This window comes from Halobacillus sp. AWM4_238 (assembly GCF_056158265.1).
In genome coordinates this window covers 467,386-525,056 of the sequence record NZ_JBSWSY010000002.1, presented here as the reverse complement: position 1 = coordinate 525,056, position 57,671 = coordinate 467,386, and the positions used below count along the sequence as shown (strand labels likewise).

Here is a 57,671-nt window from a genome sequence, read left to right as displayed (position 1 = left end):
TCAAAGAAAACGTTTACAAAAAGGAAACATCAATAAGGAGATGATTTTCATGGGTGCAATCGTAATGTTCTTGTTATTGGCGACAGTGGCTCCATTTTTATTCTTACAAGCGAAAAAGATGGCTTTCGCCGTCGCGCAATCCATTCTGCTCATCGGCATGTGGTTGTACTTCTTCCAAGTGACGATGTACACAGATCCGGGAGTGTTCTCCATTACATGGTCAATGTTCTACCTCGGGTTGATCGGCGCGCACGTCGCCTGGGTGATGTTCATCGTGGCGACTGTGAAATCAAGCCCCGGGTATCAAGAAAGTTTAAACAAAGAAAAAGAAACGCTCCTTTCCTGATTTTCAGGAAAGAAGCGTTTCTTTTTTTTAATCTCTCGGCTGCAGTTTGTACAGTTGGATCATAGCTTGTACGAAACTGAAACCTGTCAGAATATACAACACAAATTTAGGGTCATAGGAGGAATAAAGCGCACCGCCTAGAGAAAAAGCCGTCAGCAGAATGCAAAGAACGAATCCAACCAAATCTTTCCACGGCCAACCGGCCTCCATTGACATGTTTTGCTTTTGTTCCATCCTGATAACCTCCATTTGTTTTAGTGACCGCTGTGGTCCTGATGTTCTTTCTGCTCGTGCTGCTGATGGTCTCCCATATCACCATGATCTCCATGATCATGACCAAAGGACATAACGAAAAGGGATCCCGCTACGATAATTCCTGCAAGGGCAAAGCCGTGAAACATCATGTTCCATGGCACATGGCCATTTCCGCTGGAAGCTTCCGTGACGTGCATGAACATGAACAATTGAACACCTGCTTGCAACAGAGCCAAAATCATGATGCCGATGATCACCCATGTGACAGGCAAGTCAGATTGAAGTGCTGCCCATGCGGCGACAAGCGTCATAACGAGTGACAAAATGAACCCTATCACGTGATTCATCGGTACGCGTTTTTTCGAATCTGCCATATTAAATCACCATCCCAATCAAATAGACACTCGTGAAGATGAAGATCCAAATGACATCAAGGAAGTGCCAGTATAAGCTGATGATAAAGAATTTACGGCTTGTCACGTTCGTCAGTCCACGCTGCTTGATTTGAATCAAGAGCAGGATCGCCCAGCCGATACCGAGCGTGACGTGAAGTCCGTGGGTACCCGCAAGGATGAAGAACGCTGACCAGAAAGCACTGGATTGAAGCGTTGCACCAACGTGCGCGTAATGAATAAACTCGTAAATTTCGAATCCAAGGAATCCTAGACCGAGCGCAAGTGTCACGACCATCCAGAGGATCAAGCCTTTGACCGATCCTCTGCGCATTTCGTGAATCGCAAGTCCACAAGTAAAACTACTTGTGAGAAGCAGGAAGGTCATGACAAGGACGATGCCCGGTTCGAACAATTCGCTTGGAAGCGGTGCATCAGCCGTACGGCCGAACAACACCGCATACGTTGCGAAAAGTGTAGCGAAGAGGACGACTTCGGCTCCAAGGAAAATCCAGAAGCCCATGATGCTCATCTGACCTTCTTGGGTGCGATATTCTAAAGGACCTGTTTTCAGTTCTTCCGCAGCCATATCATAACCCCCTCGCTTTTTTCTCTATTCGTTTGATTTCATCGACCGGTACATAGTACCCATCGTCATAGTCGAAGGAACGGCGGATCATCATGAACACGCCACCGATCAATCCGAAGACAGCGACATACATCCATTCGAAGACAAGACCGAAACTTCCAAGTCCAAGGAAGGCCATAAAGATGAACGGCTGCCCTGTATAACTAGGCATGTGGATCGGCTTCACTTTATCCTCTTCAAACGTTGTTTTGCCTTGTTCTTTCATAACGACATATGGATCGATTTCACTAGCATATGGCACCGTTGCGAAGTTGTAGTAAGGCACTGGCGTCGTTGTCGCCCATTCAAGCGTACGACCATTTCCATTCCAGGAGTCGCCTGTTGTTTCGCGCTCGCTGTAACGGAAGCTGTAGTAGACGTTGTAAACGAATACGATGAAACCAAGTCCCATTCCGAAGGCACCGACGGTAGAGATGACGTTCAATGGAAGCCACTCGGCGACGTTCGTGATGAACAAACGACGCGGCATGCCGTCTAGACCAAGGAAGTATTGCGGGAAGAAGCACACATGGAAGCCGAAGAAGAACAACCAGAATGCCCATCTACCCAAACGCTCGTTCATCTTGTGACCGAACATTTTCGGATACCAGAATACAAGTCCTGCGAAGCAGGCGAATACCGTACCTGCGATCAGCACGTAGTGGAAGTGCGCGATCAGGAAGTACGAGTTGTGGAACTGATAGTCAGCTGCTGCCATACCAAGCATAACGCCGGTTACACCACCGAGAATGAAACTCGGGATGAAGGCAAGAGACCAAAGCATCGGTACAGTGAACTCGATTTTTGATTTATACAAGGTCGCAAGCCAGTTGAAGATCTTCACTCCGGTCGGTACGGCGATCAACATCGTTGATATCGAGAAGACGGAGTTGACGAATGCGCCGGCACCCATCGTGAAGAAGTGGTGGACCCATACTAAGAAACTGAGCAATGCAATGACGATCATCGACCAAACCATCACATGGTAGCCAAACAAACGCTTTTTCGCGAATGTTGCGATGACTTCTGAGAAAATACCGAAGGCTGGAAGAATAACAATGTACACTTCCGGGTGCCCCCACATCCAGAACAAGTTGGCCCACATCATCGGCAATCCTTCCCCTGTCAGAGTAAAGAATTGTGCACCGAAAATACGGTCAATGGTAAGTAGCGCAAGAGCTACAGTCAAAATTGGGAAAGCGAACACGATGATGAAACAAGTCACCAATGTCGACCATGTGAAGATCGGCATATGGAAAAGCTTCATGCCTGGGGCACGCATTTTCAAAATCGTCACCATCAAGTTGATTCCTGTGGCTAAGGTACCAATCCCTGATAACTGCAGTCCCATCAAGTAGAAGTTCTGTCCTGGTCCAGGGCTCATTGCAGCTCCGGAGAGTGGCGTATAACTCGTCCACCCGGCATCCGGGGATCCTCCGATGACGAAGGATATGTTGAAGAGCGCCATTCCGAAGAAGAAGGACCAGAAACTAAGGGCGTTCAAATATGGAAACGCGAAGTCACGCGCTCCGATCTGCAATGGAACGATGATGTTCATAAGTCCGATCAAGAACGGCATCGCCATGAAAATGATCATGATCGTTCCGTGTGTTGTAAAAATTTCGTTATAGTGCTGGGAATTCAAGAATCCCAAATCAGGAAATGCCAGCTGCACCCTCATCATCATGGCGTCCACACCACCGCGGAATAACATGAGGAGGGCACTTAAAATATACATGACACCGATTTTTTTGTGGTCGACGGTCGTCAACCATTCACGCCAAAGCCATTTCCATTTTTTGAAATAGGTCAGAATGAAAAGGAGGGCGATCCCGACGAGGGCCATCGATACCATGGCACCGTAGATAATCGGTTCACCGGTGACTAGAATATCTGTAATGTGCATGTCTTCACCTGCTTTCTTTCCGTTCTATTGGAAGCTTTCTTGTTTATCAATTTCATATAAATGAAGCTTCTCTTTAAATTGTTCACGGTACTTATCGACGACGTAGCCCATTTCCTCACGGGTATGGTGCTTCACATAATCCAAGTGTGTACTGGAATAGGATTGGACGTCGGTCAGCCCAGGCGCCAGCAACTCATCGTAACGTTCAGCTGTCAGCTCTGGAGCTTCATTGCTAATTTTCTCTGCCCATGCGTCAAAGTCTTCTTGACTCTCTGCATGTACTTTGAAGGTTTGGGCAGCAAAGCCTTCTCCGTTGAAGTTGGAGTTACGCCCATCGTAAACCCCTTCTTCATCTGCCTGCAGATACAATGTGGTCATCATACCTGCCATGTTGTACTTTTGACCGCCGAGTGCTGGAATCCACAGGGCTGACATCGAATCTGCCGATGACAGTCGGAATTCAATCGGACGATCGGTCGGAATGTGTAAGTAGTTCACGGTTTCGATATCCTGTTCCGGATAACTGAAGAACCATTTCCAATCCGCCGTTGTTGCGTAAACGACTAAAGGTTCCTTCTGCTCTTCTCCTGCTTCAGCTTCAGGAGGTTTCTCCAAGTCGAACAGAGTTGTAACCGTCGGTATGGATAATAGGACGACAATAATAATCGGAATGATCGTCCAGATCACCTCAATGGTGGTATTTCCATGCAAATTCGGGTCATAGTCACTTTCTTTACGTCCCGGACGGTTTTCACGATACTTGATGAGCATGTAAGCAAACAAAGCAAACACGACAACAATGATTCCAAGCATGAACCATAGGGAATATACAATCAGGTCATATTGACTTTGAGCAACCGGTCCTTTGGGATCGAGCACAGTCATTTCAAGTTGTCCGCACCCGCTCAAGAAAAGAATCAAGCCGAGCGGCAACAAACCAAACCATCGATTGCGGAGATGTTTAGTTTTCATGAATCTTAACCCTCCTATCAAACTGTTAAATTATAAGTATAAAACTCGGAAACTAGGAGCTGTTATACGTATCAGGGCTTGACTGATTATATCAGATTTTAGGGAATTAGAAACACATGTTCACAACTTTGTCATACATCGTTCACGAACTTTTAATAAATCCGCCACATGATTGACGCTTTCAAGGAAATTACTAACATTTTAATAAAAATTTACATAAAAGCTTAGTGGAGGCACTCTCCATACAGAAAGGGCATAAGCTTGGGAAGAAGAGCGCCCACTCCGTGATCCCCTTCTTCCATCCCCCAAAACCTTTTTCAGCACATAGGGCATGTTCATAAATCAACGAAGGGCGGAAAAATAAAAGAACCTGTATCACTAACATTAGTGATACAGGTTCTCCGTATGAATGAAACACCTATCATGGGAGAAGGACGATTTTGCCTTTTTTCCCTGATTCCTTGAAATACTGCTGCGCTTCCTTCGCTTCCTCTAATGGGAACGTACGGTCGATGACAGGCTTGACCTTTCCTTCTGCAATCGCTTTGAGCATCCGTTGGAACTCCTCGCGCGTACCCAGGACTGAACCATACATGGTGATGTGTTTCAAATAAAGGGTGCGGAAATCAAGCTCTGTTTTTTGACCGCCTGAAGAGCCGGACGTACAAAACTTGCCGCCTTTTTTAAGCACCGTCATGGCTGTGGAGAATAAGGCATCTCCGACGACATCAAGCACTGTGTCAATAGGACCGCCATTGCCGGCTAAAATTTCTTCGTCCAGATTCTCGGATTTATAAGATAAGACGTGTGTCGCACCGAGTTCCTTCATTTGTTTTTCCATGCTCAAATCGCCGACAAGTGCGATGACATCCGCTCCGAATACTTGAGATGCAATCTGGACGTTCAGTGAGCCGACGCCACCGTTTGCACCTGTCACCATTACCGTCTCGCCAGGCTTCGGCTGCACTTGTTCGACCATGTGCCAGGCGGTCATGCCGCTGACAGAAAATACACAGCTTTCTGTGTAGTCTTCAAGTGGCATGTCATAACAAAGGTCCGCCGGCCACACAACATATTCCGCATAGCCACCATCATACTCCGAACCGATAAACGACATGTCCTCAGAAATATGCTCCTGCCCTTCCGGCCCGCTTGAAGTAAATGGGAAAAGAACGACGTCCTTGTCCATCATGGATTCATCCACTTTGGAACCGACCTGCACCACTTTTCCGGTAATGTCAGACCCTGGTGTCCGTGGGAACTGAACGCCTTCCGGGCGCCATCCTGACTTGCCACCCTGGCCGTAGGCACCTTCCCTCATCCAGATTTCTGTGTTATTGATCGCACACGCTTTCACTTGAACGAGCACTTCATTTTCTTTCGGTTCTGGAGTTGGGATGTCTGATAGCTCTAACTGATCCACATCTCCATAACCGGTCACTTGAACTGCTTTCATCTCAAGACACCTCTTTCCGATTCGCTTTTCTCAACTAATATGCGACATACATGATAAGACTATTCCTTGTTCTCAGCAAATGATCGGCTCACCGAATTCATTCAGGGATCGATGATAGGCAGAAACACCTCAACGTCTTCCCCATTTTCCGTTGGGTGATAAGTTTCTACAATATAGGACAGCCAATCCCGGATAAGTTTTTGTTCAATTGTCCACTGCCCTACTTCCTCATAAAGGAGGTCTACGTGATCGATGGACCCTTTTGCCGATACATAGGTGCCGGAAACCTCTAAATACTCCATCCCCTTAGGAACATGGCTTGGCTTATCTTTTACCAGGATCCCTACATAATAATGACCTTCGAGATGATCGTCCCCCCATTTCGGCTCAAAGAGGGCGGTTTCGATATTGGTATGATGTTCGATTTCCCTCGTCCGATGTAAAAGCTGTCTCGCAAAGTCCGGGACTTCCGTTGCAAAATCTTCAAATGCTCCGTGACCTTTGATTCCAACAATTCGAAAGGTCCGATTTATAGTTTGCATGGTAGAATTCTCCGTTCTGAAGGAGCCGTTTTGCGACAGCTTAGAGATCCTTCTTTAAATAGTGGTGCGTAAAATTCCTTCCTACCTGATCCAGGACGCCATATTCTTGATACCCATGTTTTTTGTAAAAATCCAGCGCTTGAAAACTGAGAGTATCGACTTTGATAAAATCGCATGCCTTTTCCCTTGCGATACGCTCCGCTTCCACTAATAGCTTTGAGCCATGCCCTGATCCGCGAAGCTCTTCCTCCAGCATAAGAGTGTGGATCTCCAGCCAATTCCAGCAGATTTCACCAAGAAGACCTCCACGTACATGTTCATCAGCATCCTTCACATAAAGTTGTACTTCCTCATACCGACCTCTCAGGTCTTTGGGAAAGTGCTTCAAGTTGTACTCGTACAATTGTTGATCGACTTTGTCTTTGTTTTTACTCTGATGTTCGCTCGATATTTTAAGTTCCATCATTACTCCATCCTTAATTATGTTTAGACGAGTTTCTTCCATTATTAATCTTTGTTCGAGGGTAACAGGAGTAAAGGTCTCTTTATATCTATTTACGGGAATCCAAAACCTGCTCCTCATTCTTTTTCCTTAATCTTTGTTTCGCTGAAGACGTGCTAGGTAGGACGGGGATGTGCTGGTAGGCTTTTGCAAGACCAAACAAAGGCATATTCCCGTAAACGACTTCATGAGCCCCTTTCGTCACTTTGTATGTTTCATGGTAAATTCCGACGGCCGGGTTATCCTTCACTTTGCGGTTGAAATTCCTCCACGCCTTCAAATGTTTCGGGGCCTTCGCGTATGCGTAAAGCTCGTCTTCTGAGCGCCAATATTGGATCATCAATGTGGTTCTGAAGTTGAAGAAGTTTTCCATGGAGAAAAATCCATTGTCTTTCTGAGAATAGAGTTCTTGGATCATCGGTGGCATAGAAAGAAAAACAGGCAGCCATTTATGGATAGCAAACCATTTGTTCACCCTCATTCCAATTAAAAACACAACCACCTCATCATCCGCTTCCGCTGTATACCGTCCTGGAAATACTTTAGCCCCCATCCGTTTCCTCCTTTTATGTGAAACAGGCCATCAGGATCGTCAAATGATACCTTCCTCTTCCAACCCCTGTTCATACCACACCCTGCCACTATCGCAGAATTCTAAATATTCCCTATATTATAACACGATTCGAAATGCGGTACCGAATGTAAATGGCAAAAAGAAAGACCTGGTCACCCAAGAATTGGGTGACCAGGTCTTACATATTATTCCATATCCACTTCATTTCCTTCGAATACCGATCGTGCGGCCGACTTGTTTGGGTTGTTCTTCGTCAGAAGTTTCTTCATACTCTTGTTCCACTTTCTCAGCTACTTCATTAGGAAATGGCGCAGGACGACCTTCGTTTTGATCCATCCCCATCAGCATTTCTTCCAATGTAGCCACCACTTCCCCATCAGCGTTCTTCATCGTCAGGAAAAGATGGATCCGCTTCGCATCGTAATCGAGTACGTGAGCTGAGATCTGCAACTGAGCTCCTTCATGCATTTCTTTCAAGTAGCACGTGTGCGTCTCAAGCGTGAAAATGGTGTACTGATAATGCTCCCTGCCTTTTTCATCGAGCCCGATATGGTCGATAAACGCATCGGTTGCAAGACTGAAGGCACGATTGTACTCCGCGTCATTCATGTGACCGTTGTAGTCGACCCACTCATTTGGCACCGTTCTTTTGTAAGAAAAGGATGACACGAAAACCCCTCCTTTACACGTTTGTTTTTGCTGTCTCTTGCGGCCAGTATTCCTGAACGAGATCATAAAGGCGGATCAAAAATTCGTTACGGTTTTGATCCAGTTCGGACATGCTCATGCCGTTCGCCTGTGCTTCACAACCAGATACGACTTTGTCGTAAAGCTCCTCTGTCAGTTCAGGTGCTTCAAGCTTCGTCCACGGTTTTTTCAAAGCTGGACCGAACTGTTTCAGCATGTGGCGCATGCCGCCCTCTCCACCAGCCAGGTGGAACGTGAGGAATGGTCCGTATTGCGCATAACGCATGCCCGCTCCGTGAGTGAAAGCTTTGTCCACTTCTTCTGTCGTGGCGATGCCTTCATTGACGATGTGCAGCGATTCTCTCCAAATCGCTTCAATGAGACGGTCCGCGATGTGTCCTTCAATCTCATGACGGACAAGCAGGACACTCATGTTCAAGTTTTCATAAAAAGCCTTTGCCTTGTCTACGTTCTCCGCCGTCGTCTGTTTTCCTGCCACGACTTCCACAAGCGGCAAAATGTATACCGGGTGGAACGGATGGGCGACGACAAAGCGTTCCGGGTGCTGCAAGTTCGCCTGCAGCTCAGAAGGCATAATGCCTGACGTACTTGACCCGATCATCGCCTCCGGTTTCGCATGCTTGTCGATGTTCTGCAGAACTGTCTGCTTCAATTCTTCCACTTCCGGTACGTTCTCCTGGATAAAGTCCGCATCCTGTACGGCATCGGCTAACTCTTTCTCAAACGTCAGACGATCTTTGGATGCACCTTCTGCAAGTCCGAGTGCTTCCACATAGGGCCATGCTTGATCGACCGCACGGCGCATGCGCTCTTCCGCTCCTTCTGCTGGATCTGTTGCGACGACATCATAGCCTTTTGCAAGCATGCGTGCGATCCAGCCGTTTCCAATCACTCCTGTGCCGACGACGGCTACTTTTTGTACAGTCATCATTACTTCCCTCCGTGTGGATTTCTAAGATTGTAGTATTCTCGTGCTTCCTGCGGCGTCATTGGCTCAAGATCCATACCTCGCAGCATGTTTACCGCTTTATCTACCAGCTGTTCGTTTCTAGCGACAACACCCTTAGACAAGTAGATGTTATCTTCGAGGCCGACTCGAACGTTCCCGCCAAGCATCGCCGCTTGAGACGCCATCGGCATTTGCATACGTCCGATTCCGAATGCAGACCAGTGGGCATTTTCTGGGATCCGATTTTTCATATAAAGCATCGTTTCCGCATCCGCTGCTGCTCCCCAAGGGATACCCAGGCAGAATTGGTACATCGGATCTCCATCGATCAACCCTTCTTCCACCAATTGATTGGCAAAACGAATGTGCCCGGTATCGAAACATTCCAGTTCAGGCTTCACACCACTTTCCTGAATCAGTTTCGCCTGGTCACGGAGCCAGTCTGTCGGACTCATGTAAATCATGTTGCCAAAGTTCGTGCTTCCACAGTCGAGCGTACACATTTCAGGTAAAAGCTCTCCAACCGGTTCATGGCGCTCCGCTGGAGTCTGGATGACTGTCCCATCGCCACCAGCTGCCGGTGTATTCAAGCTTGGAATAAAATCACCGCCGCCTCCGGATGTGATGTTAATGATGACATCCGTTTCTGATTCGCGGATGCGATCGACAATTTCCCGGTAATGTTCCAAGTTGTGACTGATGCCACCCGTTTTCGGGTCACGCGCATGAACGTGAGCGACCGTCGCTCCCGCCTTTGCCGATTCAATCGCAGATTCGGCAATTTCTTTCGGTGTCACAGGTACATGAGGGTTTTTCTTCATCGTATCTCCCGCTCCAGTTACAGCAGAAGTCAGCAATACTTTATTTTTCATTCCAAAGGTCCTCCTTTGAATTCGTTTGTTTTATCAACCAGCACAAACTATACCATCTGGACTGTTTAGTTTCAAATGGTTTTGGAGAATTTTTTATTGAGTCTTACCTTCTCCCTTCATTTGTGGGGCGTCCAAGGATCAATCATTCGGATACATTTTACTTCACATAATGGATTAGCTCTTTTTGAGAGGAAAAGACATACGAAAATCGGCGAAATATAACTACACACCCTATCATTCCTTGAATATGGCTTTATATTCTCCGATATGCACCCTTATCCACGTTTTGAAACAAAACCGTCCAGATTGTACAGTTTAAAACGTCACATACGAAAAAATCCCATTTGAATAAAAGGAGGAATACCCATGAAGAAGCAACTCATGGACTGGAAAACGTTTGGAGGGGCATTGGCTTTATTACTATTTGTATCTTTGCCTCTGATCATTTTCCCTGAACAAGGAAAAGAGATTGTGCTGGCGGCAAATGAAGTTGTCACTCAACGGTTAGGTTTCTTATTTTTATCGGTAGGATTAATCATGCTGCTCTTCTTATTGTTTGTCGGAGTGAGCCGCTATGGAGACATTAAACTCGGAGACGCCGAAACGAAAGCGGAATTCAAAACGAGCTCCTGGGCAGCAATGCTGTTTACCAGCGGAATCGGTACAGGGATCCTTTATTGGGGCGTGATTGAGTGGGCCTATTACTATCAAGGACCTCCATTCGGGGCCGAAGCAGGGTCAAATGAAGCGATCCAGTGGGCCTCTACCTACGGATTCTTTCACTGGGGACCGATCGCCTGGGCAATGTTTGCGATTCCTACACTTCCGATCGGCTACATGTTTTTCGTTAAGAAAACCGATGTGTTCAAAATCAGTGAAGCGTGTCGCCCGGTGCTAGGCAAGTACACCGACGGCTGGGTTGGACGACTTGTCGACATTCTGTTCATGTTTGGCCTTTTAGGAGGAGGCGGAACAGGACTTGCGCTTTCTGCACCGATCATATCTGCTGGACTGAACAACTTGGTAGGCATTCCAGATACGATGACGACGAAATCGATCATCCTTCTTTTCTGTACAGGCATCTTCGGCTTGAGTGCTTATTCAGGTTTACAAAAAGGAATCCGCGTCCTTAGTGACATCAACTTGTGGCTCGCGTTCATCTTGTTGATTTTCATATTTACCGTCGGACCGACGACATTTATAACCGAATCGACGACTTCAGCCCTCGGCCGGATGATGGACAACTTCTTCCTGATGAGCTTATGGGCAGAACCTTTCAACGACCTTGCCTCCTTCACCCGAACCGGATTCCCTGAAGGCTGGACGGTCTTCTACTGGGCATGGTGGATTGTGTACGCTCCATTTGTCGGATTGTTTATCGCACGAATTTCCAAAGGACGGACGATCCGCCAAGTCGTTTTCGGAACGATCCTTTTCGGAAGCTTAGGAACGGTCCTCTTCTTCGGAATCTTAGGTAATTACTCGATGTACCTTGAGTTGAGTGGTCAGTACCCGGTCATTGAAACCTTGAATCAACAAGGGGCTCCCGCTGCGATCATCGGCACATTGACTGAATTGCCGCTCGCAACACTTGCCATCATCGTATTCATCTTACTCGCCACCATTTTCTTATCAACGACGTATGACTCCGGATCGTATGTCATCGCATCCGTTGTACAAAAACACGTCGAAGGAGAACCACTCAAATGGAACCGTCTATTTTGGGCCCTGGCTCTATCGATTCTGCCGATGATCTTCATGAACATGGGCGGATTGACGACACTACAGACCATTAGCATCGTCGGTGGCTTCCCGCTTCTGATCATTCTGCCGATGCTCGGGTGGTCTTTCATCAAAATGGTCAACGAAGACCGTGCTCAAGCAGAAAAAGAAAACAATAAAGCATCTTAAGAGAGGAGACACACCATGAAAACACGCTACGAAAAAGGATTGGAAACCCTCCGTTCCTATACAGATGAAGAAAAAGGTACCAACCATTTTGAACTTATGAAAGCATTGGAAGAGATCGCCCCGGATCTTGGAACATACATCATCGAGTTTGCCTACGGTGACATCTACAACCGTGATCACCTAAGCAAACAATCCCGTGCGCTGACTGTATTATCGAGCCTTGTCACTCAAGGATCCGGAAGTCTTCCCCAGCTTGAGCTTCACATTAATACCGCTCTAAATGCTGGCCTTTCACAAAAAGAGATCATTGAAGCGATGATGCAGCTGATCCCGTACGTCGGTTTCCCTTCTGTCATCAATGCGCTCACCCAGGCACGCAACGTGTTCCAAGAACGCACAGAAACAGCTTACGCCTAAACGCTAGATCATCCACCCCCTTTTCGAAAAACCTTTCTGAAACCATAAAAATCACCAGCTCTCATTGGAGAACTGGTGATTTTTATTTTGATTTGTATGTTTGTTCGTTCAATCGCTCTAGAACCTGCTTTCTAAGCGTAGGCGGCAAAGTCCCGAGCCCGAATATCTCGGACAGCCACAGTCCATCGACCGCAAGACGCAAAATCGTGGCATCGACCTGATCGAGACCGTCATGTTCAATATGGTTCTGCCAGTCGGCATATGTATCCTGAAGGGGTTTCAGCAACTTGGGATTGATTCCTTGAGCGGCCAGCATCCCTGAACTGAGCGGCCGGTTTTCTGTACTTTTATCATGCATGACGTTAATAAACGACCGCGCCCATTTCCCTGTGTCCTCATCATCTTTTTCTACTAATTCTTCTACGTTTCCCCGATAGACATCGTTCATATACTGGACGAGCCCTTCGACGAGGGCTTCTTTCGTGGAAAAGTGATACAACAGTCCACCCTTGCTCACCTCTGCGCGTTTAGCGACAGCGTCCAATGTGAGCGCATCACTTCCCTGCTCACGGACAATGAGCGCGGCTGCTTCCAAAATCTTCTGCCGTTTCGATACTCTTGGCATGCGCTTCCCTCATTTACGTTCATTTTACCCTCATATTAGCAGGATTCTTTGGGGTTTTCAATTTGAGTGAGCTCCCTATTCTTCTCTTTATCACTGATCGCATTGTAACGTTCATACTAGGATGGACCAGTATGCCCCCAAATGGAACGAAAAAAGTACACATCTGAAATTCAGAAGTGTGTACCTTTTCTATCATTCCCGTTAAAACGGTTATCCTTCTGTTACGCGTGACTTTTTACATTTTCCAATGCCATAAAATAATTGAGCACAAATTGACGCACTTCCCATTCCTGGACTTCCCTCACGCCATCTGTAAACACGGACTGATGATAAGAATAATTGCCGAAATGTAGACGTTTGCCTGAGATCAACTCTTCCATTACTTTGTTCGTTCTTTCCATGTACTGCACAATCATCATCCTCTCTATCACTAGCATAGCCAGAATGCGAGACTCTTATACTAGGACGATAGAAGAACCTCGATTCTCCTAATCACGACCGCCACATCTTCTTCGTTCTTTATTTGAAAAAGATGATCCGCTTCGTTTTTCGAAGGGGGAAAAATGTCGTGGGATTCCTCTCTCTGCCGGTTCAAAACTTCCTGAAACGAATCCGCTGTCCTCAGAATGGCCGGATCTCTTTTCCTTTCTTCGACTCTTTTTTCAAGGATCGAAAAAGGGAGATGAAACGATACAAGAATCGTAGAAAAGCCTTTCCTCCTGAACTCATCCAACAGCTCCATTCTTTCTGTACCATTGCGGTTTGAGTTGCACAGAATAAGGTGGTTTTCTGTCTCTTCCATCGCATAATCAACGATCATTCTCGTCATACGGGATTTCACTTTGTTCGGACCGTCCTTAGGAACAAGCAGAGGGTACTGTTGATTCAAGAATTCAGCATGGTCATCCTGATCAATCACGACAGCGTTTTTCACCACTTTCTCCAAGCTTCGAGCAAACGTTGATTTTCCACTATGAGTCATCCCGACGGTCATGATCGCGAACCTTGCCATCGCCTTCTCCCCTCTTTTTCCCGTGAATGAATCGTCTTCCAAAAAAGGCTTCTATATTTTATATTCTCTGACATATTGCGATGGTGTGATCCCATACTTGCTTTTGAACGTCCGGTTGAACGTGCTGACGGATTGAAACCCAACGCTGAAGGCGGCATGTGTCACATCCACCTTTCCGGAAAGCAGGAGTTGGACCGCTTTTTCTAACCGCACCTGCATCAAATAAGCTTTGGGAGTCAGGCCTGTTTTCGTCCTGAAAGAACGGTGAAGATGGTACTTACTGATGTTCATTTCTTCAGCCAGCCGCTCGAGGGGCAGGTCCTCTTCATGACACTCTTCAATAAACTCCTTTACCAATTGAGCGGTAAGGTCTGAATCATAGCTCTGCAAGGCTTTCGCCTCCTGCCAGCCCTTCGTGTGCGAGCCCACCATTTCATCAAGAATAGCCATGGTAAAAGCCTCTTCCTGCTCCATAGCTGCACCGACCCCATCGAACGAAGCTGATTGAAATAAAGATCTCGCTTTCCTCACTAACACATCTGAACTCGTTTGAATGGAAGAAAAATGAAGCCCCTTAGAGGAAACGCCCGTGAAGGAGGTAAACGCACGTTCTACTATTTCCTCATCAAAACTGATTAACATGATTTCCTTCTGTGTTCCTGAAGCTTCATGCTGATGAATGTCGCCCGGGGGTACCAGCAAGGATTCATGATGATTGAGGAGGGTACGCTTGTGATTATGGTAAGTCAACAAATCACCGGTGAGCGGGACGCTGATTTGAAAATGATCATGAGGGTGGGTTTCGTCTGCTTCTCCCTCTTTAAGATCAAAAACCAACACCCCTGTATGTTCGAGGTCGAGTCGCATTTCCATCGCTTTCTCCCCTTTCGCAAGTTCTGCCCTTTGTTCCGCAAGATTTGCATAGTTTCATAGATCCTGCTTCGGTATTCTGTTCTTATTCCCTTTCAGAATAGGAGTTGGAAAGAATGAAAGCTTATCTCCTTCAGTTTCCGAGAACCGTCTGGATCCAATCCGCAGGGCATGCGGTCACATCTTTTGTATCCGTGATCCTTCTCCCTTTTTTGACTTTGTTTATGTATGATCAGTTTGGAGAAAATATTCTCTTGGCGACGCTCGTCATCGGTGTCCAGCCTTTGACCGAAATCCTATTCACGTTTATCTTCGGGTCGTGGATCGACAAAGCAGGCCGGAGGGCCGTTCAATTAGGATCCCTTGTTCTCCAAGTCATCGCGGTTACAGGATTTGCGCTATCCGACCACATGTGGCTGTTCCTTTTCTTCGCCTTTCTCAACGGACTCGGACGTTTCGCCTACATCCCTGCAGCGAGAGCTCAAATTTCAGAAACCGTCCCACTTGAAAAACAGTCCGAAACTTTCGCCCTGCTCAGCACCGCATCAAGCATTGGAGCGCTTGGCGGACCGGTGATCGGAGCGGCTCTTTTTCACCAGGACCCACGCTCCTTATTTTTGCTGTTAAGTGGCGTCCTTCTCTTGTATGTATTATGCGGATTCAAGTGGTTACCGGAATCAAATGTCCGCGTAAAAGAGAAAGGACCGGGCCTCCGCCTTAAAACGAAGGATTATCGAATCCTTGGATGGCTGCTTGTTGGGATGCTCCCTCTCAGTCTGTTTCACGCTCAAATGGAAACCAATTGGCCGGTTTTCCTAAAAGAAAACATCGTCCACTATTTATTCATTTTTTCCCTGCTGGAAACGATTGGAACAATCGTGTTCATCGGTTTGGAAGTTGTGTTGGTCAACCGTACCAATCACTTCTCCCGTGTACGTGTCATTCAAGCGGGTTATATTTTTTATGTATGTGCTGCTATGGGATTTGGATTTTTTCACCATATCGCTGCATTCATTGTATCACAGGTGTTCTTTTGTCTAGGAGCCACCCTGAGCTTGAATCATATGCAGACGTTCATTAGTACCCTTGCTCCTCGGGAACATAAAGGTAAATACTTTGCGTTGTTCGGACTGCACTGGGATCTATCCAGGTCTGCAGGACCCGTTCTTGGAGGTTTAATCTTATCTACTTTCAATGGTCAAGTGCTGTTTCTTTGTCTCGGTATACTCATCGTCTGCGGGGCATTCCATCAAACCCGGGCGATCCGTTCCCTCGATCCAACCACTGAATTCATAAAGTCAGGCCCTCTTAAAGAAAGAAGACCTAAAGAAGTAGGCTAAACAAAAATGCCAGCCTGGTCACTTCGATCGATTGAAAAAAAGACTGGTTCCGTACGATTGCACAAAAAACGGCGGGTCCGACGTAGGATCCCCCCGTTTTTTTACTGTACAGTTGAAGAGAAGTCGAAAAAACTAGGTCTTCCTTGATACCCGAATCCACAACAAATCGCTTATCGATGTTGATCGATGAGGATAGGATTTCCGTCAGGATCTTCAATCGTAAAACTTTCCGGCCCCTCACTCGTTTCATCCGCTTCAGACAGGATTTCGACCCCTTTTTCTTTCAGCTGCTTTTGCAGTTCCCGCACATCTGTAAACGAATCTGTATTTTCTGCGTCCTGATTCCACCCAGGGTTGAAGGTCAACAAGTTCTTCTCGAACATCCCTTGAAATAGACCAATCACACAGCCTTCATTTTTCATGATGACCCAGTTTTGATCCGGATCTCCTCCAAAGGCTTGAAACCCCAAGTGTTCATAAAAAGCTTTCGATTTATGAATGTCCTTCACACTCAAACTGACAGAAAATGCACCAAGTTCCATATGAATTCCTCCTTCATTATTGCTCCTACCATTTACATGTTCGCCTCGATCAGGTGAAAACCCTGCCTTTTCATAGCGAAGGTTGGACAGGTTAAACACAAGGAAGCGTCCGCTCTGGAAAACAAAAAAGAACAAACCTTTGCAAAAGGCTTGTTCTTTTATAGAGAATATCCCTCTATATTGTTAATGCTGGGTTGCCTGCCTATAACTCGTCACCCCATAAGCAATACAATGAGCCACATATAAAAACGTCATAACGAAAAATGAGAAAGAGGCCCCTTCTACAAGAATGATCACCGCCCAGGCGATAATAATGAAGGCAGAGGTAGCAAGCCAGGCGGAAGCTCTTGCGTGCAGGTGAATGGTTCTGTACCTTTCATCCAACTGGCGTTTTTCCTTCATGTTCCTGCGAGCAATTAAATAAGCAACTAAACCGCTCGTCACCCCGAAAATCAACCCCGCAAGACCAACCAAGTGATTCAACAGTTCACTCAATATTTTCATCTCCTTCAAAAATAAATAAATCTTCGATGTGACATTCGAAAATCTGGGCGAGCTTGTGAGCCAAGACAAGAGATGGTTTGTATTTCCCTTTTTCAATGGAGATGACGGTCTGTCTGGATACATCCAGTAGCACAGACAATTGCTCTTGGGTGATTTGGTGTTCGGTGCGTTGCTCTCTTATTAAATTTTTCATGGCATCCTCCCAAAAAGTCAAGCTCACTTTACGTAAAGTTTACTTTACTAACCAGATATTGTCAATATCCATTTGGAAGAAACAGGATGACATTCCTCACACCGAATATTAACCGCATGATTTCACTAAGAAAGAAGGATGGATGTGATCTGCCGACGGTCTTCACCCAATTATAAAGGAGGCGATCCCCATGACTTGGACCGCCCCTCTGGTGAACATTCGTGATGAAGTTTGTCATCTTTAAAAGAAGGTGCCCCTCCTTCACCTCCGTGCGGTATGACAAGGGGACCAATCGTCTCCCTTCACAAATACCTTGACCTAAATGGAAGAAGGAACTTTCGATGCGCTCTTCGAACTGACGCGCTGCAGCATATATTCCAGCAGGAAAAGATAATCCTGCTGATGACCCGTGTGTTTAGCAAGCTCAGACAGCTGTTCTAATATATAAAGGCAGTCATTTTCATACAAGCTGTAATTATCAAACCCTAAAATGGTTTGACGGGCGAACTCCCATAGATCTTCGTGGACATCCTGATCCATCGTTTTACTCAGCAGGGAGATCATGGTCAAAAGCTCGATCATCACCGTCGAATTCTGGTTTGCATACTCCCGTATGGAAGCGAATCCCTTATGAAGGTAATAACGAAAATTCTTTTGATTCAGGATGATCCGGAGCTCCTTTTCATTGTCAAAAAGATAGGGAGAAAAATTTGTAGACTGGCCGATGTTTTTCAACAAATCTGCAATCTGGTGAATCGTATTCGTAACAGTAAGAGGATCATTATGCCCTAACGCTTTGATGGCTACTTCGGCAAGCTTATTCAGCCCGTACTCCAGATCTTGAATTTCTGTTTGTTTGGCCCCGATTTCTATCGATTTGAAATACCGTTCAGGATGAATGGTTTTCCCTCGTTCCCAATACGTAAGGATCGGCGTTCCCTCTAAAACGAACTCTCCAATTCTCACATCGAACCGAAGCAGGCAGTCATCACTTTTCGCTTGTTTAATCAATCTCGAAAAATCAGCGACTTGAAGGTAACCAGACTCACTGGTCTTCATCACCTTGCCATTTTCATCAACTGGAAGCGAGCTTTCTTCAACCTCTTCCAAGCGATAAGGCTTCAATTCTTTTTCCAACGACGCCTGAACCTGTTTCGACTTGGCATTCATATTAAAACTGATGTTATGAACCTGCATCCAAGTGGTGGTATGGTTGATGAAATAAATAAACGTGACCGCAGCTGTAATCGCTGTGAGGATAGATAGAACCGGTGTGGCCACAATATATTCCTCTTCTTCATGCGTCACGTACAAAAAGTTTAACAGGACATAAATGAAACTGCCGTTAAAAATTCCGAGCACGTGCTGAGTGGCACGGTCACTGACAAAGTTCACAAGCATTTTGGACGAAAACTGGCCGCTGAACGTTGTCAGAGCGACGAGCAGGGAGTTGATGGTAAAAGCACTCAGTGTCAATACTCCACCGACAAGAGCGCTCAGCAGCACTTGCAGCGTCTGACCACTGAAACCGATCGCAGGTGGCAGGTATAAACCGACATCGACGACATAATCGAGGTAAAACGTAAAAACGGATAATCCGACCGCGCCTATGATATACCACAAAGGCATAAACCAAAGCGTTGACTTCAATTCACTCTTCCGCTGGCGTCTCGACATTTTGTAATATTTCTTAAGATAGTAGAAGCTTCCCATATGATCACCATTGCATCTCTAAGATTTTGAATCTCCTTTCTCCTACCCTGGAAATTAAAAAACGAACCTGAATTTTTCAGAATCCATAAAAATAGGGAGAAATATCGATATGCCTCATACACACCTTCACCTAGTGAAATCCAATGTTTAATGATGAGAAATGAAAGGAATCCCGTTAACACGTTTGATATAGGAAAGGAAATCTGTAGCGTAATAAGAGGATTCGGCCGTTGAATTTCTGTAAGGCAGGAACGTTTTAAATTACACCATGGATAGGAGGCTCACGTTGAGATTTGCAAGTGTTGGCTTCGTTGTACTGGCTGCTATTGGCTGGGGAGTCAGCGGAGGAATCGCTGATATTTTAATGAGTAAGGGCTGGGATCCGATTGTGATTTCCTTTTACCGAGGAGCTGTAGGATGGATCTTCTTTTTTGCGTGGTTCCTCATGCGTTTCAAACAAAACTGGATCAGGTCGCCATGGTTTCATTTATGGTCGCTTTTGGCAGGGATCGGAGTAGCAGGAAACTTTACTTTTTATTTTCTAAGTATCCAAGCATCAAGCATTGCTGTTGCCGCTACGCTCATGTACACCGCCCCTGTATTTGTCCTATTCATCTCCTTTTTACTAGGAATGGAACGTGCGACTTGGTTTAAATGGGGATGCATCTTCAGTGTCCTGCTGGGAATCCTGTTGCTTACAGGTGCCTACAATACCGAGTCGATTTCCGTCAGTTTCCTGGGGGTGGCTGCGGGCCTTCTTGCCGGCCTTTCTTATGCATTGTTTATTTTTGGTTTCAAAAAAGCCTCTGAGATTGGCAGTCCGCCGACTGCTTTAACGATCGCCTTTTTCTCCTTTTGTCTCATTCTCTTCATGTCTGCCGACCAAGGGGAAGCTGCTCGTGCATTGACATCGAACGACATCGGGTGGTTTGTCCTGTTAGGGATGATCGGGTCAGGGATAACCTTTATCTTTTATGTCATCGGTCTTCGAAACACAGCACCGACAACCGCTTCGATGGTCGCTATGATTGAACCGGTTACCGCTTCATTGTTTGGTGTTCTCATTCTCGGAGATCACTTGAGCCTCATCCAATCCCTTGGTATGGTGCTGATTCTAGTCACCATCACCACTCTGAGTGTGAAGCAGTCCGACTGATCCATGACGGAATGGATCAGGATACAGGATCACTTGATTATGGAAGAAACTACAAAAACACAGACCATCCCTTTGGTCTGTGCTCAAATAGAGTTCTATTCACTTTCAGGCGCTCATCCTTGTATGTTTTGACCGGACGGTGAGATGATCACGGTCGCCCGATTTTTCTACGGAGGATGTCCTTCGACTTATAGAGGACTTCTATGTGCGTCCCTTTGACCGTATAATGATCCCCGTCAAGCAGAAACACGCTTTCTTCAATGGCATCCCCGTCTCCTTCATTTGTATAAGCAGCGGAGACGACCTCTCCATCAGCCCACTTGCCGGCTTTTGAATGAGGGATGACTTCCAAATACTTGAGCGATTCTTCTCCCGTTCCTGCAATGACCGTCACATCAATGCGGCGCTCGTTCAGGATGGCACGATTGGCATTCAATGCATCGAGAAATGGATTGGTGGTCTTCATTTGAGAATAAGCAAGAAGGGAGCGGTTGTCAGATTCATTCTGGATGAGATAGTTTTGATAATCCTTGCCAGGAACGATATCATGCAATCCAGGAAATTGAGTACGGATCACTTCCATCTTTCTTCCCTGATCATGATGAGTCAGGTAATTCAAATACCACTGCATGTAAAAGTGCACAAAGTTGAAACTCACTTTTTGTCCGGTCGGGAGCTCCCCCCCTGCCCAATAGCTGTAGTTCGGCGCGGAGCCTGCATTGGGTGTACAAAGCTGAATGAGTTGGTCGATATCATTCTGGTACCTGTCCCCTTGAGCATACGCCCTGGCGACTAACCCTCCCATGCTGTGACTGACTACGTTTACGCGCTCTGCTCCTGTCTGCTGTTTAGCCAGGGCAATCGTCTTTGCGAGGTAATGGTTGGCCGAATCGTCGATTTTTTGACTCCAGTCATAAAAACAGATGAACAAATTTTTGTTTCTTCGGTACCCCATGGATTCAAGCATGAGAACGAACGGTTCATACACCATTCCAGCAAGACCGAAGCTCCACCCGCCCGTACCCGGGATGATGACGTTGCTCATCGATCCGAACAATCCAGGGACAACGACTAAAGGGGGCTGATGATTGGTCATCCTTCTCCTCCTCTTCACCTCTTTCTACAATCTATGACGACGAACATTTGAACATGTTCGTCGTCCTATGAGGTGGAGAGCTTTGGATGACAAGGACAGAAAGACTCGATACGAAAGATCAAACCGTCCTGCTCTTCCCTTTTAATCAGACACCTGGAAACCATCGGTAGGATAACCTTTAGGCCTGGCGCAAAATCTTCTCCATCGCTTTCCCTTTTGCCAATTCATCGATCAACTTGTCCAAATAGCGGATTTCCTGCATCGTCGGCTCTTCGATGTCTTCTACACGCACACCACAGACCACACCCTTGATCATGGAACGAGAGGCATTCATCTGTGGAGCTTCCGCAAAAAAGGTCTCGAAGTCCGTCTCATTTTCCAATTGCGCTTCTAACTCCTCCTGGCTATACCCCGTCAACCAGCAGATAATTTCATCAACTTCTGTTTTCGTACGGCCTTTCTTTTCAGCCTTCGTCACATAATGAGGATAGACCTTTGCAAAACTCATCGTATAAATTCGGTGTTTCGTCACGATCTCCACTCCCTTTTAGTCGTTTTATGTTTCCATAATATCACAAAGCGGCCGCCCGATTGCTCAAGGATCACAATCGGGCGGCCGCTTCGTTTACTTTTTGAAGGAATCGCGAAGCTTCCACCTTTGATTTGTTCTGTCTTTATCCACCGGTTGAAAGGTATATTTTACTCACCGGTTTCTCTCCAGCATCTGTTTCAATTTTTCCAGATCTTTTTTGTTCGCTTTTTTCATCATGAAACTCATGAATGGCGTGAATGCCTTAGAAAAGCCTCTGGGCTCACCCTTATTTTGCAAGATCATCAATGTGCGATGATCGCCCAGAGCTTTCCAAGTATACGTCGTTTCCATTGGAAAAGGTCCGTTGACCGTCCGCATGACCATTTTGTGCCCTGGCTCATATTCTACGATTTCATAAACATAAGACAATTCGCGACCGAGAAAGCTCGCTTTGAAAGCTACCTGTGACCCTTTTTCCACGACCTCATCAGTCAGCCACTCTGCGGATTCGATGTTCACATACCACTCGGGAGCATGGGATGGATGTGCGGCATATGTCACAACTTTTTCCTTGGAACAATCAATGACGGTTTCTGTTTGAACATGCACCATGATTCGTTTTCCTCCAAAGCAGGATTACTTTTGTTCCACATAGTTTTTTAATAGCGTTCCAAGCAAATGGTTCCAGCCCTCTCTATGGGACGGCTCCCAATCCTCTTCGATCAGGCCGGAAGCCGTATGGGTGAGCTTCAGCGTCGTGGATCCATCATTTTCAGTAAGCTGGTACGTATACGCACTGTTTACTGCTCCCTGCATCCCCAAGTGACCATACAATCGAATTTCTTCTGGAGCATTCACATAATAGACATTTCCCCATACCGCTCCTTCATCTTGGCCCCACTTTTCTAAAAACTGCCCTCCAACAACTGGGTTCAATGAAAGTTCTGATGGCTTTCCTTCAGGGGCAATGCGAAATTCCCACCAATCCTGTACATTCTCTGTCAATGCCTTGAATACCTCTTCACGCGACCCGTCAATGACGACTTCTTGTTCGATCTTGAAAACACTCGCTTGTTCATTTGTCTTCATTTCTCTTCCTCCTTCATTCTTTTCAACGACTGATTTTACATTCAATAAGGACTGGGCAGCCGCCCCCGTATATTGTCCTACCCAACGACTGTGGACTTCCTGCAAAGGCACCGCATTCAAATAGTTCAGCCTGTATTTCCCTTCCCGCCGGACGATCACCAAATGCGCATCCTGTAAGACAGACAAATGCTTCATAATCGCATACCGGGATACATCGGGAAAATACGCATCCAAATCCCCTGTGGTTCTGGATGACTGTTTGAGAAGATCCAGGATCTCCCTTCGAATCGGGTGGCCTAAGGCTTTAAATACGTTTGATAGCTGATCTTCCATATAAACCCTTCCTATCGAGATGTGTTAGGGATTTCTATCATGTGACCTTATGGTAACATGTAAGTTTAAAAATATCCATCTGATTTGATTGGTATTAAATTCCACGTCATTTCACTGAAAGTCTTGAAGCCTTCGTACACCTTCATCTTTAGGATCAAAGGGGAACTTCCTCGTTGTGGAAGTTCCCCTTTGATGAGCCCGACACCTGAATGGTTACGGTGCTACAAATTCTACTTTAATTCGATCAGGATCTTCGAAGAAAACTGCATAATAATCTTCTCCGCCTGCAAAAGGATGAAGGTCCTCATATAAGATGTCGATCCCTTTTCCCTTGAGCCTGTTGGTCATCTCATCCACTCTTTCCCGGGAAGAAGCGTGAAAAGCCAAGTGGTTCAAACCCGTGCGACATCGATGATACGGGACATCTAAGTATTTTTCTTCCGTCTGGACAAACACCAGATACGTTTCTCCTAACTTCCAGCTTTGGCCCTGATCCCATTTCTGGTAGGACTCATAACCCAACTCTTTCAAAAACCAGCCCCAAAAGGATTGGGACCTCTCTAAATCGGACACATAAATTTCCACATGATGAAGCAAGCCTTCAGACAATACTGACTCCCCCTTTTCCTTAATCCATACCATCATACCAGAAAGAAAAAAGAGGGTGCTCAAGCTTCAAGCAGCCACTCATTCATTCACCGAAATTAGTGGTATGCCCGAATTTCATCCATTTTCTTTTGCACAAGCGGATAGAAATGATTCTGTGCATCTGAGGTGGAATTCCCTCCGAAAAAGCCGGTCCCCGGACAGGTTTTTACTGCGTGCCCCTCGGCATGATCCAACACCCGCTCCCCTGAATTGATATCCCACCAATGATGATAGGTAATACTGTCAACGGAAGGCGTAAGTCCAAATTTCAACAACAGTAAGGCTGTCACGGTAACAATCGTTTCCCTTTGTTCAGCTGACATGTGATTGTGACCTTCATTAAAATTCCCGACGTTTTCAATCGCTAACGCGTGCGCCTCCACTTCCTTCATAACCGCTTCGTTTTGTAAGCCGAATGAACCTTCAGGTGGTGTATTGAAAGACCGCCCCACAGCCACGGTTCCATCAGGAAAGGTAGTCAACTGTTGACTGATATCCTTCCAGTTCATGCTGTTGACATGGTAATCTTTCATCCCTTGAAGCAAACCGAAATGGTTCTTCCAGTTGAATTGTTGATAATCCGGTTGATAGGTATGATGTTGTTGAACCGTCTCAATTTTCCGGGTGAAGGTATGATTGAAAAGCCAATCCTTAAAATCCTCACGATTCATCAGGACGAACTGCCCTTCCATTCTAAGCTTCTTTGGAGGAATTCTAAGCTTCTGTCCAACCTGAATCATGCTGGAAGAAAGTCCATTCGCCTCTTTGATCGAAGCTACTGATGAAGTGAACGACTGTGAAAGGTTCCATAATGTGTCCCCTGGCTTCACCTCGTACGTGATGGGTACTCTGAGTTTCTGCCCCATCAATAGCAAATCCGACTGCAAGCCATTGAAGCGTTTTAAATCATTGACAGAAGTATGGTAAGTAGTGGCGACTTTCCATAACGTATCGCCCGGTTTCACATCATACATATTTCTTGGGTTATTGGCCGCGTGTACAGAAGTTAAAGACAGCGTAGCACATAGAAACAAACTAAGGAGAATGGCGATGATTTTTTTCATGTATGACTTCCTTTCCAAAAGTCGAATGAAAGAACGCAAGGAAGAGCACGCTCTTTGTTTCCTTAGTTTGTAAACCATTGGTGGAGATTATACGAGGATCTCTGTGAAAGCCGGTGCTTGCTTTTGAACAAGGAAAGCCTTTTCTTTAGTGTTCTCTAGTCTAAGTACAAGACGGAAGCAAACACGTACAAAAAATCGATGTTGGGGCTCATTTGAGAGGGTGTTTAATCGCATGTTAGCGTTGAGATATAGGCAAAAGAAAGGATGAACCTAATGTCAGATAGAAACACGCGCGGAGTTATTTCAACAAATGGGGGATGATTTTGAGAAGAAATATAACGTGGAAAAAGGAGAGGCAGGATCCGCTCCTACCCGCCTGTTTCCACTGAGAGAAGCTGTTGATTTCGCTAAGTCATGGCTGAATGACTACGATGAACAATAGATTCAAGGATCCGTGCAAGCTCCTCACCTGTTGGAAATGTGGCTGACGAGGAGCTTGCACCCTGTAACAAGTAAGAGCTGAAGAATACTCAGTCATAAAGGGTGTAAATGAATTCTTCCACTTCTTCCCCACGGGCGTTCGCATAACCCCGATCCTCCCCCGTGATGAGGAATCCGTTCTTTTCCAACACTTGTTGTGAACCCACGTTATCCTTTGCTGTTCTTCCATGAAGCGGGCGAATAGAGACCGTCTTTAACAATTCGCTGAGGGCATGGCTTGTGATCCCCTTCCCCCAATGCTGCTTGTCGATCCAATACGTGACTTCCCAAAGACCGGACTGAGGAAAGCACAGAATGCTTCCAACGATGTCGTGATTCAGGGTGATGGTCTTTTTTATGATCTTATCTTCACGAAGAATTTTGTCCCAATGGTTCATGAAATCTTCCCAGTTATTTGGATCTTTTGCTGTAAAAGCAGCCAGGTGGTTCGCCTCAGGATCTTTCTGGATTTCGTAGATGAACCCGAGGTCATTCTCGTGGGTTTCTCTTAGACGGATCTTCATGCTTTCCTCTCCATTCATTGCAAAGTCTACATCCTATTCAAGTTTTTTCTTTAATCAAAGATGTTTCTGCAAAGAAAAGAACGTTAATTCTGTCCTTGTGCAGGGTTCTTCCTCGTCATAGTAAAGAATACGATGGCACCAATCGTCGCCGTGGCAAACAAAATCGTCCCCATCGGTACAGCGGTGGTTTCATCAAGACCGACCAGCGGAGATACGGTCGCGCCGAATAACAACGGCAGCATTCCGAGCACAGCACTGGCACTTCCTGCTCTGTGACCTTGATACTCCATCGCGAGCGTAAATGTACTTGTCAAAACCATTCCCATCGCTGTCATGTAAATAAAGATAGGAATAACAATTGAAGGGAGCGGTCCTTCAATGATGGTCATGATGAATAGGAAACCTGTCGCACTGACAGCAATCAGAATCGCACTCCGAAGCAGACTCCGTTCGTGGAAGATCCCCCCAAGACGCCCGACTAAAAAGCTGCCTGTAATGATCGCGAGCCCGTTGATCCCGAACAACACACTAAAGACTTGAGGCGATACGTTGTAGATCCCTTGATAAACGAACGGTGTTCCGGACACATAAGCAAAGCTCCCGCCATGGACGAAACCGATGGTCAGCGCATACCCGATGAACGAGCGGTCTTTCAGCAGGCGGCCGATGGTCAAAATCGATTCTTTCACCGTACTTGGAATCCGTTTTTCTATGGGAAGGGTCTCCGGTAATTTTCCGGCCACAGTTAAAACGATGGCCACACCGACGATACTTAAAAAGAAGAAAATCGTCTCCCATGTAACGAATGGTAAAAGCAAGATCGCTCCCCCTGTCATCGGAGCAATCATCGGAGCGGTTGCATTAATGACCATGAGCAAGGCAAAGAACTTGGTCAATTCTCTTCCCGAAAACACATCACGTACGACGGCTCGTGAAAGGACGACACCGGCAGAAGCCGTGAAGCCCTGTAGAAAACGGGCGATGACGAGCACGGTGATGTTTGGCGCAAGCGCACAAAGCAAGGAAGCTCCTGCAAACATGGAAAGGAAAAAGAGCAGTGGCTTCTTCCTCCCCTGCGAATCACTGATAGGGCCAACGACGATCTGACCGACCGCAAGCCCGACTAAACAGGTCGTTAAGCTAAGCTGAACGAGTGACGCGCTGGTACCTAAATCAGAGGCGATTCCCGGAAAACTGGGAAGATACATGTCGATGTTGAGCGGCCCTAAAATCCCGAGCATTCCGAGAAGAAATGCGAGACTTAATCTTTCTTTCCCTTTTGGATTATGTAACATATGTAACACCTTCTTCTCTATCTGAAATGAAATAAACCCTTGGGTAGTATCCCCACATGTTTCAGGTTGTTAAACTATGATTCTATCTTCCTTTATCAAGAAAGTCTATTCAAATGACCTTTAATCATCATCCATAGACATGCGTACATGTTCACCTTTGTCCTTGAAAAACATGTATTTTTCCTAAGTCACATGAATTCTCTGCATCGATCTTAACCGGAAAACTTAGAAATATGTCCCTATATGAAGCAGGAAATGTAAAATCATCTTCCACACTGATAAGAAAATTGAAAAATAAACAAACATTAAGTAACGACGAAAAAGGCCCTCGGAATAAACTGAGGACCTTTTTTCTTATTTCGCTTTCTTATGTTTCATTCTGATGGTGAGTTCACCGTCAGACTTGGCCTTCGTTCTGATCTGGATGGTTTTCTTTTTATCGTCATAGACGAAAGAAGTGTTCTTAGCTGTATCACCGGATTCTTTTAGTGACTCCAGTTTCTTTCCATTGAGTTTAATCCATTTCGGAGACTCCTCGAATGGCAGCTCGACGGTGTAGGTTCGATCTTCAACGACTCCTTCATAGGAACCCTGCCTCTTCCCAACGGTCACCAAAGTCTCATCCTTCTCCCTCTTTGCTGTAATTTCCGTGGTGGCATATGTCCCTTCTTCATACTTATAGGTAGATCCGTCATCTTCATATAAGGTATAGGTGGACAGCTCACCAGACGAATAAGGGTAAATGCGTAAGCGGATTTGTTTATTTGGTTTTTCGCCTACGTACTGAATATCTTCCCCGAGTGGTACAATCGCTCCTTCTTTAACAAATACAGGTGTTTTGGCTAATGGTGCGTCGTAGGTGATCGTCTCCCCACCTTCATACATCTTTTTCCCATTCCATTCAAACCATTTTCCATCAGGCAGGTAGATCTCACGCTCCCGCTCTCCCTCTTTATGAACAGGGGCGACAAGCAGCGAAGGTCCAAACATCCACTGATCTTGAAGGTTGCTGACATTCGGGTCTGATTGATAATCAAAAACCAATGGTCTCATTAAAGGGAGATTGGTATCCGACGTATCTTTCACTGCCGAATAGATATATGGAAGCAGACGGTAACGCTGCCTGATCGCCTCGGTTACAATGGTTTCTGCTTCTTCTCCAAAAGCCCATGGCTCCCGTTCTCCATCTGCTCCATGTGAACGGAAGATCGGCATATAAGCCGCAGCCTGCATCCAGCGTGTGTACAATTCAGGAGACGGTACCCCTGAAAATCCTCCTGCATCCGTAGTAAAGTAGGGCATGCCTGACATCGATGCCGTAAGTCCAAGCTGCAAGTTATGGGTCAGCGCCTCCCATGTAGCACTCACATCACCACTCCATAGGGTCGTCCCATATTCGCTAATTCCCGAAAAACCGGAGCGTGCAAGAGACCACACCCGTTCATCCGTGTAAGATCTTTGTCCTTCATAAAAGGCCTTGGATTCTACTAACGCATAGACGTTCCTGATTTCATCCGCTCTTCCTGCTTGGAAGTGGTCACGGATCGGATCTGTTTGTTGTTCTGGTTCATTCAAATCGATCCACCACCCCTTTGTACCAGCGTCATGAAGAGTTTTGGCTTGTTGCGTGAACCATTTAGCTGCATCTGGGTTGGTAAAATCAACGAGTCCGCCATCACCATACCACGCGGGATATTGGATGGTACGATTGGATGTGTCCCGTACAAAGTAGCCCTTCTCATCTGCCTCGCTATAATTATTGGCTGTTGTCTCCAAGTATGGATCTACAATGGGTGTGACTTTCACCCCTTGATCAGCTAACCGTTTGAGCTGCTTTTCAGGATTCGAAAACGCCTGTGACCAGGTAAAATCAAAATATTGATCCTCTTTTGCCCAGTAAACATCCAAAATCATCCCATCCATAGGAATGGCCTTGTCTCTAAAGGTGCTCGCGATTTGATTTACTTCCTCCCAACTTTTATATCCGTATCGCGATTGAATATACCCGAGCGCCCATTTGGGGGGTAAGGGAGACTCTCCTGTAAGTTCCCCAAAGGCGTCCATCACCTGAGGAATCGTTGGTCCAGCCATGAAATAGTAGACCATTTCTCCGTTCGGGGCATGGAAGGAATAGGTGGATTTGTCTTCTTTCCCTAAATCAAAATGAGCGTTCTGGTAGGTATTATCAAAATACACGCCATAACCGTTTGTAGAGGTCAAAAAAGTTCCTGAAATATCAGAGGTGTTTCCTCCAAGGCCGCCAACCATGGCATTGTTCATCGTAATTTTTGTTCCCCGCTTATCAAGCACATTCGAGTGACGGTCCATTCCCAGTCCATAAAGATGCTCATCCGCACCTAATTCGAAGGATTGATAGACCCCTTTATACTGGTCATATCCAAGTCCTCCGTCGTCCTGATCCCTGGTGAGTAACTTTTCATTTTGTGAATCATAGTAAGCAAGACGGAAAGGGTTTTTATATGCCCTTACCGTCAATTCCTCGGTTTGAATTTTATAATAGTCTTTTTCATCAGTTATACGATAGAGAGGCTTTGCCTTTTCATCGTCCACGACAAACGACTTTTTCTTAGAAAATGTTCCTGTCGGCTCCAGCCAAACCCGGGCGATTCCTTCTTTTAGAAAAGACAATCGTACGGCTGGTCGGTCCTCCATTTGAAATGTGAGTTCCCCATCCTTTTCTACATAAGGCTGTGTAGGATCCAGTGCAGGCAGAGTAGTCATCTGTGGCTGCTCGGGGTCTGCTTTCACGATTTCAAAGTGTTCAAGATCAAGAAAGCTTCCGTCCCCTCCTTCTGAGGAGGCCCCGATTTTGACCACTTCATCTGCCTCTACGGAGATCACCGTCGTTTCAACAGAATCCCAACTACTGGTTGATACCTGCTTCGACTCTTTTCCACCTCCGTATGACACATAAATACTGGCTTTTGTAGCGGAGTCACTTTTTCTTGCCTTCGCTCTTACTGTATAGTCTCCTTCAGGCAATGCGACATGCCTCCACACTTCCGAGTTCCCTTTCAATCGAGCAAATGAAGATCCACCTTCATTTTCAAATGATGTACGATTCAAGGCAGAAGCTGACCACCCTGCTACTCCTTGATCAAAACTTGAATTAGAGAAATATTCGATGGAACTCTCTCCTCCAACCCTCTCTATTTTCACATCATCAATCTGAAAAGAAGTATTTCCAGGTGCGACTGTGTAGAACCCTATGTCCAACTGGCCGCTCGTGACTTCAAACGTCTGTGAGATTTGTTTCCATTGAAAATCAGGTTGTTCGGGTTTGATATCCACATCGATTCGATCACTGCCATGGTCGGATATTTCCATCCGTGCAATATTTCCAGCGCCTTCAAAGGTTGGGTCACTGTATGGCTGCAATTTCACCCAGGCGCTGACTTTATATTCACCGTTTTCAAGCCCTTTCAGCTTTTGATGGATACTCGCCTGGTAAGGGTCCGTTTTATAAAAATAATGCTTCATTCCATCATAAGCATCCTCCGTGTTCACACCAATCCAAGCATTGTCAGGATTCCATACATCCCAGCCTGTATGGTCCCCCATTTCAAAACCGCCATTTGTCAACGATACTTCCGGGTGCAGAAGTTCCACATAATCAAGGTGCAGTTCCCCTTCATCACCTGAACGATTTTTCAAGGTAATCAGATTTTCTCCTTCTTCCAGTCGCACCGTTGTCTGCTTGTCTTCCCACGCATCCCAGCCGTTTGTCGGTTGGAAGCTCATCGGATGGTTATGTTCATTGATGACCAGCGTTTTTGTAGTGGAAGCTTTGGATCCATTGGCATAACGAAAGTTCAACGTGTAATCCCCTGCCGTCGGAACCGATACAGCGAGGGTCACAGAAGCATCGGGTTGGTCCATGTTTTCAATATAACCAAAGCCGTTGAACCCCTGTTGTTCGTTATTGAAGAAAGCCCCGTGTTGGTAAGAAGCAACCTCTGTTTCGTATTTTTTATTCGTCGAACGCGGCACCACCTTGACCATGCTTGTATCGTGCGGAGTTAAGGAGGCTTTGTGATGGTACCGGTACCCAATATCTTCATGAGCCCATAGATCTCTTACATAGGCTTCTGTGTCGAGACCTAATTCTTCTGAAAAATCAACGGAAAGTTCCTTCTTCACATCCGATCGGTTGAACAATCCGACCACCCATGATCCATCAGGTAGCTGCCCAAGCCAACGTTCACTATCACGGCTGTTAAACTGATAATGTTCGTTGCTGTAAAAGATCGGCTTCCCTGCAAACCCTTGCTGGTTCAGTTCAATAAGCTCTGAGTTTTGATAGAAGTGGGCATCATCTCCTATGGTGTCGAATTGATCGGCAATCGCAATCGGAGAACCTGCCATAGTGAAGAGGGAGACAGCTGTTTTCTTCTCTTCCTTTTTAAATTCTCCGCTGAATGTATTCATCCGCAGAAAATCACCATCGAGAATCATAGATTTTCGTCCAGACACATCCGCGAATCCTGTGAAGCCTTGGAATGGATTCGCCCACTGTGACCAAGTATCTGTCCACTCTTGTCGTCTGGCACTGATGTGATCCCATCCTCCATGGAAGACATCTTCATCAATCCGAATCATATCCCCATACTTGAGTTCCAGTTCCGCATGGTTTTTCAAGTGCGGCATGACTAAACTTAAGATCATGTCATCTCCCGCCGCTTCTTCCATCCATTTGAGAGCCGTTTCATAATTTTCACGTCCGTGAGCAAGGCCTACATCCCCTATACTCTTATCTGTGCCCGTTTCATACCAGGAGAGAAAATCGACCCGCAGGAATTTGGCTCCCTGCTCTTTAAAGTAACGAACATAACCCTGGACAAATTCTTTCGCTCCCTCTTTTGTAACATCCACCCAGTATAACGAGGTCTCCTGCCCACCGTTAAAACGGTCCCCTTCCGTAATAATGTCTTTGATCTTAATATCCGGTCTGCCGATAACTGTCGCTTCTTCGTTCTCCACAGCTGAGGGCGTGATCCATAAAGGATTATAATAGACTCCCAGATTCATTCCTTTGCTCTCAATATAATCCGACCAGTATTTCCAATCATGTTCCCATGAGTCGTTGTGGGAAACAATGTATCCATGTTCCGTATGTTTCGTCGATCCTTCAATCCAGCCATCTGTACTCACCATGTCATACCCGTAGGGTTGAAAGTTTTCGGCCATCCAATCAATGTTCTGCTTCCATCGATCTTCCGGCAAATAGGAGTCATTGGTAAACTGATGTTCGTAAGAAATCCAATAAAGCGGACCTGATCCCTTTATTGTCGCCGGGCTTTCCCGCGCTTCCACGTAAGTGATGCCAAAAATAAAGACAAAAAATAAAGAACAAGCGCACAATGAATTCCTCAAGATTCTTGAGTGCATGAAGAAAGTTCCTCCTTTTGTTTGGTCCTTTATGAAAGAAGTAAGCGGCTTTCCTGATGGATGGGGGGCTCAAACCAATGATCGATCGCCTGTAGAGCTGCTCCTTGTACCCAGGCCTCATCTCCCAATTCGGAGACTCGAAAGGCGACTTCACATCCAGCTTTTGAAAAGAAATTATCGGATGCTACCTCAAGGGTGTAGGGCATAAAAAAGTCCTTGGCAACCAAACCTTCGCCAACAAAAATGACAGCAGAAGGATTGAAGACGTTGATACAATTTAAAACCCCAACACCAAGGTTTTCGCCAAGCTTTCTTAAAAGATATCGTGCTAGCCGATCACCTGAATGGGCAGCAGAAGTCACTTCATCAAAACTGAAATGCCCAAGATGGAGAGTGCTTTCCGGGTAAAGATGTTGGACCTGCCTGCCTTCCGCTTCTAAGAACCGTTCAGATGCGTGCATTTCAAGACAACCTTTCTGACCGCAATGACAGAGGTAACCATCCTGCTTGATCACCATGTGGCCGACTTCACCCGCTCCTCCATGATGACCTGCATAAACGCTCCCATTTAAAAAAAGAGAGGATCCTACACCCGCTCCTACGGAAATGCATAAAAAATCATCCCCTCCTTTTCCATAACCGAGATGGCGCTCCGCTTTACTGTAAGCGTTTACATTATTATCTATAAAAATAGGCACGTGGAACGCTTTCTGTATTTTTCCTCGGATATCCACTTGTTCCCACCCTAGTAAGGTCGATCGAATCATTCTTCCTTGTTTGTTATTAATCAATCCTGATGAAGCCATTCCAATGCCAATCAGTTTGCTTTCAGGAATCGTTGTTTCTTGAATGATCTGATGAATGTGATGCACGATCGAATCCAGCAGGGTGTCTGGTGGGGTGGTCTTTTTAAAAGGAAACGTGTGTTTACGAAGAACTTGCGCACGAAGATTCGTACTAGCCACAATGACTTTGGATTCCTCAATTTTCACACCAATCGCATAGCCATACTCTTCATTGAAGGTTAGTAAGGTCGCTTTCCTCCCCCCGGTTGAATGGGCCGTTCCTTTTTCGAAAATCAAACCCGCGGATAGCAGCTCTTCTGTAATATAAGTCACCGTGGATAAACCCAAATTCAAGGCTTTGGAGATATCGGTACGACTGATCGGTTGATGGTTCCGGATGGTGGAAACCACGTGAGAACGATTCAATTCTTTCATGAGTGTTTTATTTCCTACTCTCATTGCAAGCCCCCTTTTCTTCTTTGATCTTAACTTACTTCATTCACTGAAACAAGTAACTTTCTGAAAATTAAGAATATAAACCAAAACCTTATCATTTTCGCCAAATTTTTCAGTCCATTCGATCATACATTCCAAATGATTCTCTCTCGTTTTAAGAAAAATAGGATCAGATGTTCTTTACATAACCTTTCTCAAATAAAGAAAGGGTCGAATCTTTTATAAAAGATTCGACCCTACTTTTTCATAGCTTCTGGCAGACCATTTGATCTTCCATCCTAGTTAAAAATCAGGCTTCAACTGAAGTTTTGTTTCCAACCCAATGCAAACAAACGACTACCAGAAAGACTGAGTAAAACAGCCAGGGCAAGTAAGGAAAGATCAAATTCCCACCCGGCCATTTGTCCGTTTCCAAAGAAACCGACCATCGGGAGTTTCACAGTAACGATGGCACCGACCATAATGACGCCGATGACGATGGCTGAAGTACGTACGAATAATCCAAGAATAAGTGCAAGACCTGCGATGACTTCAGCAGCTGCGACTAAATAAGCAAGAAACCCAGGCAGTCCCATCATGTCCTGAAACATCCCTACAACACCCTGAATTCCCATCCATTTCTGAATGCCATGAGCAAACATGATGATCCCTAACACGAGACGTGCAAATAATAGTCCATACTCTACTGAATTCTGTTTCATTTTTTGACCACTCCTTTTCTAAAGTTTTATGCATTTCTAGCGTACCGTGTTTTCTGATTATTCAAAGTAATCTAGCTTACAATCCTTTTGACCCTACCTTATTTCCCCCACCCATACATACTTTTAGATCAACCATTGTTCCATAAAGTGGGAAGAAAAGTCTCTGAACGTTCGGACACCCACCCTTTATGTAAATCCAGGAAGGCTCGCATCGATTCCCTTTAAAAATCAAATTCTAATCGACTTAAGGCACCGATTATTTTTATCATACGAACGTTTTTCATAGATGGCTTCTGGTCCAAAGAGATATGGATATGGAAAAAATCGCATTTGACATTTTCCTCTTTCTCATCATAGAATTGACCACATAACAAAAAGTTTCCTGAGGTAAACTTTTTGTTGCGCGGTGAAATCATAAGGTATTTTTTAAACCTATACCTTAACCCAATTCAGTAGAAAGGATGAGACGATGTCTTTATGGTTACGCTCGAGTAAGTTCGCAGCAATTTTTTTGACGATCTTACGAATTTTCGTAGGATGGAAATTTCTATCAGCAGGATGGGGGAAAATGTTCGGGGCTGAATCTTTTGATGCCTCTGGTTTTTTACAAGGAGCTTTGAGTAAAGCTGAAGGTGAACACCCTGCCGTACAGCAATGGTATGCAGGATTCCTGGAAAACTTCGCCATACCAAATGTCGAACTTTTCAACTTCCTTGTTCCCGTGGGAGAACTCCTCATTGGGATCGGGTTGATTTTAGGTCTATTTACTAGATTTTCGATCTTTATGGGTGCCTTTTTGAATTTCAACTTCTTATTTGCAGGCACCATTAGTGTGAACCCGAACCTTTTGCTCATGGAATTTATTTTGCTTGCTGGCGGGACGAATGCTGGCCGTTTTGGAATAGATCCCTATATCCAACCGTTCATTCCTAATCGTTGGAGAAAATCACATAAAAGTCAGTAACCAGTCATTGATGATCCATATGTTTGATTTCTAAAAAAATGAACCTTCCTCATGAAAATAAATGGGAAGGTTCATTCAGTAATCTTTTTCTTAAAGAAAAGAAAGTCTAAGGTGGTGTTCAGTATGAAAAACTCTTTTAGTAAATCTCTGGGATGGAGTACGAAAATAACGGTCCTTACGATTCTCCTTGCTTCTATTTTTTCTGCGATCTCTACGTTCGTATTGTCCCATTCATCGATATTCGTTGGAATCTTAATCGTCTTCTTTTTCATATCCTTTGGAATCCTCTCTGATACGATCGGTTTGTCTGCGGCGGCCGCCCAGGAGCCCCCATTTCATGCCATGGCATCAAAAAAGATGAACGGAGCAAAGGAGTCTGTGCAAATTTGTAAACACGCTGAAAAATTTTCGAGCTTCTTCAATGATGTCGTAGGAGATATATGCGGGATCGTCAGTGGGTCTGCTTCAGCAGCTGTCGTTTTACAATTAGCGCTGATGGCTGGTCAAGGGGAAGATTCGTTTTATTATTCCATGATTGCGATTGCTTTCACAAGTGTTGTCGCCGGTTTAACGGTTGGAGGAAAAGCTTTATGTAAGGAGATCGCTATTCGAGGCTCGACAAGAATTATATTTTTCCTTGGGAAAGTGATCCATTTGATTGAAACCAAAACATCCATTCGGGTTTTCCCTCAAGGGGAAAAGGGGTAATTTCCCCCTTTTAAAACGCTTCACTTATCACCCTGTTCTGCCCTTTTATAAAATTCCGTGCAGGGCACCGAGGAGTGTGAAAATGACGAAATGATCACCAATGGCGATGAGAAAGGAAGTCTTCGGCATCAGTCCGAATAAGAAATTTTTCAAATACACAAGAGAAATGAGCAGGCCTACAATCATTCCCAGCCCAGCCCCTGCTGCGAAGGATTCAGCTCCTGTCGCCTGAGTCAGAACACCAATAACTGTTGAACTGATAAAGGCAATCAGGACCGCTGCGATATATTTCATCGGTCCTTCTGTCTGATGGTCCTTGACGCCCTCATACTTCTGAATCCTTTTTTCTGATAGCAAAATAGAATAATAAATAGCTCCGTAAACCATATAAAGCACGCCACCTGCGAGTATGGCGATGCCATTGATTTGACCCCAGTCGAGATCCATAGCGTGTCCCTCCTTTCTTATTTAGGTTCGATGGCAAGCGCAATCGCTTTGATCTTACAATCAAAGGACAAGCTTCCTTCTCTCGGATGCAGCTCGACCCATTCAATCGGGTGGTCCAAATAGCGGTAGCCGCTTCTTGGAAGCCAATAACTGTACAATTCTGAGTAGCTTTCAATCAACATCCCACGGTCCTGGTAGGACACAGGCTGCTCAAATTCATAGACCACGTGTTTCCCTCCCTGAAACGGATAGATCAGCTCCTGTTCAGGAACAGATAAGGAAGGGTCGATGGCAATCCGGCAATCATAGCGGCTTTTTTCAGGAGGTGTGATATAAGGATTATTTCTAGGCACTCCAAACAGAAAAGAATCCGGGCGAATAAGCCCACGCGCGTTGGCCCAATGATAGATTTCCTCCCACGCCTCTTCCACTCCTTCTGTATAAGGACCGATGTTTTGAAGGTGGATGGTTGGAGAGGCCGGCAGATCCAACACGTTCACCCGTTGAAGATCCAACCACCTGAATTCATTATAAGCTTCTTTATGTCCATCAGCTTTCTGTTTCTTGCCAAGAAGTTTAGATTTCTTGCGGTCTTCATATTCGCGTGGAAAATGAGTCAAGTAACCTCCATCCCGCCACTTCTTCGGACTCATTTGAAAAGAATGATTGAAGGACTGGGTAAAATAAGAAACCGATGAAAATCCACAGAGATAAGCAATTTGCGTAATCGGCTGCTGTCTTTCGTAGATAAGCATATGTGCGGCCTTCTCCAATCGATTGCGCTTCACATAAGCGGTTGGGGTCTCCCCCACAAATGCTTTAAAGACCCTTTGAAAATGGTACGCTGAGTAGGTTGATTCGGCTGCCAGCTTATGCAGACTCAACGTCTCGGTTAAGTGATCATCTATGTAATCCAACACCCGACTGATTTGTTTTTGTTGTTCTCTTTCAGAAGCGTTCATACGAATCTCCTTTTGTTTAAGGTTCTAGAAAATAGAAAGGCCGACAAAGACACCCCTCGACTTTGGACGTCCCTTCGTCAGCCCTACCAGCGTTCGATATCTTTCCCTCAGCCAAGGTTATCCCCGCTTTCGACATGACTACCAAGGCTTTCGCTTCCCATACATCATCACCTATTCCATAGATGAACCTTGTTTCTTAGTGTAATACTTTTGCGCCTTTACACGATTTCCACAAACGCGCATCGAACACCATTTGCGTTTCCCCTTTTTGTCTATGAACAAGGCCACACAGGATGAATTTTCACATTTCTTCACTTTGGACCATACACCCGTTCGATAGGCATCAAGAATGGAATAAGCAAGTAAAGAAATCAATCCCTCTCCTCCCCCTTGATAAGGAATGGGACGGAAGGAATTCGAGGAGACTTTGAAATACAGAGGGACCTTTTTTATTTTTTGTTCCAGCAGGTCCTTGATATGACTACTCGAACGCTGGTCCATAAAATATGAACGAATCTCATCCCTAAAGGCCTGAAGGTCGGCTGCGTGTATCGATCCTTCTCTTACTTTTTCCACTTGATAGGACGACAACATTTCTTTTTCTTCCATAAAGTCCATCCAATTCTCAACCATGACTTCATCCGCGAGAAGCTCCGTCATTTGACCCTTTTTGTTGTTCACTGTATTGAGAAAATTCATAAATAGATAGTCTGAAAAATAAGAATAACTCTTCTCTAAATTCATGATCATCGCTCCACCTTAAACTCTAATTGTTGACGCCAATTATAACATACCGTAATATTATAACCACTAAATTAAGTTTTAGTGGTTATAATAGTGAAAAGGAGAGATACAATGGCAATTCAAAAGGTATCTGATCAAACATTTGAGCAGGAAACAAAAGAAGGGCTGGTCATTGCCGACCTTGGCGCACCATGGTGTGGTCCTTGTAAAATCATTGATCCTATTTTAGAAGAGATTGATGAGGAAAAAGGGGAGCAAATGAAAATAGTAAAGCTTGACGTTGATCAAAACCCTGAAACCGCTCAAAAATATGGAGTCATGAGCGTTCCGACATTATTATTCTTTAAGGATGGCCAAGTCGTTGACCAATCTGTCGGAGTCAAGCCAAAAGAAGAAATTATAGCTACTGCAGAGAAATATGCCTAATCTGAAATAATAGGTGCCTTCTGGCATAAAAAAACCGCCTGGGTAGACGTTTCCGTCCTACCCGGGCAGTTTTTCCTTTCATTGCCTTGACTGTCCATATTTATATCGAAAAAATAAAAACCAACAATAAAGGATATAGAAAATCATCCCTAAGCATACCCAGGCCACCTCGTCCCAGTTAAACAAACGATAAACAAAGTACTCCCATTCATTTTGATCCCCTCTGCCTATACTCGAAAGGATGAACAACAGAGTAAACAAGGGAAGAAGAATTACCATAGCTATGGAAGAAAAGGCCAAGCGTTTTTTTAAAATGTTTCGAACACCCAAGTAAATAGAAAAACCAATGAAAGCGTAAAGAATGGCAATCATCCAAAATGGAACCGTTGGGGAAATGCACACCACATCCTTTCTGGCAGACCCGGCGGGCGGGTTGCTCTTCCATAGTGATCCATCATGAGATGAAGGAAAGTCTCGTCGATTTCTGTAAATAAAAAAACACATAAATGTTTAAAAATTTTAATAAAAGGGTAAAATTAAACGTTATTCTACATGTTATAATCACCTTAACTTATGGGTTGATAGGAGAGAGAGCATGTATAGGATCGTTCGACACGTAAATAACGAAAAAGAAACCTTGAAAAATTCAAGCTCCGTGATTACCAAACATTTTAACAAGTATGAAGAAGCCCTCGTGTTAAAAAATCAACTCAATGAACATTTAACTTCTCCTCAAAGAAAATGGTGGGTGGAAAAAGTGGAATAGCCTTCCACTTTTTCAAACGGATCATGCCCCTGATCTATAGGAGAGTTTCCTAACGAAAATGGTTGTTCCCGATCATACGTAAAGGGTGAAATTTAACAAGAGGTGTCTTCCCCGGCTCTCCATGTTTCGATCGTTTTCTTCACAAATGTCTCCAGGCCGGTATCATCGATATTCACAGATTTTTTAATACGCACACAGCCCTTACCAAGGTTCAACCCGGCGAGCATCTCTTTCTTAGGGTCAATTTTTTCTATATCCCCCACATATAAACTCACGTAAGACTTCTGTGCATTTAAATGAAACAGATGGTATGAGTCCTCCCCATAGCAAAGCATTTTGTACTGAATCCCTTCCTCAAGCTCAGGTCCATTTTCTAAAATAATGGTTCTTATTTTCAATAACTTTTCTTTTCTCCAGTCATCTTCCAGCGTTTCGAAATATTCTCCTGGAGTATTCACTTCATATTGCATCACTGTTCCTCCTCTAAATTCTCATGATATTCACCCAATTTAAACTCCATTTTTCTACTTTTAGTAGTCATCCCCATGGACTCATAAAATCGTATTGCCGATGTATTCTCCTAAGATACTCCTAATTCAACACTGTGCACTTTGAGAAATCTCCCAAAATCAAAAACGTAATTCGTAAGCTTCTTCCCGATCCCCTTTCCTCTATGGGTCTCGGACACGGATAAACTGTTTATGAACAATACTTTTCTCGCATGAACAAAGGAATTTACCGGTGTTTCTTCTTCCTTTGTCACTACAACTCCGACCAAGTCATTGCCGATCACAGCCACAAAGATATGCTGTTTGCTATCCTCTATTTGGCTTCTAAAGAGCTCTCTATCGACTGGGGTTGCATTCTCTCTATACAAATCGGGCCGTGCCTTTACATGGAAGGCATGAACCTGCCTGAATAAAGGAAGCAAGGATTCATAGTCGTTTTGCTCTGCTTTCCTAATCCATAAATCCATCTATTTTTTTACCTCCCCCATTAAATCATCATGGTTATGTCCAACTCTCTTGGTGAAAGAAATGTGCTGACTTTTCGCTAAATGAAAGAGCAAGTCCCTCCTCACTAGATTGCAACTTCAATACACCTGCTCCTTTACCTTTAAAGTATCTGAGTGCCTGGTTCTACAGCATGAAAGGCCTCTTCATAATCTATATCATCTCATTCCAAAGGTGCTTCTACAAATTTATCCTATTACGCCTATGACATAGGTTGTAACCGTTATCAGACGGGAGATGGCAGTGCTTCGGTTATTTAATTTATACAGAGTCGAATTTGCATAAGGTTCCCCTTTTTATCGAAGACTAATCCTAAAAGAGGGACTTCCGAGAGAGGGATTCTATGAAAGACTCTGAGAATGGAAAAGATGGCGCAACTCATCAAACACTTTCGAGTGGATCTTCAAACCAAATCGATGTGAGTTTGGAAGGAAAACATCATCGATTTCTTGAGATCTTTTCGGATAGTGATGATATCAAATTCCAAAATTATGCATTTGGGAGAGGGTATCATGAGAAATCCATACTGATCTATTGTGAATCATTAGTTCAAGAAGAAAAGAAAAACAAATTGAAAGAGATCGTTCAAGACCTGGTCCCTCATGAAGTGGGAACAGCTGAATCGGTAAGAATAAAAGATCTTATCCACTTTTACGAAGAGGGAGGCATTCCTTCCAACTATGTAGAGATTTATCAAACGTATGATGAAGCGGTCAAGGGCGTTTTGGATGGGTATATTGTCGTTCTTTTTGATCACTGGGAGAAAGGCATAGGCATCAAGGCTGCCTCGGTTGAGAGACGGTCGATTCAAGAACCTCAAAATGAAGTCACAATCAATGGTTCTCGAGAAGGCACTTCTGAAATGCTCGACAAGAACCTGGGATTAATAAGAACCCGATTGAAGACGGCGAACTTTAAAGTCATCAAAAAAACGTGTGGAAAAATGACCAAAACGAGCATCGCCGTGTGTTATTTAGAAGGAGCCGTCGACCCAAACACCCTACAAGACCTTTTGAATAGACTCGATCCATTGAATGATGAAGAGATTTTAGAGACTTCGTTCATTGCTGAATTAATTGAGGACTCTACTTACTCCCCCTTTCCCCAATATCGATCAACAGAACGGCCGGACGTGGCGGTGTCCGGTCTCCTGGATGGGAAAATTGTCATCATGGCAGACGGAACTGGGTCTCTTCTCATCTGCCCTGGTTTATTTCATGAGTTCTTTCAATCACCTGCGGATTACTACCTGAGAACCGTGTTTTCATCGATGATTCGAATCATCAGAATAAATGCCTACCTCATTAGTTTAATCTTGCCCAGCCTATATATCGCATTATCCACCTTTCATGTTGAACTGATTCCTACAATCTTATTGATCGCGATTTTGGATACGAGGGAAGGGATCCCCTACCCTGCTTTAGTAGAAGGTCTCATCCTGGTCTTCTTTTTTGAACTTCTTCAGGAAGCTGGCCTGCGGTTGCCGAGACCCATTGGTTCCGCTGTAAGTATTGTCGGGGCCTTAATTATTGGAGAAGCAGCGATCAATGCAGGGATTGCTTCTCCTATCATGGTGGTTGCCATCGCTTTAACAGGAATTGCATCCTTTTCCATCCCTCAATATGAATTTGGTACATCAGCAAGGATCCTGCGTATTCCTATGATGATACTGGCTTCTTTTCTAGGCGGGTTTGGCATTATGATCGGCTTGCTGTTGATTTTTTTGCACTTGTCCACGTTACGAACGCTCGGACAGCCTTATCTAGGCACCTTCAGTCCCATTAGCATAGACGCAATCAAAGATTCGATCTTTCGTGCCCCACTCAAGAATTTATTGAAGGCTCCGCGAAATAAAAATCTGCATAAGCGACCGGAACGATGAAATTATGGAAAGGAGGGAATTCTTTGGCTCACTTCAAGACATTCACTTCCCTTTGCATCCTTCTTCTTGTTCTCACTGGATGCTGGGATAATACAGAGTTACCTGAATTCTCTTTTGTTCAATCTTTAGCCATTGATGTCGGGGAGGATGGAAACATTCTACTAACGACACAATTTTATCGCCCCAGTCCGAAAATAGGTTCTCAAGGAAATCAGCAGGAAACAAATATCAATGTCCAAACCGAGGGGAAATCTATTTTCGATGCCGTCCGAATGATCTCCAACATCTTAGGACGAAGAGCGCAGTGGAGCCATATGGGGATTATCCTTGTATCCGATGAATTTCTGGAAAAGCATAGCCTCGGGAAAGTCCTTGATTATTTCACTCGTGACCACGAGCCCCAATTGTTAACAAGGGTTGCCGTGGTTGAAGGAAAAGCATCGGATCTGCTGGATTTGGATCCTTATGTTGAAAACACGATTAGTCAACAATTGAGCGAAGTCCTCCAAGGCGCTTCACTCAATTCAGCAGAAACGATAGACTCTACCATCTGGTCTGTGGCAAAGCAAATGAAAAGCCAAGTGGAACTAGGTACGTTGGCAAAGTTAAAAAAGGGCGAATCGCAAGATAAGTCTGTTTTCGCAAAGGGCATCTTCATTATACAAAAGGGAAAACTGAAAGGGACATTGGACGAAAAGCAAACGAAAATGCTTTTAATTTTGAACAACCAATTCAAAAAAGGAGTCATGAATATTCCATGCGGGTCTGAAGAAAATGATCACGAAGTTATGGAAATCCTACATACTCAATCTCATATCAAACCACGTTGGAAAAACGAAAAACTTCATGTTGATGTGCATGTTACTTTGGATGGCGTAGTAGGAGAACTTAAATGTTCTACCATCATAAAGAACGAGGATATGGATAAATTTACAAATAAAGTGAAGACTACTATTTTAAAGGAAGCTGAGGATTTAATTTCTCTCTCTCAAGAAGAGCAAATGGATGTGCTCGAAATTGGAAAGAAGATTCACCAAAGACAGCCAGAGGATTGGAGCAAACTGAAATCAGAATGGAACCAATACTACGCTGATGCAACGTTCTCCATATCAGCTAAAGTAGCCGTTCATCACACGGGCGATGCACAAGGAACAAAACTTCAATAGAACAGGAGAAATTAGCTATGAGCGAAAAAATCGTGGTCATCCTTCTCGTAATTGGCGGGATCGTCATCTTTGAATTCAAAAATTGGAGAAAGCTGACCTACTCTAAACTCCTTCCGCTAATGATCCTATTATCCTTGTCCATTTATCTCAGTATTCTCTTTGGATTCAACTTGGAGGGGTTCAATTTGAACGACTTATTTGGTTTAGCATTTCAGAAATTGACGACTTCTCTCACTGATTATTTCCAATCCGGCAATTCCTAAAGGATGATGGTAACCATGAATAATGTACAAACGATAAGTACTGTTCAAATGGCTATTCTGTTTCAGGCGTACATGACAGGGTCTTCGATTTTGAATATTCAAGACCCTTTATTTGCCGTTGCAAAACAAGACGCCTGGATATCCCTTTTCATAGGAAATGCGGTTGGTTTTCTCATTCTTTTTCTCGTTTTATTCCTCTATCATAGGTATCCGACCTTGACGCTCGTTCATTACTCGAGAGAAATTATCGGGAGTACGGGTACGGTTGTCGTGATGTTACCGATTGTATTCTTATTATTTCTGATTCTATCTAGTATGGTTACCGGGATGGGGAACTTTTTCACGACAGCTATGATGAGAGAAACCCCACCCTATTTGATCAATATGTCCATCCTCTTTGTCGCTGCCTTGACGGTTCGATCCGGCATTGAAGTCATCGCAAGGATGTTTGAGGCCTTGTTCTACTTAATCATCCTGATTGTTGCCCTCATTTTCATCCTTTCTATTCCTTTATATGAACCTGCGGCTATTCTCCCTATAGCTTACGATAGTTGGAAACCGATTCTTCACGGGGCCTACATTACCTTTGGATTCCCTTATATGGATATCATGTATTTTTCTATGATCCTTCCATTCATACGAAAAGATTCAAGGAAAGCGATTTCCAAATGGTTGTATATCGGTTTGTTGTTTAATGGAATTGTTCTCATCACATCGATCGTCCTGCCGTTCATGAGTTTAGGACCGCTTGCGGTAAGTGAAAAATTTCCGATTTATCAATTATCACGACTGATCGATATTGGAGATGTATTCCAACGCATGGAGTCTATTTTCGGTATGGCCTTAATCCTCGGATCCTATATGAAAATCACGCTGTTTTTATTTGTTTTAAACTTGATCGTGACGCAATTGTTACGGATGGAAAACGATCGAAGCTTTATACTATTGATCGCTTTCATCGTATCTTTATTTTCTGTAACGATGTTTGAACATGAGATTGAATTAGGAGAAAGTGGGTCCATGATGCAGCCGGTCGCCTCGTTTTTCCTAGCTTTTTTACCACTCCTCATTCTAGTCCTGATCTCTTTAATAAGAGGAAAGGAACGAACGCAGTCTAATTAGATGAAAGCGTAAGAGCTGAGCGTGAAGAGCTAAAACATTGAACCTTGTAGAAGCATTCACTTATAAATACTCCTAGATTTCATCTAAGATACCAGCCAAACGAAGCGTACTATTGTTCCACGGAATTTCACTTCTCCAATTTTAATGACCATGATTGTCCATTTACTATGATATCAATCTATACATGATTAATCTTCTGTTCATAGAATAATACATCATGAATGGGGAGGTGTATGATTATGAATAATAACTCTTGTTATGGAAGCTATAATCCTCATGATAATAATAACGTGACATGTAATTGTTGTATTACTGGACTAGCTAAAACGATTTTAAGCCGATTCCGTTGTGGTGATACGATCGGGATCACATTTTTCGGAGAAGAAAGTGCCGGCATTTTTATAGGGAGATATAGAGGTTTAGAAAATTATGTCTTAGAAATTGATGACTTACTCGTACCTGGGACAACTAGTTTTATTCCTTTATGTGATGTTGGAAGTGTCGAAAAAGGTCTTCAAATGCAGGAACAACCTATGCAAATTAGTAATGCAAATCGAGCAGTCGAAAAGGATTAACGATTTTTCATGCTTATGAATGGTAGTTTAGGTTTCATTTCTTTACTGATTGACCATATGAATCACAACAAAGTCTGGGGATCACTTCATAAGTGGTCCCTTTCCTATAGTAAATATGATCGTAAATATCTCGTGATTTTCCAAGTTCGATAATCTACCATCAGCATCAATTGATATGTACACTTCCATTTGACAGGGGATGTGTCACTTATAATGATCGTTATTCTCCCTCACTCATAAAGCCTACCTTGTTATCGATGGCTTCTGCGATTTCGGACACAGTCTGAGAACCAGCTATGATAAAGCCTGCGTCTGCTTTTATGGTAGCTTCCATTTCTAAATAGGCAGCTCTTCCCATTTTCAAATTAAGGTTTATATCATTTAGGATTTCTATGGGGCGTATCAGGTAAATCCCTAATCATTCGTCTCTCCAAGCTATGTCTAATGGCGGATCAATATAAAACGATAATACAATGAATTATTTTAGTCTATCATTTTCAAATGAAAACGGGTAATCCAACAGGATGTAGTCTGGCGGATGGGCATCCTCTATGATGACTTTATATCTTTAATCCTAGGGTCCAATATCCACTGGTTGTAATCAGGGCCTAGCTCCCCCTTTCTTTTCACTACTGATATCAATTCCTTTCAAGTAATGGACTAGACAAAAAAACAACGCCCTTTACATAATGACTAGTCATCGAGATAATACGAAAGAAGTAATTTTTAAGGAGGGTAGGGCTTGAGGAATTTTTTATCTACTCTAGTGGTTTGGAATTTGGCATTCCTTATGTTGATACCAAGATTTATCCCCTCATTCGGGAGTCATTTCCAAGGACCTTATATCCATTTTTCATTAGAAAATATACATACGGTTTATATAGGCTTGTTTCTCACAGTCCTACTGATTCTGTTTCCGTTATCTTTTCTAATAAATAGAATAGCGAAACGAATGGAAATCGGACGTTTTTTCATTAAGCTAGGCTTATATTTGCCTATTTGTACGTTCGTTTGGGTGTTTATAGACCCTTTTTTTCATTTCGGGTATGAAATGATCATCTCCATCGTATCATTTGCCATTACATATGAATGCCTTGGCATGTTATCAAAGGGAGCTATACATAAGCTGCTTAAGAGTTTAATAGTCGCCAGTTTTCTCCTTGCATCTGTTTTTTACTTTGGGTATACCATCTAGCATTGGAGGGACCTTAACTTCTTGTTCAAATGGACTTGATCTTCGTCTAAGCCGTATGTTCGCCCGTGCCCACGAATCGGCATTATTAGGATGAACAGTGGACTAGATAGAAAAAACTCGGAGGATTTCTATGAACGTTAACTTATTGCGAAAAACTTGGATAAGAAAAATAATGAACAGTCTTCTTGTTTTTTCTGCGATCCACTTATATTTGATCGTTAGTTATTACATTTTCTATAGTACTCCCACTACATACAATGACGTAATAGGATGGATTGGATTTAGTGCTCCATTATTATTTGTGTATGCACCCTTATGGTCTTCACTGAGCGATTATTTGGCTTCCCTAACATCAAAGGCCAATAAAACCACCGTCAAGCATCGGTTTTTTTCGCTTATGTTTCATTTACTAGGTGGATGTTTCTGGGGACCTTTATCTATGATTCCTGCCTTCCTCTTCTGGATTTGTGATTCTTACTTGTTAGAAACCGGGACGAGGCGTCTCCTGAATGCTGACTAATAAATTTAACAAAGGCCGTGAGGGTAACGATTACAGCCCCATCTGATTTAACCTAGGGATATGTGCTTCCACCCTTTGAAATTGCTTTATTCTTTTAGAGCTATTGTTTCTTCATGTTCCCCCCATTTTATCGTTACATCGACCGTTTGAGTGCTATCAAAGGCATTGCGACTACTCCCACCATGTTGGGAGAACGTTTTTTTACTAGGAGGGTTCTCATTGAAATTAATTTCCGACCTTCCACTTGATGCAGCTGTCTGATAAGCATATTCTAAACGGTTGACCTCAGCTAACTCCTCCAACTCCCCTTTGTAGTTGACCACAAAATCTTCTGTTAATCCTTCTTCATTTACCGTCACTTTTAACTTCGCTACCCAATGCTCACTCTCACCTTCTACTATGTACCGTTCACGTTCTGAACAACCGATACATAAGAGCACGATAAAAACGAATGCCATTCCCAAAAAGAACTTCCTCATGAAACGCTCCTAACTCTTCAAATTCTATGAGATGAATAGTGAATCGCATGAACCTCAAATGAGTTCCATCTACATTCCAGAAAAGGTAAACAGTGATTCAATCCATTGTCCTTCAGCATCTCTATTTCTAATTATTTCAAACCATCCCCCACACATCAAATTCGCTCCTATTTATGTTTGATGTACCGGTAAATTTCCTTGTTTAAAAACATAGTCTTGAGGAAATGGTCCACTTGGACATTTTTTGATTTTGGGGATGTTTCTTTTTATACGCTTCCTATTCAACCATAAGAAAACAAATTAGGCTTATCACAAAACGATAGCTGTAAGGCTTCACCAAAAAAAAACGAGTGAGGAATGTAATCCCTCACTCGTTTTTCCTATTTATCCGCTTCCGTCGTTTCAATCCTGCGATACTTACCAAGCGCTTGATAACATACAGGCACAAAGATCAGGGTTAACAAGGTAGATGTCGTCAGTCCACCTATAACCGTAATCGCAAGACCTTTAGAAATAAGACCAGATGCCGAGTTGGATAATGCAAGAGGTGTTAATGCAAGAATGGTAGCAAGAGCTGTCATGAGTATCGGGCGTAACCGCGTATTGGATGCTTCTACAATAGCTTCGGTTAGCTCGATCCCTTGTCTACGATTGGATTCAACACGGTCTAGTAAAACTACAGCATTGGTTACCACGATTCCTATTAACATCAGCATGCCGATCATCGCGCTCATGGATAACGTTTGTCCGCCGATAAGCAAGCCTGCGAGAGAACCGATCGGAACAAAGATGAGAGATGAGAGAATGATCATCGGAGTAATAATCCCGCCAAAGGTGATACTCAAGACAAGGAATACCAAGCCTACAGCCACTCCCATAGCTAAGCCGAGATCAGCGAAACCTTCGGTAATCATCTCAAGTCCACCTGATAAATCAACCTCAACATCATGAGGTAATGACAGTGCGTCTACATCTTCTTGAATCGCACTGGAAACTTCCGCGGTATCTTCCCCTTTAATGGTTGCAGATACTGTGCTCGCTGTTTCTCCTTCTTTGTGCTTGATCGCGGCAGGCACTTGCACTTCGTTAATGGAAGCAATTTCTGCTAACCGTTTTTCACCTTCGATTGTCTGCACTGTGAAGTCCTCAAGGTCCTCTTTAGATTGAAGCTGTTCATCAAAGGTTAATTCCATTTCCCATTCTTTATCATCAAGCGTCAGGGTTCCGCCATCCATACGATGAAGACGTTCCTGAATCGGCTGCATGAACTGGAATGGGCTTACCTTTAATTCTTTTCCATCCTCATTCAATACAATTTGATACTTCGTCTTGGTATCTTCCATATCATTTGTAATATTCTTCACTCGATCGTCTGCTTTCAACAATTTCTCAATTTGAGTAGACGCTTGATCGAGACGATCTAGATTATTACTGTAGAGATTGATGTCGATGCTGTTCCCTGATGGAGGTCCTTCTTGCTGGATCTCTGTCGCATTGATGGTCGCTTCCTGATATTCGTCCTGTGCCAACTCTGCGATCTGCTTTTCATAGATCGGCATAGCATCATCAATGGATACACCTTCATTCAATTCAATAAAGAAACGGGCGACATTCTCTGTTGTATTGGCTACCGTACCAGGCATCTGCTGCTGGCTGGAAAAGCCGATCGAAACTTGGTTGTAGTTGATGTTCTCTTCATCTGAAAGTGCTGCTTCTATTTTCTCAGCCACTTCACTCGTGTCTTGTAAGGTCACATTCTTCGGAAGCGTCACCTCAACTTCAAATGTTTCACTCCCTTCAGTAGGCAGGAAGGAAACACCCAAAGCGGGAACCAGTGAAAAGGATCCGAACAATAATAAGATGGATGATAGGAACACGATCCATTTCCTCTTCAATGATCCTCGTAAGAAACGCTCATACCACGAGTTCCCTTTTTTCTCTGCTGATCTATGCTTCACTTTCTTAAAGAAGGACTTCCCTAAAACAGGAATAAGCATAACAGCGACAAGAAGTGAGATCGATACAGAGAATACAACAGCCAAACTAAAGGGTCTGAAGAATTCTCCTAAGATGCCGCTGACGAACATGAGCGGTAAGAATACGATGATGGTGGCAATGGTGGACGATGCAATGGCGCCCATCACTTCTTTCGTCGCCTTAAAAACGAGTGTGCGCTGCTTCATTTCTGGATATTGCTGCTTCCACCTGTAGATATTTTCAATCACTACGATACTATCGTCAACGATTCGTCCTACCGCTACAGCCAGACCACCGAGCGTCATGATGTTTAACGTGTACCCCAGCTGCTCCAGAAGAGCAATCGTTCCGAAAATCGAAATCGGTAAAGATAAAATAGCAATGACCGTCGCGCGTATGTTCCGTAAGAACACCAAAATAACGATGACGGTAAACAGAGCTCCAAATCCACCTTCTTTAAGAAGAGCTGAAATGGACTTATTTACTTCTTCTCCCTGGTCTAACACCGTATACAGTTCATAGTCATTTTCATTTACAGTCTCGTCTAAATAGGTTTTTACTTCTTCTGCAACTTCAGCTGTGTTCGCTTCTTGTGTTTTGATGACTTCAAGCAGGATACTATCTTCTCCATTAAATCTGGAGATTTCAGAACGAGTGGTTTCGTTCTTCACTTCTGCAACCTCAGAAAGGACAACGGATTGTGGACCTGCTGTAGCCTTTGGTGTTTGCCCACCTGCAGCAGGGCCCTGCTGCCCGGACGCTCCTTGGTTTTGAGATGGCCCAGGAGAGTCGTTCTGTCCAGGTGCGGCTGCTCCTTCTGAACCTTGTGTAAGTGGAATTTCAATTTCTTTTAGAGCATCCAAGTCTTGCAAGTCGCCTTTAATTTCCACAGGGATAGAGGTTCCTTCTTGATCCAGCGTACCCGTCGGCAGCTTGTATTCCGATTGCTGGATCGCCTCTTTTATGGATGAGAGTGTAAGTCCATAAGCAGCCGCTTCGTCTTCATCCACTTCGATGAGAAGTGTGGTATCTTGTTTCCCTGTTAATTGGACACTCGATACGCCTTCCATGTTTTCAAGATCGGGGACGATGCGATCATCCATATCCGCTTGAAGTTTTGATAAATCCTCAGCTGATAATGCGGCCTGGTAAATAGGCGTTGAATTCGTGGATATAGCCTCCACATTCGGATCTGCATCATCAGGCAACGACACTTCGTTGACCGCAGACTCGATGGCAGACTGCGCTTCTTCCAAGTCTTCCCCAAACGGATAGGTAATCGTTATGATCGAGATATTTTCTTTTGAGGTGCTGGCAATGGAATCATACCCCTCCAGGTTCAGGAGCGCTTCCTCCATGGGCGTCGTGACATTCTCCTCAACATCCTCGGTGGATGCGTTCGGATAAACGGTCTGAACCGTCATAACAGGAAACGTCACATCCGGAAAGGTTTCCACTTTTATTTTATTCGTAGCCAGGATCCCACTGACTACAACCAATACGGTTAAGATCAGTATGGCTATTGTATTTTTCAAGCTGAATTGAGTAACTCGATTCATTGTGTTCAGACTCCCTTTCAAAATATTCTACAGCTACTATATCTGCCTTTTATGAACTGAATATGAACAAAATCAAAAAAAGACATTCCCCATCTGAGGTTCTTGAATTGCTTCCAAACAAGATCCTTTGCTGTAAAGAGTGTTCCTATTTCTCAAAAGGAGTCTCCTAAACTGAAAAAAAGATGGAGGACACGCTACTCACTCTTTTCCCGTCTTATGCGTGACCCTTGGAAGATGAACATGGAACGTGGCTCCTTTACCGTGTTCACTTTCAATGGTTATCCACCCCTGGTGCAGGAGCACAATCTGCTGCGCAATCGATAACCCGAGTCCATTCCCCCCTTGGTTCCTGGACCTTGATTGATCCACTTTGTAAAAGCGTTCAAATACACGCAATTGTTCTTCTTCGGATATCCCAACCCCACGATCTCTTATCGATACGACGATTTTTTCGTCTAAGGATTGGGTTGAGACATCTATCTGCCCTTTGGGGGGAGTGTAGCGAATAGCATTGGTTAAGATATTAATCCAAACTTGTTCCAGTTGGTCCTGGTCCCCTCTGAAAGTCAGGGGTTCTGTTTCAAGATTGACGTCCTGTTCCTTCGCCGTCCACTGGGGCTCCAATGAAGTAACCACTCGCCTCAGCTGTTCGTCTAATGCATATGCCTCCGGAGAAAATGGTGGGTGGTCTGTATCCAATGTGGCAAGCTTTAATAAATTTTGACTTAAGGAAGAGAGCCGTTTACTTTCATGCTCGATGATAGCCAAGTATTCTTTTCTTTCCTGTTCATCTTGAATGACGTCATCCTTCAAGGCCCTGGCAAATCCTTGTATAGAAGTCAAAGGAGACTGGATTTCATGGGATACATCGGAAACAAATTGCCGCCTCATGTGATCCAATTCGTAAAGGCCATGAACCATATGGTTAAAACTCTTCGTTAAGTCCCCCAATTCATCATTTCTCTTCGTATCAATCATAAAATTGAAATTGCCTTTGGCAACTTCTTTTGTTGAGTGAGTGAGTTTCTTAATAGGCCGGATTGTCCACCTGGTCGTAATGATAAAAATAATGCTCCCCAGCACTAAGATCGTAGAAAACAAAATGAGCATCACTTTTCGAAAGTCACTAAAGAAGAACGTAAAATCAGGACGAATAAATAGGGCATAGGAACTTCCCTGCATCTCAAAAGGCAGACCGACAACGCTTCTCACCGGAATGCTCTGGTACTTATACACGCCACCACTTAATACTTTATTGATATTTTCTTGTGATAGATTCCAGTTTGTCTGTTTGTTCCCATAGATTAAAGCATCATCCGTCTCACGATAAAGAAGAACATCAAAACTGAACGATGACATGGCGTCCAAAAAGGTGTCGATCTCCATATCAGGATTGTCGGTATAAAGCCGGATAAAATCATCCCCGACTCTTTCCATCCGATCCTGTAACCGCTCCGACACCTGGTATTCATAAATTCTCCCTGAGATTAAGAAGGAAATAATCAGACTGATGAGAATGGCCCCGAGAAAAGTAACCACAATCTGCACATATAAACTTTTCATGACTGATCAGCCTCAAGGCGGTAGCCAAGTCCCCGGATGGTCTTGATCCCAACGGTTGCGCCTGCCCTTTTTAATTTTTCACGCACTCTTTTGACATGGACGTCAACGGTACGGTCATCGCCTTCATAGTCCATCCCCCAAATTTTCTCGATCAATTGGATTCGTGTGAAAATCTGCTCAGGATAACTGGCAAACGTAAATAGCAGATCAAATTCCTTTAATGCCAGATTCATTTGCTCTCCATTGACTTGAGCTTTTTTATGAAGAGAGAAGAGGGTGACATTCCCGATCGTTACTTCGTTTGCATGCTGAACCTTGTAGCGACGCAGCAGTGCTTTCACTCTCATCATCAATTCCATAGGTTCGAACGGTTTCACTACATAATCGTCGATCCCTAATTCAAATCCTTTTAGTTTATCCTGTGTTTCTCCTTTCGCCGTCAGCATAAGGACGGGAATTTCATGATACCTCCTAATTTCCCGGCATAATTCATAACCATCTATGTTAGGCATCATAATGTCGATGATGGCTAAGTCTGCGTGTTCCTGCTCAAGGATTTCAATGGCTTTCTCCCCGTCTGATGCTTGAAGCACCTCATACCCCTCATTTTTTATGTACAACGTAACGAGTCGTAAAATATTCGGATCATCATCCGCTATCAATATACGAACCATATGGCTCCCCCTTTATTCATAAGTGTGTGCAACAATCCGTTTTTACATGACAAGATGAATATCTTTATGATCGTCTCTTCCTTTAAAAGGGAGATGAATCTTCCCTCGCCCGCTCCAATCATAACTCACAGTTGGACGATCACCACCCCGGTAAAGGACATAGCCTGTCTTCCTTCGCACAGATTTTTTAGAACCGATAAGGATCGATAAACAGGCCACCCATTTGATTTTATCAAAAAATCATATTAAAATTGCTACTATGAAAATACCTTACCAACCACCAATCGAAAGTGTTTTATTCACAAAAGTGCTTCATGCACTAAGTGAACCGAACCGAGTGAAAATCATCCGTTGTTTAGACGAAAGTTCTGAAAATAATTGCACCACCTATTCTCTTCAGTTAAAATTGCCAAAATCTACCGTATCCCATCATATTAAAGTGCTTCGGGAAGCCGGACTCATACAGGCTAGAATAGAAGGAAAGGAGCACATCTACTCTCTCAGAAGAGAAGAAATGGACAAGAAGTTTCCAGGCTTACTACAAACGGTTACGCAAATTAAAGAAGAAGATATTTAATGATGATCGAGCCCTATGCGGCTCTTTTTTTTTGCTTAAAGTCCTATGAATTGCACGCTGAGCAAAAAAAGAATGTGAGGGTTGCATAACAAAACAATCGATGCTATTATTTTCAACAGTTCGATGGTTTTCGAAATATATAACTATTTAGGAGGAACAAACATGAAAAATATATTAGTCATTAATGGACATGAATATTGGTCATTTGCACCAGGGAGACTGAACAAGACGCTTTTCGATGAAATCATCAGTCAATTGGAAGGGTCCTACAATATCAAAACTACCGTAGTCCAGGATGGATACGACGTTAAAGAAGAACAAGAGAAATTCACGTGGGCAGATACCATCATTTTCCAAACACCGATGAATTGGTTCAGCTTGCCGGGTGCATTCAAATCTTATATCGATGCTGTGTATGAACCAGGCTTGTTCTTCGGAGGAGATGCTGAATATGGGCACAACGGCATGATGGGTGGAAGAAAGTATATGTTCTCCACAACATGGAATGCTCCAGAGTACGCGTTTAATGACAAGGAAAAATTCTTTAAAGGTCAGGATCTTGAACAGGCGCTGGATCACTTACACAACATGAACAAGTACGTTGGACTTGAGCCACTGAAGAGTTTCGGAGCTCATGATGTAATGAAAAACCCTGACATTGATAAATATCTAACCGAACTACGAGCACATTTGAAAGAAGTATTTGACGTTTAATTCGATAGGCAAGGATCCATTTAAGACGAAGGCATAGCAGGGCTAAAGGATTAGCTAAAGAATTAGCTCATGCTTCAGAACATGCTGCTTCTTCGTCGGTCAATTAAACGAACTATGCGCGCTACATGCTCATAATAAAAAATAAAGGCCAGAAAAAAGGGATTATGGTTTCCTTTTTTCTGGTCTTTATTATGGTTAAAGGTGCAAGTTCTTCCTTTGACTGTGTAACTCAAGGCTAACAAGAAAGAAAGGTCTCTCCTTGGAAAGAAAAAAGAAGGTCCATATAAATGAACCTTCTTAACAAAATCGATTTCCTTTACCGATTTTCCAACCTGTCCAGCAATCCTTCCAGCTTTGGATCTTAATTTAAGTAATATTTCTCTAGATTTATCAATAATGAATGGGTGAACCTGGTCCCAAATCAATACCGGTCATCATCCAAACAATTAACATAATGGTCCACGAGATAAGGAAAAAGATACTGTACGGGAACATGACAGAAATTAACGTTCCAATCCCCATTTTATTATCATATTTTTGAGCAAATGCGATAATAATTGCAAAGTAAGTCATCAGCGGTGTAATAATATTCGTTGTGGAATCCGCCACACGATAAGCCATCTGTGTTAATTCAGGCGAATAGCCCAGCTGCATCATAATGGGAACGAATACAGGAGCCATCATTGCCCATTTCGCTGAGGCACTGCCGATAAACAGGTTAATCGTAGCAGCAACCAATATAAAACCTAATATTAATGGGATCCCTGATAAATTGGCCGACTCCAGTAGTTCTGCTCCATATACGCCGATGACAAGTCCCATGTTTGTTTCTGAAAAATAAGAGACAAATTGACCAGCAGTAAACGCAAGTACAATGAACATTCCCATGGATGCCATCGTATCAGAAAGTTGATTAGCCACATCCTTATCATTTTTGATTTCTTTTGTAGCTATCCCATAAAACAATCCTGGGATAAAGAAAAGAATCGTAATAATCGGAACAAGAGAACTCATGAATGGAGATTGTATAATTCCTCCATCCTCCCCTCTCAAAGGAGATCCAGCTGGAAGAATCAAGAGCGCAGTAAGGACGGACGCGATTAGGACAGACACTCCCGCCCATTTCAAACCTTTCTTTTCTATAGCCGAAAGCCCAGTTAATTCTTCACGGAATCGTCCTTTGTATTCTCCTAAACGGGGTTCAACAATTTTCTCTGTAACGAACCCACCAACAAATGTAAGTAGAAAAACAGACACAATGATAAAGTAATAGTTCATGGCTATATTCATACCCTCTGCATAAGAAGAATCAATAATAGCTGCAGCATCAATCGTCAACTCTCCTAATAAAGGATCTGTCGCTGACAAAAACAAGTTAGCACTGAAACCAGCAGATACTCCGGCAAAAGCGGCAGCAAGTCCAGCCAATGGGTGACGCCCGAGAGCTGCAAAAATGACAGCACCTAATGGAGGGAGTACTACATACCCAGCATCAGAAGCAACGCTTGACATTACCCCTGCGAACACAAGGCCATATGTAATTAATTGTTTTGGCACGGATAAAACAAATCCCCGGAGACACGCACTAATTAGACCTGTTCTCTCCGCTAAACCAATCCCAATCATTGTAACGAGAACAACACCTAAAGGAGCAAACCCGATAAAGTTATCTGTCATACTAGTAAACATATATTCAATACCTTCTGCGCTCAGCAGGTTGTTTACCTCAACAAATTCCCCTTCTTTCCCAGGGTGTTCTACTCGTAAACCCAAATTCGAAACAATCGCAGACACTACGACTACGATTAAAGCCAAGAGTGCAAATAGTGTAATCGGGTGAGGGAGTTTATTCCCTACAGTTTCAATGACATCCAATACTTTTTGAAGCAAACCATTTCGTTTCTTCTCCAAAATACCTTTCCCCTCTCTTGTTGAAAATGAAAAACGACAAATCAAAAATAAAATTTGTCGTTTTTATACACTTCATGTCGTATTTAGTATATAAGTTATTCAGCGGGAAATGAAGACGCTTTCATAAAGCTGGAAAATTCCCTTTTTTCTGATAGTTAAAATTATTTATAGGCAATCAGAAAACAAACTCAGCGATTTTACGTGGTTTTACTTTCAAAATAGATCTAGAATCTCTACTTATTGCCCCATCTAAACCCTCAATCATCCTTCCTTAAAATCTTCTATATACCTTCAATAGATATTGATTTAGATTTAATGATCTCTTCAAATTCATTTGTTACGCCTTTCGCTAACCCCAACTTTGTTGGAATTACGTTTCAGAAAAATATCAAGCAAGCGAACATGTTCATTCAAACGGACAGTTATCTCATAAAAAAAGAAGGTTCCCTAGGGAACCTTCCTTCCGCAATTTCTTTAACTATCCATTAACGGGTTTCTAACCTGTCCAGCAATTCTTCCAGGTTTGGATCGCTGATATAGTTTTCAATCGTGATAATCTCCTTATCCTGATGTGCGTGCTTGGCTCGTTCAAAGAGATCTTTGTGAACGACGATGATGTTGGAATCTTGTGGAGCATCTTCAATTCTGTAGTGTTTCACTTCAATTC

The 57,671-nt window shown here is 43.9% G+C and carries 59 protein-coding genes (1 of these 59 running past the window's edge); 17 read left to right on the top strand and 42 right to left on the bottom strand.

Annotated elements, in window-relative coordinates:
• The first annotated feature begins 49 nt into the window (after positions 1-49).
• A complete protein-coding gene (locus ACXACN_RS02735) occupies positions 50-346 on the top strand; it encodes a hypothetical protein (RefSeq protein ID WP_474962124.1) in 297 nt (98 codons plus the stop codon).
• Between the two features lie 27 nt (positions 347-373).
• Here the strand turns inward: ACXACN_RS02735 and ACXACN_RS02730 are convergent, their stop codons facing one another.
• The 12 genes from ACXACN_RS02730 to ACXACN_RS02675 form a co-directional block, all read right to left on the bottom strand.
• The gene (locus tag ACXACN_RS02730; protein ID WP_089651038.1) at positions 374-580 is read right to left on the bottom strand and encodes a cytochrome C oxidase subunit IV family protein; all 207 of its coding nucleotides are present in this window, start codon (positions 578-580) and stop codon (positions 374-376) included.
• 20 nt (positions 581-600) lie between these two features.
• Positions 601-975, bottom strand: a complete 375-nt coding sequence (qoxD, locus tag ACXACN_RS02725; protein WP_474962122.1) for a cytochrome aa3 quinol oxidase subunit IV — start codon at positions 973-975, stop codon at positions 601-603.
• A 1-nt stretch (position 976) separates the two neighbouring features.
• Positions 977-1,582, bottom strand: coding sequence for a cytochrome aa3 quinol oxidase subunit III (qoxC, locus tag ACXACN_RS02720; protein WP_474962120.1), 606 nt, complete (start codon positions 1,580-1,582; stop codon positions 977-979).
• Position 1,583: 1 nt separating this feature from the next.
• Positions 1,584-3,527, bottom strand: coding sequence for a cytochrome aa3 quinol oxidase subunit I (qoxB, locus tag ACXACN_RS02715; RefSeq protein WP_474962118.1), 1,944 nt, complete (start codon positions 3,525-3,527; stop codon positions 1,584-1,586).
• 24 nt (positions 3,528-3,551) lie between these two features.
• Entirely contained in the window at positions 3,552-4,499 is a 948-nt protein-coding gene (gene qoxA, locus ACXACN_RS02710) for a cytochrome aa3 quinol oxidase subunit II (RefSeq protein WP_474962116.1), read from the bottom strand.
• 421 nt (positions 4,500-4,920) lie between these two features.
• Positions 4,921-5,955: a zinc-binding dehydrogenase gene (locus tag ACXACN_RS02705; RefSeq protein WP_474962115.1), complete on the bottom strand. Its 1,035-nt coding sequence runs from the start codon at positions 5,953-5,955 to the stop codon at positions 4,921-4,923.
• 101 nt (positions 5,956-6,056) lie between these two features.
• Positions 6,057-6,497: a GyrI-like domain-containing protein gene (locus ACXACN_RS02700; protein ID WP_474962113.1), complete on the bottom strand. Its 441-nt coding sequence runs from the start codon at positions 6,495-6,497 to the stop codon at positions 6,057-6,059.
• Positions 6,498-6,537: 40 nt separating this feature from the next.
• Positions 6,538-6,960, bottom strand: coding sequence for a GNAT family N-acetyltransferase (locus ACXACN_RS02695; protein ID WP_474962112.1), 423 nt, complete (start codon positions 6,958-6,960; stop codon positions 6,538-6,540).
• A gap of 88 nt (positions 6,961-7,048) precedes the next feature.
• Positions 7,049-7,552: a DUF4188 domain-containing protein gene (locus ACXACN_RS02690; RefSeq protein WP_474962110.1), complete on the bottom strand. Its 504-nt coding sequence runs from the start codon at positions 7,550-7,552 to the stop codon at positions 7,049-7,051.
• Positions 7,553-7,774: 222 nt separating this feature from the next.
• Positions 7,775-8,242: a thioesterase family protein gene (locus tag ACXACN_RS02685; RefSeq protein ID WP_474962108.1), complete on the bottom strand. Its 468-nt coding sequence runs from the start codon at positions 8,240-8,242 to the stop codon at positions 7,775-7,777.
• Between the two features lie 13 nt (positions 8,243-8,255).
• Entirely contained in the window at positions 8,256-9,209 is a 954-nt protein-coding gene (locus ACXACN_RS02680; protein ID WP_474962107.1) for a 3-hydroxyacyl-CoA dehydrogenase NAD-binding domain-containing protein, read from the bottom strand.
• A 2-nt stretch (positions 9,210-9,211) separates the two neighbouring features.
• Positions 9,212-10,102: a beta-keto acid cleavage family enzyme gene (locus ACXACN_RS02675; RefSeq protein WP_474962105.1), complete on the bottom strand. Its 891-nt coding sequence runs from the start codon at positions 10,100-10,102 to the stop codon at positions 9,212-9,214.
• Positions 10,103-10,468: 366 nt separating this feature from the next.
• Between ACXACN_RS02675 and ACXACN_RS02670 the strand changes: the two genes are divergently transcribed.
• Together ACXACN_RS02670 and ACXACN_RS02665 are read left to right on the top strand one after the other, a co-directional pair.
• On the top strand, positions 10,469-12,013 hold the full coding sequence (locus ACXACN_RS02670) for a BCCT family transporter (protein WP_474962103.1): 1,545 nt from the start codon (positions 10,469-10,471) through the stop codon (positions 12,011-12,013).
• 15 nt (positions 12,014-12,028) lie between these two features.
• Positions 12,029-12,430, top strand: a complete 402-nt coding sequence (locus tag ACXACN_RS02665) for a carboxymuconolactone decarboxylase family protein (RefSeq protein WP_474962102.1) — start codon at positions 12,029-12,031, stop codon at positions 12,428-12,430.
• 82 nt (positions 12,431-12,512) lie between these two features.
• On the opposite strand, the gene ACXACN_RS02660 is transcribed toward ACXACN_RS02665, so the two are convergent.
• From ACXACN_RS02660 to ACXACN_RS02645, 4 genes are all read right to left on the bottom strand, one after another.
• Positions 12,513-13,055 carry a TetR/AcrR family transcriptional regulator gene (locus tag ACXACN_RS02660; protein WP_474962100.1) on the bottom strand — a complete coding sequence of 181 codons (543 nt, stop codon included), beginning with the start codon at positions 13,053-13,055 and terminating at the stop codon, positions 12,513-12,515.
• 221 nt (positions 13,056-13,276) lie between these two features.
• Complete coding sequence (locus ACXACN_RS02655; RefSeq protein ID WP_474962099.1) at positions 13,277-13,465, bottom strand: hypothetical protein; 189 nt, start codon at positions 13,463-13,465, stop codon at positions 13,277-13,279.
• Positions 13,466-13,515: 50 nt separating this feature from the next.
• Positions 13,516-14,067, bottom strand: a complete 552-nt coding sequence (locus tag ACXACN_RS02650) for an AAA family ATPase (protein WP_474962097.1) — start codon at positions 14,065-14,067, stop codon at positions 13,516-13,518.
• A 51-nt stretch (positions 14,068-14,118) separates the two neighbouring features.
• Positions 14,119-14,940 (bottom strand): helix-turn-helix domain-containing protein, encoded by an 822-nt coding sequence (locus tag ACXACN_RS02645; protein ID WP_474962095.1) that lies wholly within the window; start codon positions 14,938-14,940, stop codon positions 14,119-14,121.
• Positions 14,941-15,053: 113 nt separating this feature from the next.
• Between ACXACN_RS02645 and ACXACN_RS02640 the strand changes: the two genes are divergently transcribed.
• Positions 15,054-16,277: an MFS transporter gene (locus ACXACN_RS02640; protein WP_474962093.1), complete on the top strand. Its 1,224-nt coding sequence runs from the start codon at positions 15,054-15,056 to the stop codon at positions 16,275-16,277.
• Between the two features lie 170 nt (positions 16,278-16,447).
• Here the strand turns inward: ACXACN_RS02640 and ACXACN_RS02635 are convergent, their stop codons facing one another.
• From ACXACN_RS02635 to ACXACN_RS02620, 4 genes are all read right to left on the bottom strand, one after another.
• The gene (locus ACXACN_RS02635) at positions 16,448-16,819 is read right to left on the bottom strand and encodes a VOC family protein (RefSeq protein ID WP_474962091.1); all 372 of its coding nucleotides are present in this window, start codon (positions 16,817-16,819) and stop codon (positions 16,448-16,450) included.
• A gap of 183 nt (positions 16,820-17,002) precedes the next feature.
• Positions 17,003-17,314: a DUF2178 domain-containing protein gene (locus tag ACXACN_RS02630; protein ID WP_474962089.1), complete on the bottom strand. Its 312-nt coding sequence runs from the start codon at positions 17,312-17,314 to the stop codon at positions 17,003-17,005.
• The gene (locus ACXACN_RS02625; protein ID WP_474962088.1) at positions 17,307-17,516 is read right to left on the bottom strand and encodes a helix-turn-helix transcriptional regulator; all 210 of its coding nucleotides are present in this window, start codon (positions 17,514-17,516) and stop codon (positions 17,307-17,309) included. The genes ACXACN_RS02630 and ACXACN_RS02625 overlap by 8 nt, the downstream gene beginning before the upstream one ends.
• Before the next feature lie 318 nt (positions 17,517-17,834).
• On the bottom strand, positions 17,835-19,193 hold the full coding sequence (locus ACXACN_RS02620; protein ID WP_474962086.1) for a DUF2254 domain-containing protein: 1,359 nt from the start codon (positions 19,191-19,193) through the stop codon (positions 17,835-17,837).
• A gap of 322 nt (positions 19,194-19,515) precedes the next feature.
• Between ACXACN_RS02620 and ACXACN_RS02615 the strand changes: the two genes are divergently transcribed.
• Positions 19,516-20,385 carry a DMT family transporter gene (locus ACXACN_RS02615; RefSeq protein WP_474962085.1) on the top strand — a complete coding sequence of 290 codons (870 nt, stop codon included), beginning with the start codon at positions 19,516-19,518 and terminating at the stop codon, positions 20,383-20,385.
• A 148-nt stretch (positions 20,386-20,533) separates the two neighbouring features.
• Here the strand turns inward: ACXACN_RS02615 and ACXACN_RS02610 are convergent, their stop codons facing one another.
• The 6 genes from ACXACN_RS02610 to ACXACN_RS02585 all read right to left on the bottom strand — a co-directional run bounded on the left by ACXACN_RS02610 (position 20,534) and on the right by ACXACN_RS02585 (position 25,147).
• Positions 20,534-21,481, bottom strand: a complete 948-nt coding sequence (locus ACXACN_RS02610; protein WP_474962083.1) for an esterase/lipase family protein — start codon at positions 21,479-21,481, stop codon at positions 20,534-20,536.
• 178 nt (positions 21,482-21,659) lie between these two features.
• Positions 21,660-22,013 carry a DUF2200 domain-containing protein gene (locus ACXACN_RS02605; RefSeq protein ID WP_474962082.1) on the bottom strand — a complete coding sequence of 118 codons (354 nt, stop codon included), beginning with the start codon at positions 22,011-22,013 and terminating at the stop codon, positions 21,660-21,662.
• Between the two features lie 171 nt (positions 22,014-22,184).
• Positions 22,185-22,625 (bottom strand): SRPBCC family protein, encoded by a 441-nt coding sequence (locus tag ACXACN_RS02600; protein ID WP_474962080.1) that lies wholly within the window; start codon positions 22,623-22,625, stop codon positions 22,185-22,187.
• A 24-nt stretch (positions 22,626-22,649) separates the two neighbouring features.
• Complete coding sequence (locus tag ACXACN_RS02595; RefSeq protein ID WP_474962079.1) at positions 22,650-23,435, bottom strand: SRPBCC domain-containing protein; 786 nt, start codon at positions 23,433-23,435, stop codon at positions 22,650-22,652.
• Positions 23,436-23,648: 213 nt separating this feature from the next.
• Positions 23,649-24,044 (bottom strand): VOC family protein, encoded by a 396-nt coding sequence (locus ACXACN_RS02590; RefSeq protein WP_474962077.1) that lies wholly within the window; start codon positions 24,042-24,044, stop codon positions 23,649-23,651.
• 95 nt (positions 24,045-24,139) lie between these two features.
• Positions 24,140-25,147, bottom strand: a complete 1,008-nt coding sequence (locus tag ACXACN_RS02585; protein ID WP_474962075.1) for a LysM peptidoglycan-binding domain-containing protein — start codon at positions 25,145-25,147, stop codon at positions 24,140-24,142.
• A gap of 280 nt (positions 25,148-25,427) precedes the next feature.
• On the opposite strand from ACXACN_RS02585, the gene ACXACN_RS02580 reads away from it, so the two are divergent.
• Positions 25,428-25,589, top strand: a complete 162-nt coding sequence (locus tag ACXACN_RS02580; RefSeq protein WP_474966781.1) for an AAC(3) family N-acetyltransferase — start codon at positions 25,428-25,430, stop codon at positions 25,587-25,589.
• Positions 25,590-25,677: 88 nt separating this feature from the next.
• Here ACXACN_RS02580 and ACXACN_RS02575 read toward each other — a convergent pair whose 3' ends face one another.
• From ACXACN_RS02575 to ACXACN_RS02555, 5 genes are all read right to left on the bottom strand, one after another.
• The gene (locus ACXACN_RS02575) at positions 25,678-26,151 is read right to left on the bottom strand and encodes a GNAT family N-acetyltransferase (protein ID WP_474962073.1); all 474 of its coding nucleotides are present in this window, start codon (positions 26,149-26,151) and stop codon (positions 25,678-25,680) included.
• 83 nt (positions 26,152-26,234) lie between these two features.
• Positions 26,235-27,446: a Bcr/CflA family efflux MFS transporter gene (locus ACXACN_RS02570; protein WP_474962071.1), complete on the bottom strand. Its 1,212-nt coding sequence runs from the start codon at positions 27,444-27,446 to the stop codon at positions 26,235-26,237.
• A 354-nt stretch (positions 27,447-27,800) separates the two neighbouring features.
• On the bottom strand, positions 27,801-32,855 hold the full coding sequence (locus tag ACXACN_RS02565; protein WP_474962069.1) for a TIM-barrel domain-containing protein: 5,055 nt from the start codon (positions 32,853-32,855) through the stop codon (positions 27,801-27,803).
• A 29-nt stretch (positions 32,856-32,884) separates the two neighbouring features.
• A complete protein-coding gene (locus tag ACXACN_RS02560; protein WP_474962068.1) occupies positions 32,885-34,099 on the bottom strand; it encodes an ROK family protein in 1,215 nt (404 codons plus the stop codon).
• A 293-nt stretch (positions 34,100-34,392) separates the two neighbouring features.
• Positions 34,393-34,797: a DoxX family protein gene (locus ACXACN_RS02555; protein WP_474962066.1), complete on the bottom strand. Its 405-nt coding sequence runs from the start codon at positions 34,795-34,797 to the stop codon at positions 34,393-34,395.
• Positions 34,798-35,266: 469 nt separating this feature from the next.
• On the opposite strand from ACXACN_RS02555, the gene ACXACN_RS02550 reads away from it, so the two are divergent.
• Together ACXACN_RS02550 and ACXACN_RS02545 are read left to right on the top strand one after the other, a co-directional pair.
• The gene (locus tag ACXACN_RS02550; RefSeq protein ID WP_474962065.1) at positions 35,267-35,761 is read left to right on the top strand and encodes a DoxX family membrane protein; all 495 of its coding nucleotides are present in this window, start codon (positions 35,267-35,269) and stop codon (positions 35,759-35,761) included.
• A 123-nt stretch (positions 35,762-35,884) separates the two neighbouring features.
• Entirely contained in the window at positions 35,885-36,469 is a 585-nt protein-coding gene (locus ACXACN_RS02545) for a hypothetical protein (RefSeq protein WP_474962063.1), read from the top strand.
• Positions 36,470-36,514: 45 nt separating this feature from the next.
• Here the strand turns inward: ACXACN_RS02545 and ACXACN_RS02540 are convergent, their stop codons facing one another.
• From ACXACN_RS02540 to ACXACN_RS02530, 3 genes are all read right to left on the bottom strand, one after another.
• Positions 36,515-36,916, bottom strand: coding sequence for a DUF1761 domain-containing protein (locus tag ACXACN_RS02540; RefSeq protein ID WP_474962061.1), 402 nt, complete (start codon positions 36,914-36,916; stop codon positions 36,515-36,517).
• 17 nt (positions 36,917-36,933) lie between these two features.
• Positions 36,934-37,878 carry an AraC family transcriptional regulator gene (locus ACXACN_RS02535; protein ID WP_474962060.1) on the bottom strand — a complete coding sequence of 315 codons (945 nt, stop codon included), beginning with the start codon at positions 37,876-37,878 and terminating at the stop codon, positions 36,934-36,936.
• Between the two features lie 171 nt (positions 37,879-38,049).
• Complete coding sequence (locus ACXACN_RS02530; RefSeq protein ID WP_474962059.1) at positions 38,050-38,622, bottom strand: CGNR zinc finger domain-containing protein; 573 nt, start codon at positions 38,620-38,622, stop codon at positions 38,050-38,052.
• 111 nt (positions 38,623-38,733) lie between these two features.
• Between ACXACN_RS02530 and trxA the strand changes: the two genes are divergently transcribed.
• Together trxA and ACXACN_RS02520 are read left to right on the top strand one after the other, a co-directional pair.
• Complete coding sequence (trxA, locus tag ACXACN_RS02525) at positions 38,734-39,048, top strand: thioredoxin (RefSeq protein WP_474962057.1); 315 nt, start codon at positions 38,734-38,736, stop codon at positions 39,046-39,048.
• 595 nt (positions 39,049-39,643) lie between these two features.
• The gene (locus ACXACN_RS02520) at positions 39,644-39,814 is read left to right on the top strand and encodes a hypothetical protein (RefSeq protein WP_474962055.1); all 171 of its coding nucleotides are present in this window, start codon (positions 39,644-39,646) and stop codon (positions 39,812-39,814) included.
• Between the two features lie 92 nt (positions 39,815-39,906).
• Here ACXACN_RS02520 and ACXACN_RS02515 read toward each other — a convergent pair whose 3' ends face one another.
• On the bottom strand, positions 39,907-40,284 hold the full coding sequence (locus ACXACN_RS02515) for an iron chaperone (protein ID WP_474962054.1): 378 nt from the start codon (positions 40,282-40,284) through the stop codon (positions 39,907-39,909).
• A gap of 110 nt (positions 40,285-40,394) precedes the next feature.
• Positions 40,395-40,790 (bottom strand): GNAT family N-acetyltransferase, encoded by a 396-nt coding sequence (locus ACXACN_RS02510; protein ID WP_474962052.1) that lies wholly within the window; start codon positions 40,788-40,790, stop codon positions 40,395-40,397.
• Between the two features lie 380 nt (positions 40,791-41,170).
• Between ACXACN_RS02510 and ACXACN_RS02505 the strand changes: the two genes are divergently transcribed.
• The 5 genes from ACXACN_RS02505 to ACXACN_RS02485 all read left to right on the top strand — a co-directional run bounded on the left by ACXACN_RS02505 (position 41,171) and on the right by ACXACN_RS02485 (position 45,835).
• Positions 41,171-42,709 carry a spore germination protein gene (locus ACXACN_RS02505; protein ID WP_474962051.1) on the top strand — a complete coding sequence of 513 codons (1,539 nt, stop codon included), beginning with the start codon at positions 41,171-41,173 and terminating at the stop codon, positions 42,707-42,709.
• 23 nt (positions 42,710-42,732) lie between these two features.
• A complete protein-coding gene (locus ACXACN_RS02500) occupies positions 42,733-43,875 on the top strand; it encodes a Ger(x)C family spore germination protein (protein ID WP_474962049.1) in 1,143 nt (380 codons plus the stop codon).
• Between the two features lie 17 nt (positions 43,876-43,892).
• On the top strand, positions 43,893-44,138 hold the full coding sequence (locus ACXACN_RS02495; RefSeq protein WP_474962048.1) for a hypothetical protein: 246 nt from the start codon (positions 43,893-43,895) through the stop codon (positions 44,136-44,138).
• Positions 44,139-44,153: 15 nt separating this feature from the next.
• Positions 44,154-45,260: a GerAB/ArcD/ProY family transporter gene (locus ACXACN_RS02490; RefSeq protein ID WP_474962047.1), complete on the top strand. Its 1,107-nt coding sequence runs from the start codon at positions 44,154-44,156 to the stop codon at positions 45,258-45,260.
• Between the two features lie 239 nt (positions 45,261-45,499).
• Positions 45,500-45,835: a hypothetical protein gene (locus ACXACN_RS02485; RefSeq protein WP_474962046.1), complete on the top strand. Its 336-nt coding sequence runs from the start codon at positions 45,500-45,502 to the stop codon at positions 45,833-45,835.
• A gap of 1,801 nt (positions 45,836-47,636) precedes the next feature.
• Here ACXACN_RS02485 and ACXACN_RS02480 read toward each other — a convergent pair.
• From ACXACN_RS02480 to ACXACN_RS02465, 4 genes are all read right to left on the bottom strand, one after another.
• The gene (locus ACXACN_RS02480) at positions 47,637-48,029 is read right to left on the bottom strand and encodes a hypothetical protein (protein ID WP_474962044.1); all 393 of its coding nucleotides are present in this window, start codon (positions 48,027-48,029) and stop codon (positions 47,637-47,639) included.
• A 380-nt stretch (positions 48,030-48,409) separates the two neighbouring features.
• Positions 48,410-51,565, bottom strand: a complete 3,156-nt coding sequence (locus ACXACN_RS02475) for an efflux RND transporter permease subunit (protein WP_474962043.1) — start codon at positions 51,563-51,565, stop codon at positions 48,410-48,412.
• 198 nt (positions 51,566-51,763) lie between these two features.
• Entirely contained in the window at positions 51,764-53,128 is a 1,365-nt protein-coding gene (locus ACXACN_RS02470; protein WP_474962042.1) for a sensor histidine kinase, read from the bottom strand.
• A complete protein-coding gene (locus tag ACXACN_RS02465; protein WP_474962041.1) occupies positions 53,125-53,802 on the bottom strand; it encodes a response regulator transcription factor in 678 nt (225 codons plus the stop codon). Before ACXACN_RS02465 ends, ACXACN_RS02470 begins: the two co-directional genes overlap by 4 nt.
• A 223-nt stretch (positions 53,803-54,025) precedes the next feature.
• Between ACXACN_RS02465 and ACXACN_RS02460 the strand changes: the two genes are divergently transcribed.
• Positions 54,026-54,379 carry an ArsR/SmtB family transcription factor gene (locus ACXACN_RS02460; protein ID WP_474962039.1) on the top strand — a complete coding sequence of 118 codons (354 nt, stop codon included), beginning with the start codon at positions 54,026-54,028 and terminating at the stop codon, positions 54,377-54,379.
• A 162-nt stretch (positions 54,380-54,541) separates the two neighbouring features.
• Positions 54,542-55,093 (top strand): NAD(P)H-dependent oxidoreductase, encoded by a 552-nt coding sequence (locus ACXACN_RS02455; RefSeq protein ID WP_474962038.1) that lies wholly within the window; start codon positions 54,542-54,544, stop codon positions 55,091-55,093.
• Between the two features lie 390 nt (positions 55,094-55,483).
• Here the strand turns inward: ACXACN_RS02455 and ACXACN_RS02450 are convergent, their stop codons facing one another.
• Positions 55,484-57,004, bottom strand: coding sequence for an AbgT family transporter (locus ACXACN_RS02450; protein WP_474962037.1), 1,521 nt, complete (start codon positions 57,002-57,004; stop codon positions 55,484-55,486).
• Positions 57,005-57,489: 485 nt separating this feature from the next.
• A protein-coding gene (locus ACXACN_RS02445) for a PTS mannitol transporter subunit IIBC (RefSeq protein WP_474962035.1) crosses the window boundary here: on the bottom strand, positions 57,490-57,671 show its end. The gene runs 1,267 nt beyond the window's last position; only the last 182 of its 1,449 coding nucleotides appear in the window; its start codon lies off the right edge, out of view; its stop codon occupies positions 57,490-57,492.

Excerpts from the sequence above, each read along its gene's own strand:
- ACXACN_RS02695 (WP_474962112.1), bottom strand. The coding sequence starts at position 6,960 with ATGGAACTTAAAATATCGAGCGAACATCAGAGTAAAAACAAAGACAAA.
- ACXACN_RS02555 (WP_474962066.1), bottom strand. The coding sequence starts at position 34,797 with ATGAAACAGAATTCAGTAGAGTATGGACTATTATTTGCACGTCTCGTG.
- ACXACN_RS02730 (WP_089651038.1), bottom strand. The coding sequence starts at position 580 with ATGGAACAAAAGCAAAACATGTCAATGGAGGCCGGTTGGCCGTGGAAA.
- ACXACN_RS02550 (WP_474962065.1), top strand. The coding sequence starts at position 35,267 with ATGTCTTTATGGTTACGCTCGAGTAAGTTCGCAGCAATTTTTTTGACG.
- ACXACN_RS02510 (WP_474962052.1), bottom strand. The coding sequence starts at position 40,790 with ATGGATTTATGGATTAGGAAAGCAGAGCAAAACGACTATGAATCCTTG.
- ACXACN_RS02600 (WP_474962080.1), bottom strand. The coding sequence starts at position 22,625 with ATGGTGCATGTTCAAACAGAAACCGTCATTGATTGTTCCAAGGAAAAA.
- ACXACN_RS02670 (WP_474962103.1), top strand. The coding sequence starts at position 10,469 with ATGAAGAAGCAACTCATGGACTGGAAAACGTTTGGAGGGGCATTGGCT.
- ACXACN_RS02645 (WP_474962095.1), bottom strand. The coding sequence starts at position 14,940 with ATGGAAATGCGACTCGACCTCGAACATACAGGGGTGTTGGTTTTTGAT.
- ACXACN_RS02665 (WP_474962102.1), top strand. The coding sequence starts at position 12,029 with ATGAAAACACGCTACGAAAAAGGATTGGAAACCCTCCGTTCCTATACA.
- ACXACN_RS02560 (WP_474962068.1), bottom strand. The coding sequence starts at position 34,099 with ATGAGAGTAGGAAATAAAACACTCATGAAAGAATTGAATCGTTCTCAC.
- ACXACN_RS02475 (WP_474962043.1), bottom strand. The coding sequence starts at position 51,565 with ATGAATCGAGTTACTCAATTCAGCTTGAAAAATACAATAGCCATACTG.
- ACXACN_RS02620 (WP_474962086.1), bottom strand. The coding sequence starts at position 19,193 with ATGTCGAGACGCCAGCGGAAGAGTGAATTGAAGTCAACGCTTTGGTTT.
- trxA (WP_474962057.1), top strand. The coding sequence starts at position 38,734 with ATGGCAATTCAAAAGGTATCTGATCAAACATTTGAGCAGGAAACAAAA.
- ACXACN_RS02660 (WP_474962100.1), bottom strand. The coding sequence starts at position 13,055 with ATGCCAAGAGTATCGAAACGGCAGAAGATTTTGGAAGCAGCCGCGCTC.
- ACXACN_RS02585 (WP_474962075.1), bottom strand. The coding sequence starts at position 25,147 with ATGAAAAAAATCATCGCCATTCTCCTTAGTTTGTTTCTATGTGCTACG.
- ACXACN_RS02675 (WP_474962105.1), bottom strand. The coding sequence starts at position 10,102 with ATGAAAAATAAAGTATTGCTGACTTCTGCTGTAACTGGAGCGGGAGAT.
- ACXACN_RS02565 (WP_474962069.1), bottom strand. The coding sequence starts at position 32,855 with ATGCACTCAAGAATCTTGAGGAATTCATTGTGCGCTTGTTCTTTATTT.
- ACXACN_RS02515 (WP_474962054.1), bottom strand. The coding sequence starts at position 40,284 with ATGCAATATGAAGTGAATACTCCAGGAGAATATTTCGAAACGCTGGAA.
- ACXACN_RS02700 (WP_474962113.1), bottom strand. The coding sequence starts at position 6,497 with ATGCAAACTATAAATCGGACCTTTCGAATTGTTGGAATCAAAGGTCAC.
- ACXACN_RS02455 (WP_474962038.1), top strand. The coding sequence starts at position 54,542 with ATGAAAAATATATTAGTCATTAATGGACATGAATATTGGTCATTTGCA.
- ACXACN_RS02505 (WP_474962051.1), top strand. The coding sequence starts at position 41,171 with ATGAAAGACTCTGAGAATGGAAAAGATGGCGCAACTCATCAAACACTT.
- ACXACN_RS02680 (WP_474962107.1), bottom strand. The coding sequence starts at position 9,209 with ATGACTGTACAAAAAGTAGCCGTCGTCGGCACAGGAGTGATTGGAAAC.
- qoxA (WP_474962116.1), bottom strand. The coding sequence starts at position 4,499 with ATGAAAACTAAACATCTCCGCAATCGATGGTTTGGTTTGTTGCCGCTC.
- ACXACN_RS02465 (WP_474962041.1), bottom strand. The coding sequence starts at position 53,802 with ATGGTTCGTATATTGATAGCGGATGATGATCCGAATATTTTACGACTC.
- qoxB (WP_474962118.1), bottom strand. The coding sequence starts at position 3,527 with ATGCACATTACAGATATTCTAGTCACCGGTGAACCGATTATCTACGGT.
- ACXACN_RS02470 (WP_474962042.1), bottom strand. The coding sequence starts at position 53,128 with ATGAAAAGTTTATATGTGCAGATTGTGGTTACTTTTCTCGGGGCCATT.
- ACXACN_RS02545 (WP_474962063.1), top strand. The coding sequence starts at position 35,885 with ATGAAAAACTCTTTTAGTAAATCTCTGGGATGGAGTACGAAAATAACG.
- ACXACN_RS02540 (WP_474962061.1), bottom strand. The coding sequence starts at position 36,916 with ATGGATCTCGACTGGGGTCAAATCAATGGCATCGCCATACTCGCAGGT.
- ACXACN_RS02575 (WP_474962073.1), bottom strand. The coding sequence starts at position 26,151 with ATGAAGATCCGTCTAAGAGAAACCCACGAGAATGACCTCGGGTTCATC.
- ACXACN_RS02520 (WP_474962055.1), top strand. The coding sequence starts at position 39,644 with ATGTATAGGATCGTTCGACACGTAAATAACGAAAAAGAAACCTTGAAA.
- ACXACN_RS02625 (WP_474962088.1), bottom strand. The coding sequence starts at position 17,516 with ATGAAAAATTTAATAAGAGAGCAACGCACCGAACACCAAATCACCCAA.
- qoxD (WP_474962122.1), bottom strand. The coding sequence starts at position 975 with ATGGCAGATTCGAAAAAACGCGTACCGATGAATCACGTGATAGGGTTC.
- ACXACN_RS02650 (WP_474962097.1), bottom strand. The coding sequence starts at position 14,067 with ATGGCAAGGTTCGCGATCATGACCGTCGGGATGACTCATAGTGGAAAA.
- ACXACN_RS02640 (WP_474962093.1), top strand. The coding sequence starts at position 15,054 with ATGAAAGCTTATCTCCTTCAGTTTCCGAGAACCGTCTGGATCCAATCC.
- ACXACN_RS02635 (WP_474962091.1), bottom strand. The coding sequence starts at position 16,819 with ATGGAACTTGGTGCATTTTCTGTCAGTTTGAGTGTGAAGGACATTCAT.
- ACXACN_RS02570 (WP_474962071.1), bottom strand. The coding sequence starts at position 27,446 with ATGTTACATAATCCAAAAGGGAAAGAAAGATTAAGTCTCGCATTTCTT.
- ACXACN_RS02535 (WP_474962060.1), bottom strand. The coding sequence starts at position 37,878 with ATGAACGCTTCTGAAAGAGAACAACAAAAACAAATCAGTCGGGTGTTG.
- ACXACN_RS02705 (WP_474962115.1), bottom strand. The coding sequence starts at position 5,955 with ATGAAAGCAGTTCAAGTGACCGGTTATGGAGATGTGGATCAGTTAGAG.
- ACXACN_RS02530 (WP_474962059.1), bottom strand. The coding sequence starts at position 38,622 with ATGAATTTAGAGAAGAGTTATTCTTATTTTTCAGACTATCTATTTATG.
- ACXACN_RS02480 (WP_474962044.1), bottom strand. The coding sequence starts at position 48,029 with ATGAGGAAGTTCTTTTTGGGAATGGCATTCGTTTTTATCGTGCTCTTA.
- ACXACN_RS02495 (WP_474962048.1), top strand. The coding sequence starts at position 43,893 with ATGAGCGAAAAAATCGTGGTCATCCTTCTCGTAATTGGCGGGATCGTC.
- ACXACN_RS02690 (WP_474962110.1), bottom strand. The coding sequence starts at position 7,552 with ATGGGGGCTAAAGTATTTCCAGGACGGTATACAGCGGAAGCGGATGAT.
- ACXACN_RS02485 (WP_474962046.1), top strand. The coding sequence starts at position 45,500 with ATGAATAATAACTCTTGTTATGGAAGCTATAATCCTCATGATAATAAT.
- ACXACN_RS02735 (WP_474962124.1), top strand. The coding sequence starts at position 50 with ATGGGTGCAATCGTAATGTTCTTGTTATTGGCGACAGTGGCTCCATTT.
- ACXACN_RS02595 (WP_474962079.1), bottom strand. The coding sequence starts at position 23,435 with ATGGAAGATCAGCTATCAAACGTATTTAAAGCCTTAGGCCACCCGATT.
- ACXACN_RS02610 (WP_474962083.1), bottom strand. The coding sequence starts at position 21,481 with ATGACCAATCATCAGCCCCCTTTAGTCGTTGTCCCTGGATTGTTCGGA.
- qoxC (WP_474962120.1), bottom strand. The coding sequence starts at position 1,582 with ATGGCTGCGGAAGAACTGAAAACAGGTCCTTTAGAATATCGCACCCAA.
- ACXACN_RS02490 (WP_474962047.1), top strand. The coding sequence starts at position 44,154 with ATGAATAATGTACAAACGATAAGTACTGTTCAAATGGCTATTCTGTTT.